The organism is Nocardia spongicola, assembly GCF_047200775.1.
Taxonomy (GTDB): Bacteria; Actinomycetota; Actinomycetes; order Mycobacteriales; family Mycobacteriaceae; genus Nocardia.
The window spans coordinates 515,699-573,369 of record NZ_JBJZOO010000002.1; the positions used below are offsets into that span (position 1 = coordinate 515,699).

The 57,671-nt window shown below is 65.2% G+C and carries 50 protein-coding genes and 1 pseudogene (2 of these 51 running past the window's edge); 26 read left to right on the plus strand and 25 right to left on the minus strand.

The genetic code is table 11. From position 1 onward, the window contains the following. Window positions 1-354, plus strand: the 3' end of a protein-coding gene (locus ACL02S_RS07385) for a neutral/alkaline ceramidase (RefSeq protein WP_412801539.1). It extends 1,695 nt beyond the left edge of the window; only the last 354 of its 2,049 coding nucleotides appear in the window; its start codon lies off the left edge, out of view; its stop codon occupies window positions 352-354. A 16-nt stretch (window positions 355-370) separates the two neighbouring features. Here the strand turns inward: ACL02S_RS07385 and ACL02S_RS07390 are convergent, their stop codons facing one another. The 3 genes from ACL02S_RS07390 to ACL02S_RS07400 form a co-directional block, all read right to left on the minus strand. Continuing rightward, window positions 371-610 (minus strand): DUF2530 domain-containing protein, encoded by a 240-nt coding sequence (locus tag ACL02S_RS07390; protein ID WP_412801540.1) that lies wholly within the window; start codon window positions 608-610, stop codon window positions 371-373. A 56-nt stretch (window positions 611-666) separates the two neighbouring features. After that, on the minus strand, window positions 667-1,059 hold the full coding sequence (locus tag ACL02S_RS07395; protein WP_412801645.1) for a YccF domain-containing protein: 393 nt from the start codon (window positions 1,057-1,059) through the stop codon (window positions 667-669). 102 nt (window positions 1,060-1,161) lie between these two features. Continuing rightward, window positions 1,162-2,364, minus strand: coding sequence for a GNAT family N-acetyltransferase (locus ACL02S_RS07400; protein WP_412801541.1), 1,203 nt, complete (start codon window positions 2,362-2,364; stop codon window positions 1,162-1,164). Between the two features lie 101 nt (window positions 2,365-2,465). Between ACL02S_RS07400 and ACL02S_RS07405 the strand changes: the two genes are divergently transcribed. Both ACL02S_RS07405 and ACL02S_RS07410 read left to right on the plus strand, forming a co-directional pair. Further along, entirely contained in the window at window positions 2,466-3,269 is an 804-nt protein-coding gene (locus ACL02S_RS07405) for a TrmH family RNA methyltransferase (RefSeq protein WP_412801542.1), read from the plus strand. Then, window positions 3,266-3,562: a DUF2537 domain-containing protein gene (locus tag ACL02S_RS07410; RefSeq protein ID WP_412801543.1), complete on the plus strand. Its 297-nt coding sequence runs from the start codon at window positions 3,266-3,268 to the stop codon at window positions 3,560-3,562. The genes ACL02S_RS07405 and ACL02S_RS07410 overlap by 4 nt, the downstream gene beginning before the upstream one ends. A 27-nt stretch (window positions 3,563-3,589) precedes the next feature. Here the strand turns inward: ACL02S_RS07410 and ACL02S_RS07415 are convergent, their stop codons facing one another. The 3 genes from ACL02S_RS07415 to serC all read right to left on the minus strand — a co-directional run bounded on the left by ACL02S_RS07415 (window position 3,590) and on the right by serC (window position 7,318). Then, window positions 3,590-4,321: a DUF6928 family protein gene (locus ACL02S_RS07415; RefSeq protein ID WP_412801544.1), complete on the minus strand. Its 732-nt coding sequence runs from the start codon at window positions 4,319-4,321 to the stop codon at window positions 3,590-3,592. A gap of 96 nt (window positions 4,322-4,417) precedes the next feature. After that, window positions 4,418-5,437: a septation protein SepH gene (gene sepH / locus ACL02S_RS07420; RefSeq protein WP_412801545.1), complete on the minus strand. Its 1,020-nt coding sequence runs from the start codon at window positions 5,435-5,437 to the stop codon at window positions 4,418-4,420. A 756-nt stretch (window positions 5,438-6,193) separates the two neighbouring features. Beyond that, complete coding sequence (serC, locus tag ACL02S_RS07425; protein WP_412801546.1) at window positions 6,194-7,318, minus strand: phosphoserine transaminase; 1,125 nt, start codon at window positions 7,316-7,318, stop codon at window positions 6,194-6,196. A 64-nt stretch (window positions 7,319-7,382) separates the two neighbouring features. Between serC and ACL02S_RS07430 the strand changes: the two genes are divergently transcribed. After that, window positions 7,383-8,057 (plus strand): hypothetical protein, encoded by a 675-nt coding sequence (locus tag ACL02S_RS07430; protein ID WP_412801547.1) that lies wholly within the window; start codon window positions 7,383-7,385, stop codon window positions 8,055-8,057. A gap of 59 nt (window positions 8,058-8,116) precedes the next feature. Here ACL02S_RS07430 and ACL02S_RS07435 read toward each other — a convergent pair whose 3' ends face one another. After that, window positions 8,117-9,268, minus strand: a complete 1,152-nt coding sequence (locus tag ACL02S_RS07435) for a citrate synthase 2 (RefSeq protein ID WP_412801548.1) — start codon at window positions 9,266-9,268, stop codon at window positions 8,117-8,119. Between the two features lie 129 nt (window positions 9,269-9,397). Between ACL02S_RS07435 and pdxH the strand changes: the two genes are divergently transcribed. From pdxH to ACL02S_RS07450, 3 genes are all read left to right on the plus strand, one after another. Then, window positions 9,398-10,123 (plus strand): pyridoxamine 5'-phosphate oxidase, encoded by a 726-nt coding sequence (gene pdxH, locus ACL02S_RS07440; protein WP_412801549.1) that lies wholly within the window; start codon window positions 9,398-9,400, stop codon window positions 10,121-10,123. A 399-nt stretch (window positions 10,124-10,522) separates the two neighbouring features. After that, on the plus strand, window positions 10,523-11,836 hold the full coding sequence (locus tag ACL02S_RS07445; RefSeq protein ID WP_412801550.1) for a citrate synthase: 1,314 nt from the start codon (window positions 10,523-10,525) through the stop codon (window positions 11,834-11,836). A gap of 38 nt (window positions 11,837-11,874) precedes the next feature. Next, window positions 11,875-12,234, plus strand: a complete 360-nt coding sequence (locus ACL02S_RS07450; protein WP_412801551.1) for an FKBP-type peptidyl-prolyl cis-trans isomerase — start codon at window positions 11,875-11,877, stop codon at window positions 12,232-12,234. 573 nt (window positions 12,235-12,807) lie between these two features. On the opposite strand, the gene ACL02S_RS07455 is transcribed toward ACL02S_RS07450, so the two are convergent. The 5 genes from ACL02S_RS07455 to ACL02S_RS07475 all read right to left on the minus strand — a co-directional run bounded on the left by ACL02S_RS07455 (window position 12,808) and on the right by ACL02S_RS07475 (window position 20,050). Continuing rightward, a complete protein-coding gene (locus tag ACL02S_RS07455) occupies window positions 12,808-14,085 on the minus strand; it encodes an IPT/TIG domain-containing protein (protein WP_412801552.1) in 1,278 nt (425 codons plus the stop codon). Window positions 14,086-14,334: 249 nt separating this feature from the next. Next, entirely contained in the window at window positions 14,335-15,504 is a 1,170-nt protein-coding gene (locus tag ACL02S_RS07460) for a YhgE/Pip domain-containing protein (protein WP_412801553.1), read from the minus strand. 11 nt (window positions 15,505-15,515) lie between these two features. After that, window positions 15,516-16,952 (minus strand): sensor histidine kinase, encoded by a 1,437-nt coding sequence (locus ACL02S_RS07465; protein WP_412801554.1) that lies wholly within the window; start codon window positions 16,950-16,952, stop codon window positions 15,516-15,518. Next, the gene (locus tag ACL02S_RS07470; RefSeq protein ID WP_412801646.1) at window positions 16,949-17,665 is read right to left on the minus strand and encodes a response regulator transcription factor; all 717 of its coding nucleotides are present in this window, start codon (window positions 17,663-17,665) and stop codon (window positions 16,949-16,951) included. Before ACL02S_RS07470 ends, ACL02S_RS07465 begins: the two co-directional genes overlap by 4 nt. A gap of 297 nt (window positions 17,666-17,962) precedes the next feature. Beyond that, the gene (locus ACL02S_RS07475) at window positions 17,963-20,050 is read right to left on the minus strand and encodes an AMP-binding protein (protein WP_412801555.1); all 2,088 of its coding nucleotides are present in this window, start codon (window positions 20,048-20,050) and stop codon (window positions 17,963-17,965) included. Window positions 20,051-20,369: 319 nt separating this feature from the next. On the opposite strand from ACL02S_RS07475, the gene ACL02S_RS07480 reads away from it, so the two are divergent. From ACL02S_RS07480 to ACL02S_RS07505, 6 genes are all read left to right on the plus strand, one after another. Beyond that, on the plus strand, window positions 20,370-23,729 hold the full coding sequence (locus ACL02S_RS07480; protein WP_412801556.1) for a sensor histidine kinase: 3,360 nt from the start codon (window positions 20,370-20,372) through the stop codon (window positions 23,727-23,729). After that, window positions 23,726-24,139, plus strand: a complete 414-nt coding sequence (locus tag ACL02S_RS07485; RefSeq protein WP_011207200.1) for a roadblock/LC7 domain-containing protein — start codon at window positions 23,726-23,728, stop codon at window positions 24,137-24,139. The genes ACL02S_RS07480 and ACL02S_RS07485 overlap by 4 nt, the downstream gene beginning before the upstream one ends. Before the next feature lie 7 nt (window positions 24,140-24,146). Beyond that, entirely contained in the window at window positions 24,147-24,521 is a 375-nt protein-coding gene (locus ACL02S_RS07490) for a DUF742 domain-containing protein (RefSeq protein WP_412801557.1), read from the plus strand. Continuing rightward, window positions 24,502-25,104: a GTP-binding protein gene (locus ACL02S_RS07495; RefSeq protein WP_412801558.1), complete on the plus strand. Its 603-nt coding sequence runs from the start codon at window positions 24,502-24,504 to the stop codon at window positions 25,102-25,104. The genes ACL02S_RS07490 and ACL02S_RS07495 overlap by 20 nt, the downstream gene beginning before the upstream one ends. 51 nt (window positions 25,105-25,155) lie before the next feature. Then, on the plus strand, window positions 25,156-26,784 hold the full coding sequence (locus ACL02S_RS07500) for a carboxyl transferase domain-containing protein (RefSeq protein ID WP_412801559.1): 1,629 nt from the start codon (window positions 25,156-25,158) through the stop codon (window positions 26,782-26,784). A gap of 72 nt (window positions 26,785-26,856) precedes the next feature. After that, a complete protein-coding gene (locus tag ACL02S_RS07505) occupies window positions 26,857-27,714 on the plus strand; it encodes an aldo/keto reductase (RefSeq protein ID WP_412801560.1) in 858 nt (285 codons plus the stop codon). Window positions 27,715-27,730: 16 nt separating this feature from the next. Here the strand turns inward: ACL02S_RS07505 and ACL02S_RS07510 are convergent, their stop codons facing one another. Continuing rightward, a complete protein-coding gene (locus ACL02S_RS07510; RefSeq protein WP_412801561.1) occupies window positions 27,731-28,834 on the minus strand; it encodes an NAD(P)-binding domain-containing protein in 1,104 nt (367 codons plus the stop codon). Between the two features lie 91 nt (window positions 28,835-28,925). Here ACL02S_RS07510 and ACL02S_RS07515 point away from each other — a divergent pair, with 91 nt between their 5' ends. From ACL02S_RS07515 to ACL02S_RS07525, 3 genes are read left to right on the plus strand one after another with little or no spacing between them, the layout of a single operon-like run. Next, a complete protein-coding gene (locus tag ACL02S_RS07515; RefSeq protein ID WP_412801562.1) occupies window positions 28,926-29,654 on the plus strand; it encodes an enoyl-CoA hydratase in 729 nt (242 codons plus the stop codon). Then, window positions 29,654-30,796, plus strand: a complete 1,143-nt coding sequence (locus ACL02S_RS07520; protein WP_412801647.1) for an MBL fold metallo-hydrolase — start codon at window positions 29,654-29,656, stop codon at window positions 30,794-30,796. The genes ACL02S_RS07515 and ACL02S_RS07520 overlap by 1 nt, the downstream gene beginning before the upstream one ends. 40 nt (window positions 30,797-30,836) lie before the next feature. After that, window positions 30,837-31,043, plus strand: a complete 207-nt coding sequence (locus tag ACL02S_RS07525) for an antitoxin (protein WP_412801563.1) — start codon at window positions 30,837-30,839, stop codon at window positions 31,041-31,043. A 190-nt stretch (window positions 31,044-31,233) separates the two neighbouring features. On the opposite strand, the gene ACL02S_RS07530 is transcribed toward ACL02S_RS07525, so the two are convergent. The 4 genes from ACL02S_RS07530 to ACL02S_RS07545 all read right to left on the minus strand — a co-directional run bounded on the left by ACL02S_RS07530 (window position 31,234) and on the right by ACL02S_RS07545 (window position 36,574). Further along, window positions 31,234-31,878 (minus strand): DUF8020 domain-containing protein, encoded by a 645-nt coding sequence (locus tag ACL02S_RS07530; protein ID WP_412801564.1) that lies wholly within the window; start codon window positions 31,876-31,878, stop codon window positions 31,234-31,236. Window positions 31,879-32,139: 261 nt separating this feature from the next. Then, on the minus strand, window positions 32,140-32,877 hold the full coding sequence (locus tag ACL02S_RS07535; RefSeq protein ID WP_412801565.1) for an energy-coupling factor transporter transmembrane component T family protein: 738 nt from the start codon (window positions 32,875-32,877) through the stop codon (window positions 32,140-32,142). After that, complete coding sequence (locus ACL02S_RS07540; RefSeq protein ID WP_412801566.1) at window positions 32,874-35,036, minus strand: ATP-binding cassette domain-containing protein; 2,163 nt, start codon at window positions 35,034-35,036, stop codon at window positions 32,874-32,876. The genes ACL02S_RS07535 and ACL02S_RS07540 overlap by 4 nt, the downstream gene beginning before the upstream one ends. 71 nt (window positions 35,037-35,107) lie before the next feature. Continuing rightward, window positions 35,108-36,574, minus strand: coding sequence for a flavin-containing monooxygenase (locus tag ACL02S_RS07545; protein ID WP_412801567.1), 1,467 nt, complete (start codon window positions 36,572-36,574; stop codon window positions 35,108-35,110). A gap of 81 nt (window positions 36,575-36,655) precedes the next feature. Here ACL02S_RS07545 and ACL02S_RS07550 point away from each other — a divergent pair, with 81 nt between their 5' ends. Further along, on the plus strand, window positions 36,656-37,753 hold the full coding sequence (locus ACL02S_RS07550) for an AraC family transcriptional regulator (protein ID WP_412801568.1): 1,098 nt from the start codon (window positions 36,656-36,658) through the stop codon (window positions 37,751-37,753). Here ACL02S_RS07550 and ACL02S_RS07555 read toward each other — a convergent pair. From ACL02S_RS07555 to ACL02S_RS07580, 6 genes are all read right to left on the minus strand, one after another. Further along, complete coding sequence (locus tag ACL02S_RS07555; RefSeq protein ID WP_412801569.1) at window positions 37,714-38,391, minus strand: phosphodiesterase; 678 nt, start codon at window positions 38,389-38,391, stop codon at window positions 37,714-37,716. The genes ACL02S_RS07550 and ACL02S_RS07555 overlap by 40 nt on opposite strands. Before the next feature lie 68 nt (window positions 38,392-38,459). Then, window positions 38,460-39,245, minus strand: coding sequence for a metallophosphoesterase (locus ACL02S_RS07560; protein WP_412801570.1), 786 nt, complete (start codon window positions 39,243-39,245; stop codon window positions 38,460-38,462). Window positions 39,246-39,425: 180 nt separating this feature from the next. Further along, complete coding sequence (locus tag ACL02S_RS07565; RefSeq protein WP_412801648.1) at window positions 39,426-40,205, minus strand: RluA family pseudouridine synthase; 780 nt, start codon at window positions 40,203-40,205, stop codon at window positions 39,426-39,428. Window positions 40,206-40,265: 60 nt separating this feature from the next. Next, window positions 40,266-41,276 carry an adenylate/guanylate cyclase domain-containing protein gene (locus tag ACL02S_RS07570; RefSeq protein ID WP_412801571.1) on the minus strand — a complete coding sequence of 337 codons (1,011 nt, stop codon included), beginning with the start codon at window positions 41,274-41,276 and terminating at the stop codon, window positions 40,266-40,268. Window positions 41,277-41,331: 55 nt separating this feature from the next. Next, on the minus strand, window positions 41,332-41,970 hold the full coding sequence (locus ACL02S_RS07575) for a TetR/AcrR family transcriptional regulator (RefSeq protein WP_412801572.1): 639 nt from the start codon (window positions 41,968-41,970) through the stop codon (window positions 41,332-41,334). A gap of 67 nt (window positions 41,971-42,037) precedes the next feature. Further along, complete coding sequence (locus ACL02S_RS07580; RefSeq protein ID WP_412801573.1) at window positions 42,038-42,394, minus strand: SPW repeat domain-containing protein; 357 nt, start codon at window positions 42,392-42,394, stop codon at window positions 42,038-42,040. Window positions 42,395-42,607: 213 nt separating this feature from the next. Here ACL02S_RS07580 and ACL02S_RS07585 point away from each other — a divergent pair, with 213 nt between their 5' ends. Both ACL02S_RS07585 and ACL02S_RS07590 read left to right on the plus strand, forming a co-directional pair. Then, the gene (locus tag ACL02S_RS07585) at window positions 42,608-43,804 is read left to right on the plus strand and encodes an NAD(P)/FAD-dependent oxidoreductase (protein ID WP_412801574.1); all 1,197 of its coding nucleotides are present in this window, start codon (window positions 42,608-42,610) and stop codon (window positions 43,802-43,804) included. 100 nt (window positions 43,805-43,904) lie between these two features. After that, on the plus strand, window positions 43,905-44,660 hold the full coding sequence (locus ACL02S_RS07590; RefSeq protein WP_412801575.1) for a glutamate racemase: 756 nt from the start codon (window positions 43,905-43,907) through the stop codon (window positions 44,658-44,660). Window positions 44,661-44,835: 175 nt separating this feature from the next. Here ACL02S_RS07590 and ACL02S_RS07595 read toward each other — a convergent pair whose 3' ends face one another. Together ACL02S_RS07595 and mftR2 are read right to left on the minus strand one after the other, a co-directional pair. Beyond that, window positions 44,836-45,891, minus strand: a complete 1,056-nt coding sequence (locus tag ACL02S_RS07595; protein WP_412801576.1) for a 2Fe-2S iron-sulfur cluster-binding protein — start codon at window positions 45,889-45,891, stop codon at window positions 44,836-44,838. A gap of 61 nt (window positions 45,892-45,952) precedes the next feature. After that, window positions 45,953-46,576 (minus strand): mycofactocin system transcriptional regulator MftR2, encoded by a 624-nt coding sequence (gene mftR2, locus ACL02S_RS07600; protein ID WP_412801577.1) that lies wholly within the window; start codon window positions 46,574-46,576, stop codon window positions 45,953-45,955. Between the two features lie 330 nt (window positions 46,577-46,906). Here mftR2 and mftA point away from each other — a divergent pair, with 330 nt between their 5' ends. The 7 genes and pseudogenes from mftA to ACL02S_RS07635 all read left to right on the plus strand — a co-directional run. Continuing rightward, window positions 46,907-47,005: a mycofactocin precursor MftA gene (gene mftA, locus ACL02S_RS07605; RefSeq protein ID WP_412801649.1), complete on the plus strand. Its 99-nt coding sequence runs from the start codon at window positions 46,907-46,909 to the stop codon at window positions 47,003-47,005. Between the two features lie 13 nt (window positions 47,006-47,018). Further along, window positions 47,019-47,261 (plus strand): annotated as a pseudogene (gene mftB / locus ACL02S_RS07610) (mycofactocin biosynthesis chaperone MftB); the annotation flags it as partial. Between the two features lie 3 nt (window positions 47,262-47,264). Beyond that, entirely contained in the window at window positions 47,265-48,581 is a 1,317-nt protein-coding gene (mftC, locus tag ACL02S_RS07615) for a mycofactocin radical SAM maturase (protein ID WP_412801650.1), read from the plus strand. A gap of 222 nt (window positions 48,582-48,803) precedes the next feature. Further along, window positions 48,804-50,204, plus strand: coding sequence for a mycofactocin biosynthesis glycosyltransferase MftF (gene mftF, locus ACL02S_RS07620; RefSeq protein ID WP_412801578.1), 1,401 nt, complete (start codon window positions 48,804-48,806; stop codon window positions 50,202-50,204). Window positions 50,205-50,303: 99 nt separating this feature from the next. Beyond that, window positions 50,304-51,773, plus strand: coding sequence for a mycofactocin dehydrogenase MftG (gene mftG / locus ACL02S_RS07625; RefSeq protein ID WP_412801579.1), 1,470 nt, complete (start codon window positions 50,304-50,306; stop codon window positions 51,771-51,773). A gap of 50 nt (window positions 51,774-51,823) precedes the next feature. After that, complete coding sequence (locus ACL02S_RS07630) at window positions 51,824-53,260, plus strand: GAF domain-containing protein (protein WP_412801580.1); 1,437 nt, start codon at window positions 51,824-51,826, stop codon at window positions 53,258-53,260. A gap of 479 nt (window positions 53,261-53,739) precedes the next feature. Then, window positions 53,740-57,671 carry the 5' end (the start) of a non-ribosomal peptide synthase/polyketide synthase gene (locus ACL02S_RS07635; protein WP_412801581.1) on the plus strand. Its footprint extends 13,924 nt past the window's final position, so the window shows 3,932 of its 17,856 coding nt (coding positions 1-3,932); it begins with the start codon at window positions 53,740-53,742; its stop codon lies off the right edge, out of view.

Genomic DNA, 57,671 nt, shown 5'->3' on the forward strand with positions numbered 1-57,671 from the left:
TTCGGCGATGTGCTGGTACAGCCTGCCCCGCTCTACCACCGTGGCGGACACGTAGCGGCCGAATTCGTCTCGGCGCACCCGAAGCACGATACCCGCCGCAACGGTACGTTCTTGGCCGTGCAGCGCAGGAATGCCGCTGGTACATGGGTGCGGGTGGCCAACGAAGGCGAGTGGGCGGTGAAGTACTACTGGAGCAAGCGCGGCGCTGCCGAGTCGGTGGCTCGATTCACCTGGGACATCCCTGCCGATGCCGCACCGGGTCGCTATCGCTTCCAGCATTACGCGACCCGCCTCGGTCCCGACGGCTCGCTGGTCGCATTCACCGGGACCACCGATGAATTCGAGGTGGGCTGAGCGCGGTCCGGCTCGGCTACAAGCCCGCTTGCGCGCCCTTGTCCCCGCGGCGCGCGCTGCGGCGCTGGATCAGATAGATCGCGAGTGCGAGTACGCCGACCACCAGCCCCATCAGGCAGACCGGGCGAGCCGACGCCCAGCGCTCGCCGCCTGCCCACACCACGATCGTGGCGATCAACCACAACGCATTGCCGACCGCGAGTACCGGGCGCGGATCGGTCAGGCGTGGCGGAAGTCGCGGGACATTCTGCGTCACAGCCCCAAGCCTAACTGCGCGGACTCGGCTGGTGGAACCAGGCAGCCCGGCACGGTCTATCGCCTGCCGAACGGCTGGTCGCTGTCCACGATCTCGCGGCCGAGCGGAAACAGCGAAAGAGGTATGAACTTCAGATTCGCCCAGCCGAACGGGATACCGATGATCGAGAGGAACAGCGGAATGCTGGTGAGCAGATGGCCGAGCGCCAACCACCATCCGGCCACAATGAACCAGATGATGTTGCCGATCAACGACCCCGCGCCGGCACCGGGTTTCTCCACTGTCGTCCGCCCGAACGGCCACAGCACGTAGATCGCGATTCGGAAGGACGCGATCCCGAAGGGAATTGTGACGATCAACAGGAAGCAGATGATCCCCGCGACGATGTAGCCGAGCGCCATCCAGAGTCCGGCGAAGAGCAACCACACGATGTTGAGAACCAGCTGAATCGGCTTCATGACACCAGCATGCCAGCCTCGGGTCGCATTCAGGGCATTTGTTCCTTTCCGATAGTGGGTATCGCGGCCTGCGCAGTCAGAAGTAATAGGTGGTCAGAAGAACCAACCGAGCGCCGCGTCCCGCTCCACGCGGAAGGCGGCGTCGAGTGCGTGCAGTCGTGCGGAATCCTTGGCCCGCAAACGGTTCGCCGCGGCGAATACACGCGCGGAATGCGCACCGAGGTACATGCTGCCCAAGACATCGATACCGCACTCGAGATCGGCGGCGCGGCCAGTGGGTTCGCAGGTCGCCTTGCCGTCCCGCACGCGCAGTGCGAACCTTCCGCCCGCGTTCCGGAAGGGGTCGGTGACATCGACCACCACATCCAGGTCGTTCATGTACGTGCGCGCCATCAACGCGGCGGGAATGTCCATGAGGCGCAGCCACAGTACGTCGTAGCGCGCCGTGGTGCGCACCAGCCGGGAGTCCGACAGCAGATAGAGCAGCGGATCGTGGTCGGTGAGCGTGCCCCGTACCTGCTGGACCAGGTCGAGGCCGAGCAGGGTCCGCCACAGTGCCGCGTGTGCCGTTGTGGTGACTGTGCGTAGTTCGACGATATCGATCGTCTTCGTCCAGCCTTCGGAGTGGAACCGATACAGGACGTATCCGTCCGCGTGGCGCATAGCGAACAGGTCGCTGTCATGGCCGCGAGAGCGCTGTGGGGCGTCGAACAGGATGTCCCAGCTTGCCGCGGGGCGTGTCTGCGCACCGGGAGTCAGCCTGCGCCAGCGATCATAGATTGCTTCCGCCGCGGCGCGTATATCGCTCGGCGCGCATAGTGTGACCCCACCGGGATCCGGCGCCGAGGATCGGAATTCTGCGAGCTTGCGATCGATGCCGACGGCGTTCTCCCAGGTCGCCGGACCGTAGCCGAATCGGCCATAGATGCCGCCTTCACTGACGGTGAACATGGTCAGCGGCAGTCCTGCCGCCTCGACACGCCGATGTTGTTCGGTGTACATGGCGCGCAGAATGCCGCGCCGCCGGTGTGTCGGCGCTACGCAGACACCCGTGATGCCGCATACCGGAACGGTTCGTTCGCCGGGTACGGTCACCGTCATCGTGGTCGACTGGACATGTCCGACGATCTGTCCGTTCTCGACCGCGACGATCGAATCCTCCAGAGGGAACAGTGACAGAGTCCGATCCCGTTCCATCGGATCGTAACGGCTGCCGAAGGAGGTCTCCACTAATGTTTTGATCGCGGCGTTGTCGTCTTCGTCCGCGGGGCGAATTGTGATTCCCGGAAGGGGCATGTCTCGACCATCTCACGTTCGCACCCGCGGTTGTACTGCTTTTCCGCGCGGTCGTGCGCACCGGTTCGGTCCCGATCCCCGCCGCACGGCAGGATAGGGGGGTGGCCGAAGTGATCGATATCGACGACCCTGCTGACCCTCGGGTCGACGACTTCCGTCATCTCGCGTCAGCCGACCGCAGACCGGATCTGCCCGGTCGCAAGGGGCTGGTGATCGCTGAGGGTGTCGTCGTGGTGCAGCGAATGCTCGATTCGAGATTTGCGCCGGTCGCCCTGCTCGGGGTGGAGCGTAGACGCGCGGAACTCGCCGATGATCTGGTTGCCGTCGACATCCCGTATTACCGCGTCACGGCCGAGGTGATGGCCGAGGTGGTCGGATTTCATCTCAATCGCGGTGTGCTCGCCGTGGCTCATCGCCCCGCTGCGCTCGGTATCGAGGAAGTGACCGAGAAAGCGCGGACCATCGCGGTACTCGAAGGTGTCAACGATCACGAAAATCTCGGTGCTATGTTCCGCAATGCCGCCGGACTCGGGGCAGACGCGATTCTGTTCGGCGACCATTGCGCCGATCCGCTCTACCGTCGTTCCGTGCGGGTTTCGATGGGGCATGTGCTGCGGGTTCCTTTCGCGGCGGTACCCGACTGGCCTGCCGGCCTGGAGATAGTGCGAAACAAGGGCTTCCAGGTCATCGCGCTCACTCCGAACCCGTCCGGGACGAGTCTCGCGACGGCGATGCGGGGGCAGCGGGTGGCATTACTGCTCGGGGCCGAGGGACCGGGATTGACCGAGGCGGCCATGCGGGCAGCCGATGTCCGTGCGCGCATCCCCATGACACCGGGCACCGATTCACTCAATGTCGCGACCGCGGCGGCGATGGCCTTCTACGAACGGGTGCGGATCGCGTGACCGGTCGTCGGCCGGACCCGGCCTATCGGGATCCGACACCGTGGGGCGCCGGTCTCACCGTGACGACCATCGTGGCACTGCTTTCGGCAGTCGCGGTGTACTCCTTCGGCGCCGCCCTGGCCGAAGTGCAGCCGTTGCTCGCGGTGGCGGTGAATCTGGTCGCGGTGGGCGGTGCCGCGCCGACCGCGTGGCGGTGGCGCTGCACCCCGGTCGTTCGGTGGGTGCTCGCAGGTATCGCGGTCGGCGTGTTGCTCGGGTGGACCGGGCTGCTCGGCGGGCTGCTCATCGGTTAGCGGCGCCCTGCTCCAAGCGTCGATCGCCTACGGCGCCCATGGACGCAGGCCGGATCCACGCAATAGGCCGAACAGTCCGCGCCTGCGCCGTGCCGTGGGCGCCTCGTGCTCGGTCGGGCTTGTGCCCCTTGGGTGGAGTGTGAAGCCGCAGACGGGAATATCGTCTGGCGTGAGCGCATCGTCCGTGGCGAGTGCGCGATAGCGGAAGCCGAGCCATTCTTTACCGGCGGCCTCGGCGAACTCCGGCGGATCGAACGGCAGCGTATCCGGATCGGGTAATTCGCCTGGCTGCCAGCGAACCGGATGTTCTCCGGCCCAGTACGGTCGTTCCCATACCAGCGGAAGTCCTTCGTCCTCCAGGATATTCACCCGGGTAGAGCTGAACGATCTGCGGAATTCGCCACGTTCCCAGTGCGCGAAGGCACCCCAGCCGTGCGTTGTATCGAACGACACCAGATACGTGTGTTCGGAAGCCAGTGGGCGTACCAGTAGCTCGGGGAGTTCGGTCGGATGGATGCGCGCGGCCTGGGGGGTGCACAGCACGGTCACGCCGGGAAAACAGCCGATGCGGAGTTCGTCGGTGGCAGGTCCAGCGCAACTGGCGAGTGTGCCGACCGAGCCGGGCAGTATCTCGAGGTCGTCGTGCAACTGCTCGGCCAGTGCCAGTGCGGCTTCTGGGTCCGGGTCGTGGTTCATACGCAGGACCGTTGCCGGGTCGGGTGCATCGATGTACCAGAGCGACCAAGCCTTGGACAGCATTTCCGGTACCTCCCCATAGCCGCACGAATCGAACCCGCGAACTTCGAGCAACGCACAGTGACGTTGAGCCGCACTGCTGCGGTGGCTTGGGTGAACTCAGTGACCCGAGCTGCGCACTCCGAGCAGTACGTCCTCCCAGGACGGCATCGTGGCCTTGCCGCGCTTGCCACGGTTCGGCTTGGCCGGGGCGGCCTTGGCCGCCTGCTTCGCCGGCTCGTCCACAGTGGGGGGCTCGAGTGGATCGGTATCTGCGGTAGGTCCTGAGGCGGTTGTCGTCGTCACGTTGCCGACAGGCATGGCATTGCCGGCGGCGGTGCCCGATGCGCCGGGGTTCGGTACGAGCGCGGTGCCATTGCCACCGGCCGCGGCGGCACGTTGTTCGTAGTAGTCGTCCAGGGTGGGCTGGTCGTGTTTGGCCGAGGTGCGCGCGGGCGGGCCTGCCGACGCGGGGCGGGGCGGGGGCGCCTGCTCCGTTGGCGGTGCGGCCTGTTCCGGCTCGACCGGCACGATGGTCGCCAGCCCGCGCAAAGCGCGACCGAAATCCGGATCGATCAGGTCGGAGGCCGGGTCATCCAATGGCGAGACCGAGCCGCCGTGCGCGTCCGGCTGATAACGCCAGTGCGCGGCGATCTCGGAGCGTCCGTTCCGCCACCGCAATTGGGCGACCCAATATCCTTTCTCGTCTTTCCACGCATCCCATTCGGCGCCTTCGATGTTGTGTCCCCGCGCGGTGAAAGCGGCGGTCACCACAGCGATCAGAGTTTCGGTCGCGGGGCCGTCGGAACGGGCTGGGTGCGCCTTCTGAGCGAGCTCGGCTGCCCTCGCACGCTCCAAAAGCACTGGATAGGCGAACCGTTCGACCCGGCTTGCCTGCATACCGGATTCTTCGGTGACCTGCTCAACGGAGGCTCCGGCACGAATACGGGCCTGGATATCGCGGGGACGCATAGTCGCCTCCATTTCGATCTCGATCTGGCCGAATCGGGCAAGGTCCCCGCGCGCGGCGGCACGTAGTTTGTCGTCGGCGGGAAGCCGGAACTTCTGGCCGGATTCGGTATCGACGCACACGATATGCGCGGAGTCGGGCGTTACACCGATCACTCGAAGTTCACGCACCGCTACCTCCTTATCGCGTCGACTCGCGACACCGGCTACTTTCCAAAAGAGTAGTGCACATTCGAGGCTCGTGTGGCGGTGGGGCACTATCTGCGGTAACGCGCACACGAGATTGCGGGATCCTGGTCTGCCCAGAGATGTTCACCCTCTACTTGTCCGAGGCGATTGTATTCTCTTGAGCATCGGGCAGATACGACATATCGGGTAATTGATTTCGAGCGTTCGGTACGTGAGATCGCATGGGAGCGGGGTCTCGGTGAGATCCATCGAGCCGGTGGCCGTGTGGCAGTCGGCGCGATGTGCTGAGCGGGTGCAGTGCAATCGGTGATATGACTCCGAATGACACTGGAGATAAGGGATTCCGGTCGAAAGAGATTTCGTCCGCCGAACATATGCGGTCGATATGCGGAACCACCGTACCCGGAAGGACCTGTGCGAGTGGTCGAACACGCTGCCGTGATGGGTACATCGGCCGCATTTACGCACCGGGTTACCACGGCATCGTGGTGTTTCGCTTCGTACGCACCGATCAACTGCCGGTAAGTACTGGAAGAGTCGGAAGCGGACCGTCCTCGTCCACTGTTTCAGGGCCGCTACGAACAGCGGGCGCGGAAATCTCCGAAGAGACTCCCACGCCCGCGACTACGTTCCACTCGGCACAAAGCAGTACTCGGCCTATGGGGACGACACTGTGCTGGCACAGGTCGGGCGATGACCGGGACCAGGCGATTCGCGATGGTCGGTCAGCCGCGATACTCAGTCCAGATTCTGCACGACCCAGTCGATGGCGCGGGTCAGCTTGGTGATGTCGTCCGGGTCGATCGCCGGGAACATACCGATGCGCAACTGGTTGCGGCCCAGCTTACGGTAGGGCTCGGTATCCACGATGCCATTGGCGCGCAGCACCTTCGCCACGGCGGCCGCGTCGACCGTGTCGGCGAAGTCGATGGTGCCGACCACCTGGGAGCGATGTGCGGGGTCTACGACATAGGGGGTCGCGTATTCGCTCGATTCGGCCCAGGAATACAGCCGCGAGGAGGAGTCGAGCGTCCGCTTGACCGCCCAGTCCAGGCCGCCGTTGCGGTTGAGCCACTCGATCTGATCGGCGAACAGCAGGAGGGTGCCCAGCGCCGGGGTGTTGTAGGTCTGGTCTTTGGTGCTGTTGTCGATCGCGATCGGCAGCGATAGGAAATCAGGCGTCCAGCGACCCGATGCCTTGATCTCCTCGACCCTGGCCAGCGCGGCCGGGCTCATCAACGCGACCCACAGGCCACCGTCGGCGGCGAAGCACTTCTGCGGCGCGAAGTAGTAGACATCGGCGTCGGTGATGGTCACCGGGAGGCCGCCGGCGCCGGAGGTGGCGTCGATGGCGATCAGTGCGTGCTCCGAGCCCGCCGGACGTCGTACCGGGATCGAGACACCGGTCGAGGTCTCATTGTGTGCCCAGCCGATCAGGTCCGCCGACGGGTCCGCTACCGGCTCCGGTGCGCTGCCCGGCTCGGCCGAGACCACGATCGGGTCGGCGATGAACGGGTTGCCCTTGGTGACAGCGGCGAATTTCGAGCTGAACTCACCGTTGGTCAGATGCAGCGAGCGTTCCCGGACCAGGCCGAAGGCCGCGGCGTCCCAGAACGCGGTCGTGCCACCGTTGCCGAGCACGACCTCATAGCCGTCCGGTAGCCCGAACAGGTCGCGCAGGCCGGAACGTACGCGTGCCACCACGTCCTTGACCGGTTTCTGCCGATGCGAGGTTCCGAACACCGAGGCGCCGACGTTCACCAGGGACTGCAACTGCTCCGGGCGTACTTTGGATGGGCCGCAGCCGAACCGTCCGTCGGCAGGCTTGAGATCGTCGGGAATGGTCGGAAACGCAGTGGTCATGGCGAACAGGGTAGTCGGTGATATTGCTGTGACGTCGCCCACACTCCAGCTAACGTAAGTGCCCATGACCATGCCCTCAGTCAAGTCGGGGTGGCGACTACGACCGCGCGCCCGAGTGGTCCGGTTACCTCGAGCATTCCGGTTACCTCGAGTATTCCGGTTACGTGGTGCGACGGTTTCGGATGCCATGCGGCGGGAGTTGCTGATTCGCGGGGAAGCCGGGTCGGCGACGATCCTCCGGGTGCGGTCGCGCCGCTCCGAACCGGGCTACGTGTTCTGGGTCCAGGTACAGCTGGCCGCGGAGTTCCCCTACCGGACCAGGGTGCGGCAACGGGTGCCCGCGGGGGACCTGGAATGGATGCGGCCGGGTGATGTCGTGTGCTGCCGGGTGGATCCGCGCGATCGCGACCGGGTGGTGCTGTTCGCGTCCGCGCTCGAGAAGCAGGGCCGGGCGAGTATCGCGAAGGTCCTCGCCAACGGCAGGCGCGCCGACGCCACTGTGCTCGCCGCCGCCCCGACCGCGGTCGACTACTCCGGGCGCGACGACCCTGTATTGCGCCTCGACCTCGAATTGCGCGCTTGGGACGAGCCAGAGCCGTGGCGGGTCCGCCTGGTTCAGCCGGTGCCATTGACCGCCATCGGAATGGTTGACCTCGGCAGGCATCTGGAGGTGGCCTTCTTCGCGGTCGACCGCGGTGAAACGGTCGCCGTGGATTGGGTGGCCTCGCTAGCGGAATAGCTCAGCTGTGTTTTCCCTCAGCCGGGGTTGTCTCCCGCCGCGGTCGAGGTGAGGCCGGACTAGATGTGCGTGATCGAGTCCCAGCCCGGCACATCGGCGGGTTTGCGTGCGTTCGGCCCGGTGTAGATGGCCGCGGGGCGGACCAGTTTGCCGAGTTGTTTCTGCTCGAGGATATGAGCGCACCAGCCCGCGGTGCGACCACAGGTGAACATAGCGGGCATCATATGCGCGGGCACCTCGGCGAAGTCCAGGATCACGGCGGCCCAGAACTCCACGTTGGTTTCGATGGCGCGGTCCGGACGTCGCTCGCGCAGCTCCGCGAGTGCGGCCTGTTCCAGAGCGGCAGCGACCTCGTAGCGCGGCGCGGCCAGGCGCTTCGCGGTGGCACGTAGCACGCGGGCCCGTGGGTCCTCGGCGCGATAGACGCGGTGGCCGAAGCCCATCAGCTTTTCCTTGCGGTCCAGGATGCCCTTGACCAGAGCGCGTGCGTCGCCGGACTTCTCGACCTCTTCGATCATCGGGAGCACGCGGGCGGGCGCGCCGCCGTGCAACGGACCCGACATGGCGCCGATCGCGCCGGACAGCGAGGCGGCCACGTCGGCGCCGGTCGAGGCGATCACCCTGGCGGTGAAGGTGGAGGCATTCATCCCGTGTTCGGCGGCGGAGACCCAGTAGGCATCGATGGCCTCGGTGTGCCGCGGGTCCGGGTCGCCCTTCCAGCGGGTCATGAAGCGCTCGGTGACCGTGGCGCACTCATCGATCTTCTGCTGCGGGACCGCGGGCTGGTAGATACCGCGTGCGGACTGCGCGACATAGGACAATGCCATTACCGAGGCGCGGGCCAGATTTTCCCGCGCGGTCTGGTCATCGATGTCGAGCAGCGGCTGATAGCCCCAGATCGGCGCGAGCATCGCCAAAGCGGCCTGAACGTCGACGCGCACATCGCCGGTGTGCACAGGAAGCGGGAACGGCTCGGCGGGCGGTAGGCCATGGCCGAACGATCCATCGACAAGGAGTGCCCACGCGTCGCCGAAGGTGACCCGGTTCTCGACCAGATCCTCGATGTCGACACCGCGGTAGCGCAGGGCGCCGCCGTCTTTATCGGGTTCGGCGATGTCGGTGGTAAAGGCCACCACACCCTCCAAGCCACTGACGAAATCGTCGGGCACGGCGGCCTGCTCTCCCGAAACCACGGGGCTGGTAGTAGCCATTACGACTCTCCTTGCGCTGAGGTCCCATGCGCTCGTCGATGAGAAAACGCCGGAACCGACGAGCGCATGTCGATCACCAAAACCTTACAAAACTTTAGCCCCCTGCTACTGCGGAGTAACATTTGGCCCATGCGTGACCTGGATGATTCGCTTCATGGCCAGGAACGGGCCGAGTTCTTCCCCCCTATGGATCTTTCCGCTATGCGGATCGACTACGGCGTATCGCCAGGTGGTGACGAAGACGCCGACCTGGACAAGAGCTGGCTGGCAGGTGGCTGGGAGCCGCTGTTGCGCCACTGGATCGAACAGGCCACTGCGTTCGGTGTCGCCGAACCCAATGCGATGGTGCTGGCCACGGTGTCGTCGGCAGGCGATAGGCCGCGACCGGTTACCAGGACCGTGCTGTGTAAGGGGCTCTCTCCGGCCGGGGTGGTCTTCTACACCAACTACGACTCGGCCAAGGGGGCGCAATTGGCCTCCATCCCCTATGCCGCGGTGACCTTTGTCTGGCCTGCCCTCGGCAGACAGGTACACCTGCGCGGTGCGGTCGAGCGGGTTGGGGCCGAGGCCACGGCGGCCTACTGGCGTTCCCGGCCGCGTGATGCGCAGCTGAGCGCTTGGGCGTCACGGCAGTCCGCGCCGATCGGTTCGCGAGCGGAGCTGGACCGGGCACTGGCCGAATCGTCGGCACGGTTCGCCGATGTCGACGAGATCCCGGTACCGCCACAGTGGGGTGGATTCCTGCTGCGCCCGGAGGAAGCCGAGTTCTGGCAGGGACGGCGCGGTCGATTGCACAACCGGATTCTGGTACGCATTGCCGAAGGTGCGGTCGAGGTCGAGCGGTTACAGCCATAAGGCCGAGTGTTTGCCGCCGACGACATGCGCGGGCGGTCCACGCATCGGTGATGTTTCCCATGGTTTTGTGGTGGCGGCCTTGGGTACAGCTGTAGCTGCTGCCGGGGGAAGTGTGCCCGTAGTGGTGGGCATACGGATCGCGGCAGTCACTTTCCCGGCCTTCAGGCGTTAGCGTGTCGCTCGCACTCATGCTGAAGCACTGGCCGTGACCTGCACCGAGAGCTGGGTGGGCCCGAACTCGGCCTTCAGTAAGGGGCCACGCCGCGCCAGGACGGGTTTGTGAGCCGCCGCAGGACTACCCTCCATATTTGTCCGCGTCGGTGAACGGCTAGCGTTGAGGAAGGCGCACTGCGCTCACTGTGCCGTTGCCTATGGTTCTAGCCTGAGAGGGATCCTTCAGTGCCCGCTGAGAACATTATCAACGTCGATCACGACGCCAAGCCGGTTCTGTCCTATCCCGGCGGGGAGTTCCCTATGACGGTTACCAGGGCCGTCGAGGGCAACGACGGGATAGAGCTTGGAAAGCTCCTGGCCAGTACGGGGTACGTGACCTACGACCCCGGCTTCATGAATACCGCTCCGACCAAGTCGGCCATCACCTACATCGACGGTGAGGCAGGCATCCTGCGTTACCGCGGCTACCCGATCGATCAGCTCGCCGCCGCTTCGACCTTCATCGAGGTCAGCTACCTGCTGATCTACGGCGAGTTGCCGACCAAGGCGGAGCTGGAAGACTTCACCGACCGCATTCGCAGGCACACCCTGCTGCACGAGGATCTCAAGCGATTCTTCGACGGTTTCCCGCGTAACGCGCACCCGATGCCGGTGCTCTCCTCGGCGGTGAACGCGCTGTCGGCCTACTACCAGGACTCGCTCGATCCGCGCGATCCCGAGCAGGTCGAACTGTCCACCATCCGGCTGCTGGCCAAGCTGCCGACCATCGCGGCCTACTCGTACAAGAAGTCGGTCGGACAGCCCTTCCTCTACCCGGACAATTCGCTGAGCCTGGTGGAGAACTTCCTGCGGATGACCTTCGGTTTCCCTGCCGAGCCCTATGAGGTCGATCCCGAGGTCGCCGCGGCCCTGGACATGTTGCTGATCCTGCATGCCGATCACGAGCAGAACTGCTCCACCTCGACCGTGCGGTTGGTCGGCTCCTCCGATGCCAACCTGTTCACCTCGGTGTCCGGCGGCATCAACGCGCTGTGGGGTCCGCTGCACGGCGGTGCGAACCAGGCCGTGCTGGAGATGCTCGACGGCATCAAGGCCGACGGTGGCGATGTCAAGGAGTTCATCCGCAAGGTCAAGAACAAGGAAGACGGCGTGAAGCTGATGGGCTTCGGGCACCGCGTCTACCGTAACTACGATCCGCGCGCGTCGATCGCCAAGAAGCACGCCGATGCCATCCTGAGCAAGCTCGGCGCTGCCGATGAGCTGTTCGATATCGCGCAGGCGCTGGAAGACGCCGCGCTCACCGATGATTACTTCATCGAGCGGCGGCTGTACCCGAACGTCGATTTCTACACCGGCGTCATCTACCGGGCGATGGGCTTCCCGACCCGCATGTTCACCGTATTGTTCGCGATGGGCAGGCTGCCCGGCTGGATCGCGCACTGGCGGGAAATGCACAGCGAACCACTGAAGATCGGTCGCCCGCGGCAAATCTACACCGGCTACGGCGCTCGCGATTATCGTGAGATCGCCAATCGTTGACCGGCTCCATCCAGTACCTAATCGAAGAGGATAACCGAATGACCAAACCGGAGATCGAGTTCCAGGAAGGGCCCGCGCCCACCGAGCTGGTGATCAAGGACATCATCGAGGGGGAGGGCAAAGAAGCCGTGCCGGGCGGCACGGTCGAGGTGCACTATCTCGGCGTCGAATTCGAGTCCGGTGAGGAGTTCGACTCGTCCTGGAACCGCGGCGAGTCCCTAAGCTTTCCGTTACGTGGTCTGATCCAGGGCTGGCAGGACGGCATCCCCGGGATGAAGGTCGGTGGTCGTCGTCAGCTGACCATCCCGCCGGAGCTGGCTTACGGGCCTGCCGGTTCCGGGCACCCGCTGTCGGGTAAGACGCTGGTCTTCGTGATCGACCTGCTGAACGCGAATTAACTGTGGCGGCGCCCGTCTCGGGCGTGACCACAGTCGAAACCTGGTTTCATCGGCATCCGGCTTCGGCGAGTGCATAGTCGGTGCAGTGCGCACCGATACTCGTGCGAGGCGCACCGGTTCCGGCGCGGGTTCTACGCCGGATATCGACGTCGTGTAGGTGTGTTCGCCGACGTTCAGGAACCACACTGGTACATCGTCGCCACCGGATGCCAGTTGTCGTTGCTCTCCCGTGACAAGCGGTAAGGCACATCACCAACCGATTCTCGGCGGTAGCCGCGGATCGGGGTATTGCAGGCCCGTTCGGACAATCACGGAACCGCATGGTACGAGCGGTGCGGGTCGTAGTGGTCCGCGCCGCTCGCGGTGTGGCCGTATCCGGTCCGGAGCTGTTGCGGGGTAGTGGATTTACACGTTATGCGCACCGAGGGGCGCCATAGCGTGATAGCCGTGTCCGCTGCCGCGACACGCCAGGCTGTCTTTCCTGTTGTGTCGGCTGTGGCCCCGCCGGGCTGTGTGGCGACGGTCCGAGGAGATGACGACCATGCCACACAGTCCAGCGTTCGGGGCCGCTGCTCACGTCGTGATACCGGATACGCCGCCGGTGGGGCTGGTGGCGATCACGGTGGGGGTGGCGGTGCCGGTGATCGGCGCCGACAGCACCTGAGAGGTGCCTATGTTGGTGATGAACAGGGTGTTGCCGGAGGCGGTGATCCCCGGAGCGAGCGTCAGACCGGTTACCAGGGGGGTTGGTGTGCCGCCGGTCACCGGCACCGTCACCACCCGATTGGCCACGGCATCGCAGATGTAGAGGAGATTGCCGACCCGGACGAGACCATTGGGCTGACTCAGGCCGGTCGCCAGCAGGGTCGGGATGCCGCCGGTCTGCGGCACCGAATACACATTGCCGCCCGGGTTGACGGAATCGGTGAAGAACAGCAGGCCGCCGTAGGTGTAGGGCAATGCGTTGCTGGTGCCGTCCACGGAGGTGACGGTGACACCGACGGTACCGGTGCCCGGTGGGGCGATGGCGTTGATCTGGGTATCGGAGACGATATAGAACGTGGTCGCTGTCGCCCCGAACCGCACGGTCAACGGGCCGACGCCGGTGAAGCCGCTGCCGAAGATCTCCACGGTGTTGCCACCGGATTCGGGACCGGAAATCGGGTTGAGCGAGGTGAGCACGGGTGCGGCCAACAGAGCCGCCGCGACCGCCGCGAACCCCGGTTGGGTGGGCACCCCGTCGGTGATCCCGAAGACGCTGGTGGGGCTGGTGGTGACCACAGTGGGGGTGGTGGTGCCGGTGATCGGCGCCGACACCACTTGATCGGTACCTCCGTTGGTGATGAACAGGGTGCTGCCGGAGACGGTGATATCCCTCGGGAGCGACAGTCCGGTCACCAGGGGAGAGGGCGTGCCACCGGTTATCGGCACCGTCGACACCCGAGCGCCGAAGAATTCACAGATGTATAGGAGGCTGCCGACCCGGACGAGACCAAAGGGAGAGCTCAGGCCGGTCGCCAGCAGGGTCGGGATGCCACCGGTTTGCGGTACCGAGAACACATCGCTGACGCCATCGGTGAAGAACAGCAGGCCTGCGCCGTTGTAGGTGTAGGGGAGCGGGTTGCTGGTGCCGTTCAGCAGGGCGGCGACGGTGACCTCGACGGTGCCGCTGCCGGGTGGGGCGATGGCGTCGATCTGGGTGTCGGAGACGATGGTGAACGTGGTCGCCGTCGCCCCGAATCGCACGGCCAGTGGGCCTGCGCCGGTGAACCCGCTGCCGATGATCTGTACCGTGTTTCCGCCGGAGGTGGGGCCGGAGCTGGGGTTGAGCGAGGTGAGCGCGGGCGCCATCGGTGGCCTCCGAACGGGAAAAGATTTGTCTTGCAAGGGATGTCATGGCGGTTGCGGCACCGCTATATCCAGTAACCCACTGGTCGTGGTGGTTTCGCAACGCATCTCCGGTCGCGGTTCCGCAACGAATCCTCTTGGCGGGTTTTCCGTTTCGACCCCAGATCTGCGACCGGCTGGTCTCCTGGAGTGATAGTGGTTGTCCGGCAGCAGGTGTCGATATGGCATCCGCCGGACTGCCCGAGGACTGCGCTATTTTCTGACGATGTCGACCGGGTCGGTGAGCGCCAGCGCCAATGCGGATTGCTGTGCGCTGCTGCGCTGCGGGATGGCGGCGACCGCCTTGTCGGTTTGGGTGTTCAGGTTGCCGACAATGCGCTGCAGCTGGTCGACCCCGCCGGTGAGTTGACTGATGGCACTCACCAGCTGGGCGCCGCCCTCCTCGGCGAGTTGCGGCAGGCCCTCTGCGAGCTTCGCGGCTTCGGAGAGTTGCGCGCTCGCACCGGTCAGCCGGTCGACAACGGTGCGAAGCAGGGTGCCGAGATCGGTATCAGGGTCGGTCGCGGCACCGACGAGCTCGCCGAGGTCGTTCAGCTGGGGACCTGCCTGGCCCGCCACAGCGTGTAGCCCTTCCAGCTTGCCGATGATATCGGCAAGCGCCGGATCGTTCGCGAACGGCAGAGCGCGTAGCAGTGGCAGTATCTGGTCGAGCCCGCTACTCACCGTGCTCGCTGTCTGTTCCACCTGGCCGATCGTGATACCCGTCGAATCCAGGGCGTCAGCAAGCTGATTCGCCTGTGTGGCGGCGCCGTCCATGGTGGACTCGAGCAGTGCGATGGCTGAAGTCAGCTGTGCCGAGCCTTCTTTGGCGAAGTCGAGGAAGCCGAGCAGTTGATCGGCACCGGAACTGAACTGATCGGCTCCAGCGGCCGCCGCGTTGACACCCGCACTGAGCAGCTGGGCGGTGAAATGCACTTGCGAAATCTGGGATCTGGCCTGCGCGGTGGCGGTGAGCGCGGCATCGACGCCGATGGCGCCGATCTGATGCGTTACCTCGTCCACCGCACTGTCCACCACAGCGGTGTCGGCGTCTTCATGGGTGCGCACGGTGACTTCGGCCCGTTTCGGTTGGTCGCCGACCAGGGTGCTCATGGATTCGGTGAGGTCGGTGGGCAGGGTGATCACCGCGGTGTAGTCATCGGTGTTCGCCTCATCCGCCGAGACGGCAGCCCATTCATGGCCACCTGCCTCCTGGAGCGCTTGGACGACGCGCGCACCTGTCGGCCCGGTATCGGCGTTGACCACTGCGATTCCGCTCGGAGCCTGGCCGGACCCGGCGCATGCGGTGATTCCGGCCCCAAGGGCCGCCGCGGAGACCATGGCGACGGTACGGAGAGCCCAGCGGGCGTGTTTTCCGATCACGCACGCAGACCCTAGACGTCGGTTATGCCCCGGTCCCTGGCAATTCTCTGAGATTTGTTTAAGGGTCGGTCAGCGGTGCGATCGGGTAGTTCGAGAACCAGTCGGATGCCACCGAGCGTGCCTTCATCGAAGTAGGCTCGGCCACCGTGCAGCTGGGCTTGTTGTGCGACCAGGGCCAGACCGAGGCCGGAGCCGCCTTTACTGGCCTGACTACCACGGAAGAAGCGGTTGAAGACAGCCTCCCGTTCTTCGGGTGGGATGCCGTGGCCGTTGTCGTCGATGGAGATGACGATGTGGCCGTTGGCTTTCCGGTGCGCGGAGACCAATGCTTCGGTGGCTGCGCCATGTCTGACCGAATTGGTCAGGGCGTTATCCACTGCCAGGCGCAGCCCAGCGGGCAGGCCGCGAGTCACCAATTCGGTGTCGGAGTCGATACGTACGGAGAGGCCGGGGAAATGCCGCATGGCATCGTGCGCGGCTTGGTCGCACAGATCACCGACGTCGGTGGCGACATGATCGCGTTCATCGGTCAGATCGCCGGTGGCCAGCCGTTCCAGGGCGGCGAGCGTGGTCTCCACCCGGCCTTGGCTGCGCTGCAGGTCGTCGAGAATCTCCGCGCGCTGTGCCGCATCGAGATCGAGGGTGCGCAACACTTCGAGGTCGGTGCGCATCGCAGTGAGTGGGGTGCGTAATTCGTGGGCCGATACGGCGGCGAAGTCGCGTGCTGTCTCCAGTGCGGCGGCGGTCTGGGCTTGTGCCTGATCCACGCGGTGCAGCATGGTGTTCACCGCTTCGGCCAGTTTCTCGGCTTCGCGCACGCCGGACTCCCGCACTGGTGCCTGTGGATTGCGCGGGTCTGGGAACGCGCTGCGCGCGCCGACCTGCTGAGTGAGCCGCACGATCGGACGCACCGCCGCGCCCGCGAGCAACCAGCCCAGTGCCGCGGCGGCGGCAATGGACAGCAGGGCGCCGACGAGTACCCATCGTTGCTGCTGCGCGGTGGCCTCGGCCGCTCCTGCGGCTGGGATACCGAGTGAAACGACTCGGCCCGTAGGCTGATACTCCATAGTGGTGAGAATCCGGTACGGAGTGCCGGATACCGTCACGGTACGGGAGCCGGACGGCAGCGGGGGGAGTTCGGTGTAGGTACTCGCGATGACCTCGCCTTTATCGCGCACAGTGACCTGTAGATCGTTGGTCAGTCCGGTCACCTTGATGAACTGGACCGCGACCTGGGGCTCGATCAGTATCAGTCGCGACGCGACGGTGAGTTGCTGGTCGGCCTGCTGCAGATTATTGCGCTCGATGGCGCGGACACTGATCAAACTGATCAAGGTCACGATGATGATCGCGCCTGCGGCCGTTGCGCCTGCGACCCGGCTACGCAGCGAAAACGACCGTCCCCATAAGCTCTTCGGTGGTGGGATGGGGGCAGTGAACTCAGTCATTTCGGCGCTCGCAGCACGAATCCGACACCGCGGATCGTGTGCAACAGCCTGGGCGTATCGCCCACCTCCAGCTTGCGTCGCAGGTAGCCGACGAACACGTCGACCACATTGGTATCGGCGGCGAAGTCGTAGCCCCATACCAGTTCGAGTAGCCGCTCCCGGCTCAGTACCACGCCGATGTTCCTGGCCAGGGTGGACAGCAGCTCGAATTCTCTTTTGGTGAAATCGATCTCGCGACCGTGTAGCAGCGCACGGTACCCGGCGATATCCACCTCGAGCGGACCGACGGTGATCGCGGTCTGCGTCGTTGTCGGCGTGGCATCGGACCGTCTGCGCAGCAGCGCACGGATCCGCGCCACCAGCTCTGCGAGCACGAATGGCTTGACCAGATAGTCGTCGGCGCCGGACTCGAGTCCGGAGATACGGTCATCCACCGACGCACGGGCGCTGAGTACGCAGATCGGCACCTCATTGCCCATCGCACGCAACGCGGTAACCACGCCGGCGCCGTCGAGCACGGGCATGTTCATATCCAGCACGATGGCATCCGGTGCGTGTTCTTTCACACTGCGCAGCGCCTGCGCGCCGTCTCTGGCCACCACCACGTGGAAACCGGATAGTCGGAGCCCGCGCTCGACCGAAGCGAGCACATCTTCGTCGTCGTCGACAATGAGGACGGTCGGGTTCACGCTCCGTTCGGTCACGTCGTTCATTCTGCCGTCCGCGGGCGCGGTATCCGGTCCCGCATCGGGCATAGTGTCGTCCGGTAGTTGTGGCTTACCGGGTTCGCGGTATGGTTCGGGCCGGTGGCAGGCACCGGGCTCGGGGATATCGTGGCCGAGCCGCCTCCGCGCGCGGAGGCCGCGGCGGGACAGCGGGCGGAACGCTCTATGGCGCATTGTCTCCAGATCGTCGAGGGGTACGGCGATCGCAAGGCTATGCCGAGTCGTTGGCAATGCGGTGAATGTCCGTTGTGGAGATGGTGAGAATGCCGCCGGCGCGCCGCGTGCTCAGGCAGGTGCCACCGGGTCCGCGTCGGCCGGAGCCACTGCGGGCTCGGCGGGAGTCACTGTTTCGTCGATGCTCTCGGTATCGGCCCGCACCGTTTCCAGCCACTCGGGGCGTGCTGCGCGGATCTCTTCTCCCAGTGTCGTGAGCACTGCCGGATCTTCGATGGTCGAGGGGACCTCGAACGATTCGCCTGCGGTGAGCTGCCGGATGGTCTTGCGCAAGATTTTGCCGGACCTGGTTTTCGGCAGTGCCGAGGCGATGAGGACATCGTAGAGGGTGGCGATCGCGCCGACCTGGGTCCGCACCCGTTGGATCAGTTCATCGCGTAACTGTCGTGGATCCACGTCGACACTGGACTTCAGCACCACATAGGCCAGCGGCTTATGCCCCTTGAGTTCATCGGGCAGCCCGATGACGGCGCATTCGGCTACCACGTCGTGCCCGGCGATGGCGGCCTCGATACTGCCTGCCGATAGCCGGTGCCCGGCGATATTGATCACATCGTCGCTGCGACCGAGGACGAACAGGTAGCCGTCCTCGTCGAAGTAGCCGGAGTCGCCGCTGAGATAGTGGCCGGGGTAGGCGGAGAGATAGGAGCGCTGGTACCTGGCGTCGTCATGCCAGAGTCCGGTCAGTGTGCCCGGTGGTAGCGGCAGTCCGATCACGATATTGCCCTCGGTGCCGGGTGCTACCGGATTGCCGGAGGAATCGAGTACTCGGAGCCGGTAACCCGGCACCGGCACCGCGGCCGAGCCCGGCTTGATCGGCAATTGCTGTAGGCCGAGTGGGTTCGCGCAGATCGGCCAGCCGGTCTCGGTCTGCCACCAGTGATCGACCACAGGGCAATCGGACCGATCGGCGAGCAGGACCTCGTCGGCCCAGGTGTAGGTAGCCGGATCGAGTCGCTCGCCCGCGCAGAACAGCGCGTGCAGGCTGGACAGGTCGTAGTCACGAGCCAGCTGTGCGTCGGGATCGGCTCTGCGGATGGCTCGCAGCGCGGTCGGCGCGGTGAACAGCACATTCACTTTGTGCTGAGCGATCACCCGCCAGTACGCCCCGGCGTCGGGGGTGCCGACCGGCTTGCCTTCGTACAGCACAGTGGTCGCGCCGACCAGCAGTGGGGCGTAGACGATATAGGAGTGCCCGACCACCCAGCCGACATCGGAGGCCGCCCACATGACCTGGCCCGGGGCCAGGTTGTAGATGTTGCGCATGGACCAAGCGAGGGCTACCGCGTGCCCACCGTTGTCCCGGACGACACCCTTGGGTTTTCCGGTGGTACCAGAGGTGTAGAGGATATACAGCGGATCGGTCGCCGCGACCGATACCGGATCGGCCGGTGGCGCGTCACGGACAGTGTCGTCCCAGTCCAGCCACTGTGCGACCACGGTCTCCGCCGAACTCGGCAGAGACTCGGTAGCAGGCTGCGGAGCGGGGAACGGAATAGTGTCGAACTGCGCTCGCTGCTTGACGATCACCGTGCGCGGTGCGGTGGTCTCGGCAAGATCCAATGCCCGCAACACGATCGGTGGATATTCGATCCGCCTGCCCGGCTCGATGCCACCGGACGCGGTGATGATCAAGACCGGCTCCGCGTCGTCGATGCGGGCGGCCAGCTCCGGCGCGGCGAAGCCGCCGAATACCACTGAGTGCACCGCGCCGATGCGGGCGCAGGCCAGCATCGCGATCACCGCTTCCGGGATCATCGGCAGGTAGATGACCACACGGTCGCCCGCCGAGACACCGAGACGGACCATCGCTCCCGCGAACCGGGATACCTCGGCGAGGAGCTCGGCATAGGTGTACACAGCACTGTCACCGGTGCTGGCGGAGTCGTAGATCAGCGCGGGTTGATCAGCGCGATCCGCTGTCTCCGCGGTGGCAGGGTGCACATGCCGGTCGAGTGCGTTGAAGGATGTGTTGAGGCGGGCATCGGGAAACCAGCGGGCCGTCGAGCCCGCGGTGGTGTCGACGACTTGCTCCGGCGGGACGTCCCAGTCGATCGTTTCGGCCGCACGAGCCCAGAACGCAGCGGAATCCACCAAGCTGCTCTGATAGGCCGGTCGGTAACCCTGCCGCACGTTCAACCCCGTGACTCCCTAGCCTTGCTTCGATGCCCGCCTCGATAGATCTGTTTGATTGTGGCAGACTTCACGCGACGCCCGGCTGGGTGCCGCGACCTTTGGTTTTGTCCGGAAAGGGCAGGTCAAAGGTTACGACTTTGCACGGAGTCACCCAAGAAGTTATTGATCCGTTAGAATCTGATGTCACTTATTTGGGCCATCGTAGACGCAATTTCTCGGCCAGCCGCAGTTCTCGGCCAGCTCCACCTGTCGAGCCATGCACGCGATTGTGGAGGTTCGGTGATGGCGCGTGGTAGAGGCCAGTTTGGAAAGTGAGTGGGAGATGCGTGACGCCGCTAGGTCCAGCAGTAAGCGCTGGGCACTCGGCAACTGGGACTTGCGCTGGAAGGTGACGGCCGTACTCGCCGTGCCGTTGGCAGTCGCGGTCGGGCTCGGCGTGACCAGGATCTCGTCGGAGTTCACCGAAGCGAATCGGCTCGCCGACGTCGCCGAGAGTGTTGCCGCCCTCCCGGTGGTCACCGCGCTGAGCGCGCAGACCGCGACGACCGCGGGTTCGCAGATGATCGCGCTGCAGCCGAACAAGTCGGTGGTGACCGATGAGAACCTGGCCGATCTGGACGCGGCGATCGCCAATGCCGAGGCGATGGCCGGTCGGCTCTCCGGTGTGCCGAGCGTCCGGGCGGCCCTCGACAGCATGCTCACCGAGGCCAAAGCCATCCGCGCACAGGGCAAAGAGGTTTTCACCGGACCGAGCGAGGACATCCTCGCGGTGATCGACAGGGTCCGCAACGACAGTGTGCGGATCGTGGAGATCACGGTCGGCCGGATCAGCAATACCGCGGTGGATACCCCCAAACTGCGGCTGGTCGACTCGCTCAACACCCGTGCCACGCTGTCCAGCGAGCTCGCTACGGTCCCTGATCTGCTCCGTAATCCGCAGACCGGGGTGCAGTCCTTCTTGATCGCGGCGAATACCGAGCGGGAAATGATCAACCTGCTCGCGCATCGCTTCCCCGACGGAGACACCGCGGTCGCCGATCTGCGTACCGGCGTCGATACCAGGACCGCGCTGTTGAGCAGTCCGCAGGCCAGAGCGGGCCAGATCCCGATCGGTGATCTGAAGCAGTCGCTGACCGAGAGCCTGGCGGTCTACGAGGGTGTGGTCGCCAAGGCCACCAGGGATATCGACTCCGCGACACAATCCTTGGTATCCGCCGCGCAGCGCGGCGCGTGGACCTATACCGCGGTGGTCATCATGACTATTCTCGCCGCGCTCCTGCTCGCCGTATTCGTCGCGCGTTCGATGATCGTCCCGCTGCACCGGTTGCGTCTGGCCGCGCTGCGGGTGGCGGAGAGCGATCTGCCGCATGAGGTCGCGCAGCTGCGCAACGGTGCTTCGCCGGAGGAGGTTCCGTTGGAGCCGATGCCGGTGCGCAGCGCAGAGGAGATCGGTCAGCTGGCCCGCGCTGTCGACGATATCCACGGTCAGGCACTGCGTTTGGCGAGCGAACAGGCGAAAATGCGTTCGCAGGTCAACGATATGTTCGAAACCCTGGCGCGGCGATCGAAGTCGCTCGTCGACCATCAGCTCAGCTTGATCGAGGCGATGGAGTACGACGAGAAGGATCCGCGTCTGCTGGAGAACCTGTTCCGGCTGGATCATCTCGCGGCGCGTATGCGTCGAAACGGCGACAACCTGCTCATTCTCGCGGGTACCAAGCAGCGTCGCGTCAGGTCCGTTCCCGTCGAGATCGCCGATGTACTGCGCGCCGCGATCTCCGAGGTCGAGGACTATGAGCGCGTGAAGCTCGGCGCCACTCCACGTGGTTCGCTCAGGGAACCGGCCGCCTCCGATCTCGCGCATCTGTTCGCCGAGCTGTTGGACAACGCGTTGCGTGCCTCGCCTCCGGAGACCGACGTCAAGTTCACCTTCGCGCAAGCACATGACCAGGGTCTGTTGATCGAGGTCGCCGACCGCGGCATCGGTATGCCGCCGGCCGAGATGGCCGATATCAATCATCGACTTCAGGAAAGCGCCGAGCCCGGCCCCGACACGGCTCGCCACATGGGTCTTTTCGTGGTTGGCCGCCTCGCCGAGCGGCACGGTCTCACGGTACGGTTGCGTCCCACTTTCGACACTGCCCGCGATCCGGGTGTGACGGTGACCGTGCATGTGCCTGTCGGACTGATCGTCGCGAGTAAAACGCCCGCGGCGCAGCCCGTCACCCCACAGCCCTCGCCGCAGGCGGCTGCACCGCAGCGACCCGCGGCACCGTCGTCCATGCAGACGCGGGCGATAACCCCGACCCCTGGGGGAAATGTCATGGTCACTGTCGATCCTGGAGTGAGTGGTCCTATTCCAGTTGACAACTCCGCCTCGTCCGGCCCCTCGGAGCGAAGTGGACCGCCGAGCCCAACCGCTGCCACAGGCCCCGGCGGGCTGCCCCAGCGGCAGCCGGGTTCCACGATGTCATCCGGTTCGCGGCCGGACGACCGGCAACAGGGCGCGAGCCTGCGTCCACCGCAGGGCCCGCGGACATCGGGTGGTCCGCAGCTGGGCAAACTGGCCGCGGCGAGCTTGCCCAAGCGCAACCTGAGCCCTGGCGGTCCGCCGCCGCGCAAACCAGGCGATCATCCGGAGGAGGCAGGCGCGGGTCTGCCGCCGCGTGAGGTGAACTCCGCCGGCCTGCCGCAGCGGCAGCCTGGTTCGAGTGGTTTGCCGCAGCGGGAGCCTGCGGCGGGTGGTGTGTCGTCGCGGGAGCCTGCGGTGGGTGGTGTGCCGTCGCGGGAGCCTGGTGTTACTGATGTGCCGCAGCGGCAGCCCGGGTTGGGTTTGCCGCAGCGGCAGCCTGGTTCGGGTGGTGTGTCGTCGCGGGAGCCTGCGGCGGGTGGTGTGCCGTCGCGGGAGCCTGGTGTTACTGATGTGCCGCAGCGGCAGCCCGGGTTGGGTTTGCCGCAGCGGCAGCCTGGTTCGAGTGATGTGCCGCAGCGGCAGCCCGGGCCGGGGACACCGCAGCGGCAACCGGATTCCGGCACGCTGCCCGCGAGTAACGCTCTGCCGCGCCATGCATCGGACGCCGATAGTGTGCCGCAGCGTGGTAGTGGACTGACCGGCCTGCCGCAGCGGCAGCCGGGCGCTCAGGCACCGGACCGTCAGTCCGTACCCCAGGGAGTCGGCTTGCCACAGCGGGAACGTGGTGGGCAGCATGCGGCGAACGACGCGCAACCGCCCGCTACAGCGGGCCGCGATCCCGGCAAGCACAGTTTCCGGTCCAACCCGGCGAAGACTGCCTCGTTCTTCCAGACCAGGCTGCAGCCGGCGGTGGATGCGGAGCCGGCGGTGGGTACGCCGATTTTCGCTGAGATGATGTCGGCATGGCTTTCGGATACCGATGCGGATCGGTCTCATGCGGCAGCTTCCTTCGAATCGGCGGGCGACGAAGGGTGGCAGGCGGCTCGACGCGCCAGTGAGGCACGGACCGAGACGAAGACGGCAGCGGGCTTGCCGCAACGCAATCCAGGCGGAAGGCTGGTCCCGGGTGGTGTCAGCGGTGTGGCGGACCGGGCGCCGCAACGCGATCCAGAAACGATCAGGTCCAGCTTGAGTCGTCACCAGCAGGGCGTCCGGGATGGCCGCGCAATGAGAGCAATGAACCTAACTGGAGATAAAGGAGACCGATGAACCCCGATCTAGGTGGTACGAATCGTCAGCTGGATTGGCTGGTTTCGAACTTCGCCAACGAGGTTCCTGGGGTAGCCCATGCCGTCCTGGTCTCGGCCGACGGTCTACTCATGGCCGCCAGTGCCCAGTTGCCGGTCGACCGCGCCGAACAGCTCTCGGCGGTGACGGCCGGGTTGGCCAGCCTTTCGGTCGGCGTCTCGAACCTGTTCGAGGGCGGCACTGTGCTGCAGTCCGTCGTCGAGATGGAGCACGGATACCTGCTGCTCATGGCAGTCGGTGACGGTTCCTATCTCGCTGTGCTGACCAACACCTCGTGTGATATCGGTCAGGTCGGCTACGAAATGGCTTTGTTGGTCGAGCGGGTTGGCCAAACTGTTCAGGCCACACCACGCGTCACGATGGGTTCCTGATGGTGGGATGGACATAGAAGATTTCCACATGGGGAGTGTCGAGCCGAGCCTGGTCCGCCCATACTCATTGACAGCGGGCCGGACCAGGCCCGCGGTCGAGTTGGCGTTGGAGGCCCTCGTCGCATCGCATCCGGTCGCCTTGGAGCGGCAGTTCGAACTGACCAACATCGAGACATCGATCGTGGAGTTGTGTAGAGAATCGCCGTCCGTTGCCGAAGTAGCAGCCCGACTCGGTATCCCCATCGGGGTGGCGCGGGTGTTGGTGGCCGACCTGATAGAGGCCGGACATGTGCGCGTGTCGGCGACTTTGAAAGACGATTCCAGCGACGATGAACGTCGCGAGCTGATCGAAAGGGTTCTCAGTGGACTCCGGCGTATTTGATTCCACGGCGCAGGTCGACACCCGTACCAGCAAACCGACCTCGGCGAAGATCGTGGTCGCGGGTGGCTTCGGTGTCGGGAAGACCACGTTGGTCGGTGCTGTCTCGGAGATCGTTCCGCTGCGCACCGAGGCATTGGTGACCAATGCCAGCGCCGGAATCGATAATTTGACCGGCGTCCCGATGAAGTCGACTACTACCGTGGCGATGGACTTCGGGCGGATCAGCCTCGCTGATGATCTCGTGTTGTATCTGTTCGGCACGCCCGGCCAATATCGATTCTGGTTCATGTGGGACGACCTGATCCGCGGCGCCATCGGCGCTGTGGTGTTGGTCGATACCCGCAGGCTGGAGGACAGTTTCGCGGCTGTCGACTACTTCGAAGCGCGCAACCTGCCGTTCCTGGTCGCGCTCAACGAGTTCGACGACGCGCCGCGATACCCGCTGGAGGACATCCGGCAGGCGCTCGCGGTGCCCGCCGATGTACCCATTCTGTCCCTTGACGCACGGCGGCGTGAACCTGCCAAGCACGCGTTGGTCTCGCTCACCGAATATGCCCTGCGCAAGGTGATGCAGGGGCACTGAATGCTCGCGTGGTATGCCGAAGTACCGGACACGGCCGGATAGGGTTGTCCGGTGCGGACTTCGGCGCGAGAGCTACTCGAGCAACTGCTCGATAGGGACTCGTTTGTCAGCTGGGATCGGCCGCCGGTAGCGGTGGCCGTGACCCAGCGGTATCACGATGATCTCCGCAAGGCCGCGGAGCTGGCCGGTATCGATGAATCAGTACTGACAGGAACGGGACTGTTGCGTGGTCGCCCAGTGGCGGTGATCGCTTGTGAGTTCGGTTTTCTGGCTGGTTCGATCGGGGTCGCCGCGGCCGAGCGGATCGTCGCGGCGGTCGAGCGTGCCACCGAACTCGGGTTGCCACTGCTCGCTTCGCCTACCTCGGGCGGTACCAGGATGCAAGAGGGCACGATCGCCTTCGTGCAGATGGTGAAGATCGCCGGTGCGATCACGGCGCATAAATCGGCCGGGTATCCGTACCTGGTCTACTTGCGTAACCCTACGATGGGTGGGGTCTTCGCCTCATGGGGGTCGTTGGGGCACATCACCTTCGCCGAACCGGGCGCGCTCATCGGGTTTCTCGGTCCGCGGGTCTACCAGGCCCTCTACGGCAAACCATTTCCGGAAGGTGTGCAGACTGCGGAGAACCTGTACCACCGTGGCGTGATCGACGGTGTGTTGTCGGTTCTTGTTTTCCGCCGTATCGCGCATCGTGCGTTGAGTGTGTTCAGTGGCGCCCAATTCCCCGCTGTCGGCGCCGGACAACGTATCGGCGCGCAACCGGCCACAGTGCTGGAGGCCGATCCATGGCCGCGGTTGCCGCAATCGACACCGGTAGCGGCGGAACCTTCCGCCGCGGATTCGGATGGGCACAGCACGGCGCGTTCTCGCGCCGATGAGGCGCCTGGCCACTATGAAGACAATCCGGTGTGGCAGTCGGTGTTGATCTCGCGCCGTCCGCAGCGCCCTGGTATCCGGGATCTGCTACGCCACGTGACACAAAGAGTTCCGCTCAGCGGGACCGGGCAGGGCGAGTCGGATCGCGCGACCGTACTCGCGCTCGGGCGGTTCCGTGGGCAACCGTGTGTGGTGTTCGGGCATGATCGGTGCGGACAGCCTGGTGAGAACACCATGGGCCCTGCCGCGCTGCGTGAGGCGCGGCGCAGTATGGCGCTTGCGCAGGAGTTGCGGTTGCCTCTGGTGCTGATCATCGATACGGCGGGTGCGGCGCTGTCGAAGGAGGCGGAGGAAGGCGGGCTCGCTCCCGAGATCGCCCGCTGTATAGCGGATCTGGTGACCTTGGATACTCCTACGGTCTCAGTGCTGATCGGCCAGGGAACCGGTGGTGGCGCGCTGGCCCTGCTGCCCGCCGACCGGGTACTCGCAGCTACCAACGCATGGCTGGCTCCGCTACCGCCGGAAGGGGCCAGTGTCATCGTCTTTCGTGATACCGACCATGCCCCAGAGCTCGCCGCTGCCCAGCGGATCGGCGCTCGCGCTCTGCTCGCCGACGGCGTGGTCGACCGGATCGTGCCGGAACGTCCGGATGCCGCGGATGAGCCAGTGGATTTCGCCCGCCGGATGGTCGCCGCGATCGCACAGGAACTCGAAACTCTGCGTGCCAGGCCGAAATCGGAGATACGCGCGCAGCGGCAGACGCGTTATCGAAGACTGGGGTTGCCCGGTGCCGCGGGGTGATTCGCCGCCGAGTCGGTCAACACGCCATGAGGTGTGATTGACGGTTCGCCATCACACTTCTACCGTCGGAATGTGGCATTCAGAAGCGAGACCAGCGCCGTTCCCCCGATCGTATTGAACGACGGGAATGTGATCCCGCAGCTCGGCTTCGGTGTGTTCCAAGTGCCGGCCGAGGATGTCTTCTCCGTGGTCACCACCGCGCTGGAGGTGGGCTACCGCAGCATCGACACTGCGGCGGTCTACGGCAACGAAGAGGGTGTCGGCCGCGCGATCCGGGAATCCGGCCTGCCGCGAGATGAGATCTACATCACAACCAAGCTGTGGAATTCCGAACAGGGCTACGACTCCACGCTGCGTGCCTTCGACGCGAGCATGGACCGGCTCGGCGTGGATTACCTCGATCTCTACCTGATCCACTGGCCGGTGGCGGCCGCGGGCCGCTTTGTCGATACCTTCCGTGCCTTCCAGACGTTGAAGTCGCAGGGGCGGGTCAAGTCGATCGGGGTATCGAACTTCACGGTCGAGAACCTGCGGCAGCTCATGGCGGAAACCGGGGAGATCCCGGTGGTGAATCAGATCGAGCTGCACCCCCGGTTGGCGCAGCGGGAGCTGCGCGAGTTCCAGGACGCGAACGCGATCTCCACCGAAGCGTGGAGCCCGCTCGGTCAGGGCACGCTGCTGGACGACGGCACCATCACCGCGGTGGCCGCCGAGGTCCAGCGTACTGCGGCGCAGGTGATCATTCGCTGGCACCTGCAGCGAGGAACCATCGTCATCCCGAAGTCGGTCACACCGGCGCGGATCGCGGAGAATTTCGATGTCTTCGGCTTCGAGCTCACCGCGGAGCAGATGGCGGCGATCGACACACTGGATACCGGCGCGCGTATCGGCCCGGATCCGGAGGCGTTCACGATAGGCCTGATCGACTGAGCCGCTGTACGGCGGGTCAGCGTAAGCCGAGGTGCTCGGTGAGCTCGACCACCGCGGCACGTCCCGCGCGATTGGCACCGATAGTGCTCGCCGAGGGGCCGTAACCGATCAGATGGATACGGGGATCTTCGGCCACCTGGGTGGCCAGCCGCCCCGTCATGGTGATTCCACCGCCTGGACCGCGTAGCCGCAGCGGCGCCAGATGGTCGAGGGCGCTGCGGAACCCGGTAGCCCAGAGAATCACCTCGGCCTGCTGGAAGGAGCCATCGGCCCAGCGCACCCCGTTGGGTTCTATGCGCTCGAACATCGGCAGCCGGGTGAGCACACCGCGGGCTCGGGCCGCGCGTAACCGGTCATCCAGAGGCAGACCGGTTACCGATACCACCGATCCCGGCGGTAGTCCGCGCCGCACCCGGTCTTCTACGATCGCTACGGCTGCTCGCCCGATCTCCGCGGTGAAGATACCCTCGCGAAACCGCGGTGGAGTCCTTGTCACCCAGGTGGTGCTGGTGACCTCGGAGATCTCATCGAGCAGCTGTACTGCCGAGATGCCACCGCCGACCACGACGACATGCTTGCCCGCGAATTGTTCGGCATTGTGGTAGTCGCGGGTGTGCAGCTGTTTGCCCGCGAAGGTCTCCGCCCCGGGATAGTGCGGGATGAACGGACGTTCCCAGGTGCCGGTGCAGTTGATCAGGCCGCGTACTCGGAGGGTGCCCGCCGTATCGGTTTCCGCGGTGAGTACCGCATCGTGGTGGCCGGTTCCATCATCGACGGTGCGGTCACAGACCACAGTGACCGACACCTGCCTGCGCACTCGTAGGTCGAAACGGTTTTCGTACAGCTCGTAGTACTGCGGAACGGCGGTAGCGGCGGGTGCGGAGCCGGTATCCGAGGGCAGTGTTTCCGCGAAGGACATTCCGGGGAGGTCATGCACTTTGTTGGCCGTCGCGAGGGTCAGCGAAGGCCAGCGGAATTGCCAGGCACCACCTGGCCCGGGGGATCGGTCTACCAACAGGAAGTCCCGCTCGGCGCGCAACCCGAGGCGCTGGAGGTGATAACCGGCCGACAAGCCGGCCTGACCAGCGCCGATGACCAGAATCGCGAAATCGGTCGGCATCGCTGTGATGATATCGCTCACTGCGGAGCAGGCGGCTGGGTGTGGCAGAGTGATAGAGAAACCAGACGGACTGTTCAGCTGGGGAGGTCGGATGCTCGGGGTCAGCCGTGATGGTGACGTGGTCACCATCGAATTGCAGCGGGAGGAGCGCCGTAATGCGCTTAATCGCGAACTTGTGACGCAGCTGCGCGAAGCGGTTCTCGCCGCTGTCGCCGAGCAGGCACGGGTTATCGTGTTGACCGGTCGTGGTCCGATCTTCAGCGCGGGTGCCGATCTGTCCGGAGCACATTCCGAGGGTTTCCTGTCCGAATTGCTGGACATGCTGCACACCATCGAATCGGCGCCGATCCCGGTGATCTCGGCGATCAACGGCGCCGCGATCGGTGCGGGCGTGCAGCTGGCACTCGCTTCGGATCTACGGGTGGTCGCGCCGGACGCGTACCTCGCGATTCCCGCGGCGAAACTGGGAGTTACCGTGGATGGCTGGACCGTGCGCAGACTGGTCGCGCTGATCGGCGGTGGTCCGGCCAGGGCCGTACTGCTCGGTGCGGAATCGGTGTCTGCTCCCGATGCCTACACATTCGGTTTCGCCAACCGGATCGGCGACCTCGCCGAAGCGCAGGACTGGGCGAAACAGATCGCGGCGTTGGCGCCGCTTTCGCTGCGGCATATGAAACTGGTGCTCAACGATGACGGAACGCGGCGGCCGGACAGCGCGCAACAGCGCGCGGCGCTGGAGACGGCCTGGGCGAGTGCGGATGCCGCGGAAGGTCGTTTGGCCAGGCAGGAGAAGCGCGCCGCGAAGTTTGTTGGTCGATGATGACTATTCGACGTATCGCAGGTGCTGCCGCGGGTGCGCTCGGCATTACCTGGCTGGTTCGGGCGATATGGGACATTCCCTCGGCGATGGGTGCTTCGATTTCGGCGATCCAGCCGTATGCGGCGGGCGCGACAAGCTACCGTGACCGCCAGTTCCACAACACCGAGCCGAGTAGCCAAGTGGTTGCTGGGTCGGCGCGATCGCTGTTGATCTCGATGTTGACCCAGCGCACTGCGGGCAGGCCGCGCGGGGTCATACCACTGCAGACTCCGCGGCCGCCGAGCGCGGCGGCTGATGTCGCTGTCACGTGGTACGGCCACGCCACCACGCTGATCGAGCTCGACGGGTACCGGATTCTCACCGATCCCGTATGGAGCGAACGGGTTTCGCCCTCGGCCTTGGTCGGGCCCGCCCGAATGCATCCGATGCCGCAGCCGTTGTCGGAATTGCCCGCGCTCGACGCGGTGATCATTTCCCATGACCATTACGACCATCTGGACAAGGACACGGTTCGGGAACTCGTACGGTGGCAGCGTGCGCCATTTCTTGTTCCGATCGGCATCGGTGCGCACTTGCGGCACTGGGGCGTCCCGGAAGATCGGATCGTCGAATTGGATTGGGGCGGTTCGATCTCGTTGGCGGACCTCGGTGCGGCGCGAGACGGCGCGGATCTGGTGATCACTTGTACCGAGGCGCGGCATTTCTCCGGCCGTGGCCTATTGCGCAATACCACGCTGTGGGCATCGTGGTCGATCGCCGGGCCGACCAGACGGGCTTATTTCGGTGGCGATACGGGATATACGAAGGCTTTCACCGAGGCGGGGACAGCGCTCGGGCCATTCGATCTGACGCTGCTTCCCATCGGCGCTTATGACGAGCGCTGGCCGGATGTGCACATGAATCCGGAGGAAGCGGTGCGGGCACATGCGGATCTCTGTGCCGGTGACCCCGGCTACGGACTGCTCGTGCCGATTCACTGGGCGACATTCAATCTCGCCTTCCACGGTTGGTCCGAGCCGGTCGGACGGATGCTGACGGCGGCACGGGAGGCGGGCACCGCCGTCGCGGTACCGATGCCGGGGCAGCGGGTGGACCTACTGAGTGCCCCGCCCGGTGATTTTTGGTGGGAGAATATCGGGTGAACAGCTCCAGCTGATCGGTTATCGGGAAGGATTGACGGCGATGAGTTTCACCGACACCCTCAAGGGCCTGGTCGATAAGGGCAGGGACACAGCGGCCAAGAACTCCGACAAGATCAACGATGCGCTCGACAAGGCCGGTGACTTCGTCGATCAGCGGACGCAGGGCAAGTACTCGGACAAGATCACCAAAGGTAAAGAGGCCGCCAAGAAGTTGATCCCGCCGGACCAATCCGGACCGCGGCCCTGAGCCGATCGCTATCGCGCCGCACGCCTGGGACAGTGGGAGAACCGGAAGTGGCTGCGGCACTGTGGGTCCGGTGCGGTACCGGCCAGGAGCGGGCCGAGTAGCCTTGCGGCAGTAGTGCTATCGAAAGGGATGTGCTCCCGACCGCATGTGGTCGGGAGCACATCCCTTTCTCTTGTTCGGTGGGCGGGTGTTACTCCAGGTCGGCGGAGTCCATCCACTTGGTGGTCCCCGGCGCGGCGGCGAGCGTGCCGATCAGGTCGATACCTGCGATGACCAGCGTGGGGCCACCGACGACGATGGTGCCGATGACGGCGCCCACGCTCGCACCGGCGATAACGCTGGCGATGACGGTGGGGCCCGCGACGATACCGGTGAGCCCGATAAGTCCGCCGACGATGGTGCCGATGAACCCGCCGACCGCGGTGGCGATGCCGAACTGCGATGCGAAAGCGTTCATCGCGCGCTGGTTCTCGTACGTCGAGGCGACCGGGTGCGCCTGGGCGATGTTCTTGACGACGGTCAGCTCCAGTACCCGGCCCGCCTCGCGCAGCGCGAAGGGCATGGGGAATTCGAGCCCATCCTGTCGGAAGGTGAGCGGCATGGTGACCACGGTGTTTCCGGCGCGATCCTGGATGTCGACCGCACTACCGCGGGCGGTGAAGGTGCCATCGGTGAGCGTTGTGACGATCGTGTTTCCGATCAGTTCGGCCTTGTATCCGATATCCGGGATCGAGGCCGGGGCCGGTTGCGCGTGTGCTGCGCTCGACCCCACCGTCAACGCTGTCAGCGCGGCGACCAGCGGCATGGCGGCAGCAGTGATTCTCCGGAGAATCATTTCTCGGTGTCCAATCTTCATCAGGTTTCGAACGTGCGGAACATGGCGTGCGCCGAATCCCTTCCCCCCGGCGCGTGCGTCCGTGAAGTGATTCTGGAAGACGATTGCTTCCAGCAAGGTAACTGTACAGTGGCTGAGCCGGAATAGTAAGAATTTGAACAGACTTGGACGGCGAGGGGAGAGCCGGTGCCGCCGCGCCGGAGCCGGCGCTGCCGACCACGCGCAGGCGGCCGGTGGCCGGATTTCATCCGCCTATGCGGCTCACAGCAGTAGGTGCAGGGCGACGGAGCCGAGGCAGACGGTGAGGACCGCGGCGAGCGCGAGTGCGTCTCGGCGACCTGGGGCACCCGGGTGCGCGGTGAGCTGTCCGGTTCCGCCGCGGGCGGTGATCGCTTCGCCGAGTTCGCCTGCGCGGCGAGTGGATACCGCCATGGCCGCGGTGAGGATATCGATGATGGTGTTATCGGCGGCACGGGAGAACAGGCCTGCTCTCGGCCGGAGCCTGCGTGCCGCCCGTAGGATCCGGATTTCCTCCATGAGCAGCGGAAGCCCCCGGAGAGTCAGTGCGACCACGACAGCCCATTCGTCCACGGGAACCCGGATTCTGCGCAACGGCGCACCCAAGGTGGCCAGGGCGGGCGCGATATCGCTCATCGGTGTGGTCCATGCGATGAGCAGCGCGGCGGTCACCAGGATCAGGCCCAACATCACTATCTGCGCGTAACGAAGCACCGCTTCACCGCCGACCGGGGCGTTGACCAGGGCTCCTCCCGCGAGCAGCGCCCAGAACCACCACGGCAGCCGCGGCAGTGTGCCGAGCGGTAACCGGGCGAGTGCTCCGACGAAGATCAGGAACGCGACCATCACGCCGAGTACCGGCCAGGATGGGATGAACATCAGCACCACACTGATCAGGAATACCCCGATCATTTTGGTGCCTGCCCACAGCCGATGCACCGGACTGATACCGGGAACCTGACGCAACAGCACGGTGTTCATCGGCGATCTCCCATCCCGCGATCATCCGGATAGCGACCTGCCGGATAGCCCGACAGCATCGAACCGCCGTGTGCGAATCGCCCTGTATCGTCGCCGGGCCAGAGCGGCACGCTGGGCCCGGCCGGAATCGGCGCGACCCCGCGCACCGGCTCATCGGCCGGTATGCGTCCGGACTGCAGTCGCACCATACGGTCGCACACCACCGCCATATCGGCCACATCGTGTGAGATCACGATCAGGGTCAGTCCGGAGTCCCGCAGTCGCGCGAGTAGTTCCACGATATCGGCCCTGCCCTCGGGGTCCAGTCCGGCCAGCGGTTCGTCGAGTACGACCACCTGTGGGTGGCTGGCCACGATCGCGGCAAGGACCACACGTTTGGCCTGTCCGCCGCTGAGCTCCTCGATAGAGCGCGCGGCCAGTGCGCGGTCGAGGCCCACCGCGTCCAGTGCTCGACCGGCCATGCCAGAACCGGTCGCGTGCCCGGCCCAGTCCGCGATCTCCTCGCCGACGGTCTGCTTCTGTAACTGCAGCCGGGAATGCTGGAAGGCCAGCGCGACCCGCCCGATCTGCTTGGTGATCGGTTTTCCCCGCAGTTCGCAGCGACCGGAGCTCGGAGTGAGCAGCCCGGCCATGATCCAGGCAAGGGTGGATTTCCCCGAGCCGTTTCCACCGACGATGACCAGTGTTTCGCCGCGCCGCACCGATAAGTCGACGCCGTGTAGTGCGGGCGCCTCCCACGGGGTTCCCGTGTTGTAGCTGTGCCGGACATCGCGTAGTTCCAGAATCGGCTCGCCCATGGGCCTGCGCCGCGTATCGAGCGCCGGACGGGGCCAGGCGGGCAGCTGCGCGACCGAACGTCCCCCGGCCAGGTGTACAACTCGATCGGCGGCCTCGGTATCGGCCTCGTGATGGGTCACCAGCACGACGGCCATCGGGTGCCGCTCGGGCAGTGCCGCGAGCAGTTCCACGAGTTCGTGGCGTCCGTCCGGATCGATCATCGAGGTCGCTTCGTCGGCGATCAGCAGTGCCGGGCGTCTGGCCAGCGCCGCGGCGACCGCCAGGCGTTGTTGCTGGCCGCCGGACAGGGTGGCGGTCTCCTTGCCGCCGAGCGTGCCGAGCCCGACTTCGCCGAGTAGTCCGTCGACATCCACCTCGGCGGCGAGCTCGGCGGGTAGTCCCCACACCACATCGTCGGCGACGAGCACGCCGAGGGTCTGGCTTTCCGGCCGCTGTAATACCAGTGCCGTTCCACCGATCTGCCCGAGGCCGGCCGATCCGGGCCGGTGCACAGCTCCGGAGGTGGGCGGCAACCCGGCGAGCAATCGGGTCAGTGTCGACTTGCCCGATCCGTTGTGCCCGACCACGGCGACGAATTCACCGAGTTCGATGGTCAGGTCGATATCGTGCAGCGTGTTCTCGGCCGCACCCGGATAGCGGTATCCGGCGCCGCGCAGCGTGACGGGCAGCGGTCCGATGGGCCGGTCATCGGGTGGTGCGTCGAGCCGGTCGCGTCCGGGCAGCCAGTCGAGCCGGTCGAGCACCGAGCCGAGGACGTACCAGGAGACCACCCCGGTGACGATCATGCCGAGGGCGACGCTGCCGCCGATCCATGCCCACCACCAGCGCAGTACCGAATCGGCCAGCTCCGTCGCGAGCCGCCCGAGCGGTTCCAGCTGCGACTGGCGCGCCGCGAGATCCTGCACACCACGTGACGCGTTGCGGATGTTGTCGAACATCAACTCGCGAGTTCTGGCGAACAGCAGGAGCAATCCGACCGAGAACGCCGCCCAGCCGAGTCCGGTCAGCAGTGCGAGGCCGAATACCGCGAACACACCCCCACCTCGGCGCTTCACGATGCCGATGATCCCGCCCGTCGTCGCCGTGGCGAGCAGCGCGAGCGCGGACATCATGCCCGCCGCGACAAAAGTGACCAGTGTGGCCGCGATGGTCGCACTCGCCAGCGCACGCAGCCGATAGCGCTGAGCGATCAAGCCAACAGGAACCGCGGCCAGCAATTGCAGTGCGGCGGCGAACGGGATGATCGAGCCGACAGTCACCAACCCGACAGTGGCCCCGCCGAGCACGGCTCCGGTGGCCAGCTCGATCGGCCGTAGCGGTCCATGCTCTCCCGGTTCGCCCGCACGGGCCAGTGCACTCACAGCACAAGTCTGCCAGTCCGGGGTATGGGCTCGGCCGCGGCGATTCGCATGGTTCGGTGTGGGCCGATCGGTCAGGCGGCCGGGACGAGGATGTAGTCCCCGGGGCGGAACCGGCGGGTGCGATAGCGGTAGACAGCTGGGCTTCCTGGCCAGTTGTTGGTGATGCGGCCTGCGGAATCGCGGTACCAGTTGGAGCAGAGACTCCACGGGGAGCGATCGAGCCGCTGCCGCAGCGTGGTGTTGTACCGCTCCTCGATATCGGCCCTGACATCCAGGTAGTGGCCGGGATGGTCGGCGAGCAGCTGAACGGCTTGGCTGATGTAGCGGGTCTGCGACTCGATCATGTAGACGATCGAACCTACGCTGAGATTGGTGTTCGGCCCGTAGAGCAGGAACAGATTCGGGAACTCGGGCACAGTCATGCCGTAGTAGGCGTGCGCACCCTCGGCCCAGACATCTGCCAGCTTGTGGCCGCCGCGGCCGTAGATATTCATCGGCCAGAGGAACTCGGCGCCCTTGAAGCCGGTGCCGTAGATGATCGCGTCGACCTGGTGCACGACGTTATCGGTGGTGCGCACGCCGTCCTGAGTTATCTCGGTGATCGGGGTGGTCTCCACCCGTACGTTCGGCTGTGTCAACGCCGGATAGTAGTCGTTGGAGAGCAGCACACGTTTGCAGAAGACTGGATAGTCCGGAGTGAGCTCGGCCCGTAGCCGCGGGTCCTCGACCTGTTTGGCCAGGTGCAATGAGGCAACGCGTTTGGTGATCCAGCGGATCACCGAGAGATCGACCAGACCGAGCGCGGTGGTCTCGAAGAAAATCCACCAGAGCAACCGCTCGAAACGTAATATGCCCGGCACTCGGGCGTGCAGCTCGAGCTCTGCCGGTGGGTAGGCATTGCTCATTTTCGGAACTACCCAGGCCGGTGTGCGCTGGAACAGCGTGAGGTGAGCGACCTCGGGCTGGAGTGCGGGGACGAATTGGATGGCGCTCGCCCCGGTGCCGACACAGGCGACGCGTTTGCCCGCGAGTTCGACGCTGTGGTCCCATTCGGCCGAATGGAACGACACGCCAGCGAAGGTATCGATCCCGGGGATGGTTGGTATCGCCGGGCGTGACAACTGACCGACCGCCGGGATCAGGACATCCGCGGTCCGGACAGCGCCATCTGCGGTGTGGACCGACCAGCGGCCGGTGGCTTCGTCGAATTCCGCGTCGGTCACATCGGCACCGAAATGGATCGCGTCCCGCACCCCGTACCGTCCGGCGACGTCACACAGATAGTCGTGGATGACCGTTCCCCCGGAATATCGTTGTCGCCAGTCCGACTTGGGGGCGAACGAGTACGAGTAGAGCGAGGACGGCACATCGCATGCGAGGCCGGGATAGGTGTTATCGCGCCATACTCCGCCGAGATCGTCGGATCGCTCCAGAATGGTGACTTCATCGAAACCCTTGTCGCGCAGCTCGACAGCCATTCCGATACCGCCGAATCCGGCGCCGATGATAATGATCGACGGTTTTCGCATAGCTGTCATGTGACACCTTTCACAGGACATCTGGGCTCCTATTTCAGGGTTCCTTACACAGGGTAGCGAGGAGTTGTCCATAATGGCCCCGTGGAACGGGTGCGGGATCCCGGAATACGCGATTGGAATTTCGCACGCGGGGTGGCCAGTGTGGCGCTGATGGTCGGTTATGCGGTCGAGTCCGGTGTGCCCGCTGCGCGGATAATGCATCGGTCCGGACTCACGGAACAGCAATTGCGTGATCCGGATACGCAGGTCGACGCGCATACCGAACTGGCAGTGATCCGCAATATGCTCCGCGAGCTGGCCGACCGTCCCGCGCTCGGTGTCGAGATCGGCCGCCGCTACCGGATCACCACCTTCGGTATCTTCGGTTTCGCCTGCGTCAGCAGCCCGACGCTCGGGGAGGCGATAGATTTCGCGCTGCGCTATCTGGATCTCAGTTTCGCTTTCTGTCTGCCGGTTGTGCAGTGGCGCGATGGCGAATTCGTCGCTGTGGTGTACGACGATTCGGTACCCGCGGATGTGCGCCAATTCCTTGTCGAACGTGATGTGACCGCGATGTATCAGGTGATGAGTGATCTGCTCGGCTCACGCCCGCCACTGACCAGGGCCGAATTCCGCTTCCCCGAACCCGGCTATGCGGACCGGATCGCGGAGGTGACGACGGTGCCGCCCCGATTCGGTATGCCGGACAATCTGTTCGCCTTCGATCAGGTACTGCTCGAGCAGCCATTACCGCAGGCCAATGCCCACACCTGGGCGATGTGCCTGGCGCAATGCCGTGCCATGGTGCACCGCCGCAGGGCCCGCACCGGCATCGCGGCCGAAGTCAGGGAGTTATTGCTGCCTCGTGATGGATCAGCGGGATTCGTCGCGCCGCCGGGCTTCGACTCCGTCGCTCGTGATCTCAATATGAGCACGCGTACCTTGCGCCGCCACCTCGACGCCGCTGGTACCAGTTATCGGGCTCTGTTGGACGAAGTTCGGCATACCTTGGCAGAGGAGATGCTCATCACTACACCGTTATCGGTGAGTGATGTGGCGATCCGGCTCGGCTACGCCGAAGCGTCGACGTTCATCTTCGCGTTCAAGCGGTGGACCGGTAGCACCCCCGCGGCCTACCGTCGCGAACGCACTACGGCGCATCAGCCCCTTTCCCCGCGGCCGCTGCGGCTGCCGATATAGGCCAGCTCGCGAATCCGGCCGATAGCTTTGGGGAAGATTTCCACCTCCGGCGGATGATTGAGCATCGGATCGAAGTAGTCCGTTCGATACTCGGCCGATTCGGCATGCCGCAGGGTGAGTTCGGCGAGTCGTTGGGGCGGGGCGCCGATGCGGCTGGCGGTGAGGGTGAAGCTCACCAGGTCTTCGCCCAGATGGGTAGCCATCGCTTCGAGCGATGCCGAGAGGGGCTGGTCCGGGTCGGGCTCGGCGAAGAACCAGATCGGTGCGGAGCTATCGATCCGATAGGGCAGCAGGCAGCCGTAGCGGGCGCTCGCCCAGCCACGGGCCGGGGTGATCACAAGCCGGCCGAGTGGTCCGCGGCCGGTGGTGGCCAAAGCGAAATCCCACGGATTGTCCTCGCGGTCGAGTACCCGGAATGCCAATCCGAGCACATCCGGTAGGCCACCCGGTGTGCCCGCGCCCTTGGACAATCGTGCGATGACCGCGCGGTCGCCGCTGCCGAAGAGTGGCTCGAATTCGGTCTCCGCGTGCAAACGGCCGGCCAAGTGCAGGCCGTTCGGGTAGAACACCCTGGCATGCCGGATCCGCGCTCCGGCGGCGAACGTGCCCTTCACCACTGCGGTAGATAAGTCGACCATGGCGATTCCTCGGGGTAGACGTCCTGTGTGCCTCCCGATTGCCCCGGCGGATGCCGGGTAAACCGATCTCAGACCGGCGCCACACTGATCCGGCCCCGCAGCGGAACCGAGCGGAAATGGGTGGTCAGCCGCGCGTCATCCGCGAGGACATGCAGGGCGATCATGGGGTCGGGCGCGTAGTCCATCACGTGGTCGGGTGGGTCGAGTTCCCATACGCCGCCGAGCACGGACGCGGTGCTCGGCGCCACCAGGAGCGGGCGGCCCGCGAACGTGGTCGTCGCGGCGGAATGCGCGTGCCCGGCGAGTACCGCGACGATCCGGTCGTCGCCGCTGATCAGGTCGGCGAGCCGTTCGGGGTCGGCGAGCGCGATCTCGTCGATGATCGGACTGTGCAGTGGTGCGGGCGGATGGTGCAGCGCGAGCATAATGGGCTTGCCGGTGGGCGCTGTCGCGAGCACCTCGCGTAACCATTGGTAGGTGTCGTCGGTGAGCTGTCCGCCCGCCGCGCCGGGAACGCTCGAATCCAGTAGGACGAGGAGCAGCTCACCGACGCGATGAACGCGGTTGATCGGTGCACTGCCCGCGGGCTCGCCGAGCAGGGCGGTGCGCAGGCCTGTACGGTCGTCGTGGTTGCCGGGGAGAAAACACACCGGGATCTCGCTGGCCAAGGCCAGCTCGGCCTCGGCGTATTGTTCCGGCTTTCCTGACTCTGTGATATCGCCGGTCACCAGGATGACATCGGGTTTGCGGCGCAGCTCGTCGAGAAAAGTCATAACCCGGCGCGCGCGTTCGGCGTTGCGGGCGCCGAGATCGAAATGGGTGTCGCTGACCTGAGCCACCAGGATCATCGGCATTCGCTTTCGCTAGGAATTCGCAGTAGTGCGGCGGAGCGATCCGTAGCAAAGCCGCGGATCGCTATCAGGCTAGTTGACCTGCGTATCGTTCGCCGCTGTCGCGCTCGTCACCAGGAGCGCGGCTGAGGTTTGTCTCAGTCCGGAGACAATGCGCAGGGTGACCGCAGCCGCCTGGCGCGGCTACCGGATGGTGCGCAGGAGTTCGGTGGCGCGCGCTAGCACCGCCTCGCTATCGGAATTGCCGGATGTACCGGAGTCGTCGACAGGGTGCCAGAATTCGGCGTCTGGCTCGGCCGCCAACGCCAAGGGTGTCGGCGTACGCCATGACGCGGTCAGCCCGAGACGCCAGGAGTGCAGGTAGGTCCGCTGGTACGCGCTGGACCGGTCGAACAGCGGGTCGCCGACGATCGGGTGTCCGGTCCAGGCCAGATGGACGCGAATCTGATGCCGTCGTCCGGTGATCGGGCGTATCACGAGTGCGGTATGCGCTCGGCCGCGCAGCACCGTTACGAAGTGGGTGCGCGACGGGTAGTGCTTGGCGGGAAGCAGATCGGCATCGTCGACGAACCACCGATGCTCCTCGCGCTGGATCTGTTCCCTCGGTGCGGCGATCCGCACCCGGTTCTTACGCCCGACACTGAGCGGAAGGTCGATCACACCGGTGTCGGGCAGCCCGGTGGCCGCAACGATGGCCAGATAGGCCTTTTCGACGGTCTGCTTGTTGAACTGCCTGGTCAGTTCGCCGTGTGCGCCGAGTTCCTTTGCGAACAGGATCAGACCGGAGGTCACTTTGTCGATCCGATGTACGGGGTACAGGGTCTCGCCAGCGGCAGCAGCGAGCTGCACGATATCGGTGTCGTGGCGTTCGCCGGTGACGGAGATTCCGGCAGGCTTGTGCAATGCCAGAATCCTCGGGTCCTCCTCGATGAGGCAACGTGCACGCAGCTGTGCCCAATCCATATCCACCGGATGAGCCTAAGATGGTCGACCCCGCGCTTCGGCACGTGGTCTCGGTAGGGACTATCGCTCGTTCTTGCTGCACCTGCGCAGCAAATGCGGCCGCAGCCGGTTGAAGCCGCGCACCCGGACGCTGCGCAGGTGCTTGATGCTGAACTCCGGGTCGTTCTCCAGGGCTGTGGCAGCCTGGTCATCGATCAGCACGGTGCCGGGCCGCGCGACGCCGGTGAGCCGGGATGCGGTATTCACCACCGAGCCGTACAGATCGCCGAAGCGCTGCAGCACGGGGCCGTAGGCAATGGCGACGCGCAGTTCCGGGGTACCGCCGACCATCATCGTCGACTCCTGGATGGCCAGGGCGATGTGGGCGGCGTCCGCGATGTTTTCCGCGGCGAACATAACCTCGTCACCGACGGTTTTGATCACCCATCCGCCGTTCTCGGCGATGGCCGCGGCTGTGGTCGACTCGAATGCATCCAGCAGCGTTGACAGCTCATCGGGGTGCAGGTGCCTGGTCAGCCGGGTGTAGCCGACCATATCGGCGAATCCGACGGCCAGCTCGCGCACCGAGTCGCCCGCGGTTGTCCCCGGATCCAATGAGCGGGACAGCGCTTCCGCGAGATGTCGCCGCCATGCGTAAGCATTCAACTGCTCCAGCGTGGTAATGGTGCCTTCGGCGGCGGCGCGCACCGTCTCGTTCTGATCCGCTGCCGGGTCTGCCTCGGCGATGCGCTTGGTGATCTCGGTCAGTACCAGGTCGATCTGCCATTCCGCCAGGCGAGCCATCTCCTGTCCCAGCGTGCGCGCGGTCGCGGCCTGCGTACGCTGGTCGGCGGTGGACGGAACGCTCAGCTGCTGGAAGTTGCTGACCGCGGCGATATCGGCCTCGGTGTAGTCGACTGCGGAGTCACTCGCGCTCGACGGGAAACCGAGGGCCGTCCACAATCGCTGGGTGAGCAGTGTCGTCGTACCGGACCGCTCGGCGACCTCGGTGCGGCTGTATCGGCGGGTGCCGTCGAGCAGGATGGACTCGACAACCGATTGCACCAGTTCGGACCGCTCGGTGGGTGTCATGACCGTTACCTTACGGGCCGGATCGAGTGCTCCTGTCGGCAACGGCGGAGTGCGATCAGCCCAGCTGGGCCATCCCCGCGGCGACTACCTGGGCGATGTTCAGCACTTCTTCCGAAGTGGGCAGTGGCATATCGTCCAGTGCGTGCCACCGTTCGGTACTGGCAAGGGCGAACATGGCCGAGACCCATGCGGTGGCGCACGCACGCAGGGTGCCTGGACGGACCGGAACAGGCGTGCTCGCTTGTAATACCGTGGTGGTCATCTCCAGGAGCTGATCGCGCAGGCGGCGCAGTTGGCGTCGGACGTCGGGGTGGGTATCGGCTTCCCGCCACATGATCACTCGCAGCACCGAGGAGTGGTTGGCGCGCAGATTCACGGCGGCGTCGAGATTGACCAGGCTTGTCGCCGGATCGCCCTGCGCGACTACGGTGCCGATATCATCGATCGGCCGCACGGGTATTCGCTCGGACATCAACGCGGAGAGAATCGATTCCTTGGTCGGGAAATAGTAGAAGACAAGCCCTTTGGGTACGGCGGCGGCCGCGGCGATAGCTGCTGTCGCGGTCGCGTCGAAACCTTGTGCCGCGAAAAGTTTTTCCGCGGCATCGAGAATGAGTTGCCGGGCGTCACCGTCGACTTTGGCGTTGCGGCGACGCCCGGCGTGCCGGGGTTTCGGCATATGTGTCAATGACATATGTGTCAGTAGCGTGCGGTGTCAGTGATATCGCAGTGCGTGATATCGCTGTGTGGGATAAGCGATATCAGTGATGTGCGGCAGTTCCGTGCATCCGTCCCGATACCACCGGCAGCGCGGCTACCGCGGTCACCGCTGTTACGACTCCGATCACCCATGCGGTCCACGACGCGCCTCGGTACTCGGTGAAGTCCATGACCCAGGGGGAAAGGAACAGCAGCACGCCGCACAGGCCCATCAGGTAGTCCGCTGTCGCCATAGTGGGGCGGGCCATCTGCGCGAAGCCGGTGAGGGCGATGAGCACGCCGAGTACGATCAGCGCCCAGCGGGCGTTGGTGGTCGTATCCACCCAGATGGGTGACAGTGCGGCGAAGATCCCGAGCACGACAGCCAGGAAATCTTGTGCGCGGCTCTCGGTGAACATAGGTGCCTCCTCGGGCTGGGGATATCTCCTGACTTCGGTATAGACCTGACTGACCGGCCGATCAATATCGGGATGACTACGATTGAGCTGGTAATACTTGGTAAATAAACGTGATATTCATCACATATTGATAAACCAAGCAAAGGTTAGGGTGGCTGCGAGGTGCCGCCGATTGCACCGGATCGACGGTCGTATTCCAGGAAAGGATGGCCGATGACTGCGCCGATCGTGATCGTCGGGGCCGGTCTCGCCGGCTTGCGCACTGCGGAGGAACTGCGCCGGATGGGCTACGGCGGTGAGCTCGTGCTCCTCGGTGACGAGCCGCGGTTGCCCTATGACCGTCCGCCGCTGTCCAAGCAATTCGTGCGCGGTGAAACCGACGACACCACGTTGCGTCCCAGCGAGTTCTATGTTGAGAAGCGCATCGACGTGCGGCTGAGTACCGAAGCCGTCGGCATCGATACCGCGGCGCGGCGCATCCACCTCGCTTCCGGCACCGGGCTGGACTACGACCAGCTGGTCATCGCCACCGGGCTGCGCCCACGGCAGCTGCCAGGTCTGCCCGAGCTACAGGGGGTGCATATATTGCGCAGCCATGCCGACGCCGTCGCGCTGTACGCCGACGCGCGCGGCGCCGCGACGGCGCTCGTGATCGGAGCGGGTTTCATCGGCTGTGAGCTGGCCGCGAGCTTCCGGGCGATCGGAATCGATGTGGTCGTGCTCGAACCCCAGGCGACGCCGCTGGCTTCGGTGCTCGGCGAGGAAGTCGGTGCGCTGGTCGCGCGGCGCCACCGTGCCGAAGGAGTCGAGCTGCGCTGTGGTATCGGCCTGGACACACTCCATGGCGATACCGCTGGGCGAGTGTGCGGCGCACGATGCTCCGATGGCACGGACATCACCGCCGATCTGGTCGTGCTCGGGATCGGCTCGACACCGGTGACCGAATGGTTGAGTGGCTCCGCTATCGCGCTGGCCGACCCGGCATCCGGTGGTGGGGTGTGCGCCGATGCGGTCGGGCGCACAAATGTGGACGGGGTATGGGTGGTCGGCGATGTGGCAGCCTGGCCGGACGAGACCGGAGCGCACCGCCGGATAGAGCACTGGACCAATGCGGGTGAACAGGCCAAACTGCTCGCCTGTGCGCTCTTGGGGGTCGAGCCTCCCACGGCGGCCAGGGTCCCGTATTTCTGGAGCGACCAGTACGACGTCAAGATCCAGGCGCTCGGTATCCCGAAACCCACCGACGATGTGCACATCGTGGCCGACGACGGCCGGAAATTCCTCGCCTACTACTCCAGGGGCGGCACTCTGACCGGTGTGGTGGGTGCGGGGATGACCGGTCAGGTCATGAAGGCGCGTGCCGCACTCGTCGCACCCACCTCGGTGACGGAATTGCTCGCGCCGCGTTGAACGCGGGCCGGGCGGTGTGGCTCCGCGAAGCTGGTCATACGCACCTGGCGTGGCCGTGATGGTGTGCGGGAGGCGTACCGGGCTGTAATACGGTGGTCGGGTGATTGTCGCGCTCATCGATTCGGGGCTTGGGTTACTCCCTACCTCGGCATGGTTGCGTAAGTTGCGGCCGGATGTGGATCTGCTGTTGCAGCTGGACCCGGATGGCGCGCCGTGGGGGCCGAAGCCGGAGGAGTGGTTGGTCGAGCGGGTGGTGAATGCCGCGCGGACCTCGCTGCGATCGGGCGCCGAGGTGATCGTACTGCCGTGCAATACCGCCAGCGTCGCAGCGTTGGAGCATGTCCGTGCGGAAGTAGGTGCCGGTGTTCCGGTGGTCGGCACCGTGCCTGCGATCAAACCCGCGGCGGCGGTATGCCGTTCGGTAGCGGTCTGGGCTACCGCGGCGACCACCGTGAGCCGGTATCAGGCCGATTTGATCACGAGGTTCGGCGGCGATGCCGAAGTGACCGGCGTGGCCTGCCATGGACTGGCGGATGCGATCGACCGTGGCGATCTGGGCGCCGCGCGCGCCGCGATCGACGATGCTGTCGCGCGGACACCGCCGGATGTCACGGGTGTGGTACTCGGGTGCACGCACTACCCGCTGGTGACCGATGCGATCGTGGCCGCGCTCCCGGCCGGGGTGCGCTTGTTCGACAGCGCGCAAGCAGTTGCCGCGCAGACCATCCGGCGGATCGATGCGCTCGGTCGCCCCACTACCGGTAACGGCGCGATCCGGGTGTTGAACAGTGGCAGGCCGGGTGTGCTGCCTGCCGCCGCCATGGTGTTCGAGTCCGGCCGCATGCTGGGTGCGTGAGAACTGGAAACGCGAGAACGAACTCTTGCCGATCTGTTCGGAACTCTAGAAGAGCCTTTCGGAATGGGAAGGGTGGCTGGTGCCGGAGTGGGCGCCGACTCGGTGGCGGCGCAGCGAGCCTTCGCTGAGGAGTGTTGTTCCTGGCACGGGTACGGACGTCAGGCTATCCGCCGGATCAGAACTGGATTTTCAGGTGATCGGTTACCGGATGTGCCTGGCAGCCGAGGATATAGCCGTTCTCGATATCCTCCGGATCGAGAATTTCGGCATTATCCATCTCCACCGCACCTTCCAGCACTGTGCATGCGCAGGAGCCGCATTCGCCTTCCTGGCAGGAGTAGGGCACATCCAATCCTTTGGCCAGCATGATGTCCACTAGTGTCTGGGTGCGCGGCCAGGCCAGCTCATGTACTTCGCCGTCGAGTTCGACCTCGACGGTCGCGGCATCGGCCAGTTCGGCCTCGGGCGTTTCGATCGGTGGTTTGCTGGTGAACGGGTCTCCGGCAAGGGAGTTGAACACCTCGGCATGGGTGCGTGACCGTGGTACGCCCAGTTGGGCGAGCGCGTCGTGCACCCGGTCCATGAAGGGCTTCGGGCCGCACATGAACGCCTCGTAGCCGTGATACGGCGCGACCAGGGTGGCCAGCGCATCGGCGGTCGGCAGGCCCTGGAGTTGTTCCAGCCAGTGGATCACGAGGAGTCGTTGCGGGTGTTTGTCCGCCAGCTCGCGCAGCTCATCGGCGAAGATCACCGATTCGTTGTCGCGGTTGGCGTAGACGAGCACGATGCGACCATTGCCCTGTACCAGCGCTGATTTCAGAATGGACATCACCGGGGTGATGCCGCTGCCCGCGCCGAACAGCAGTAGATCGGTATCCAGATTCTTGGGTGTGAAGACGCCGGCGGGCGGCAGTACCTCGATCTGGTCGCCGGGCTGCACATTGTCGCATACCCAGTTCGACCCGTAGCCGCCTTCGGTCCGCTTGATGGTGACCTTGGGGTGATCGTCGATATGCGGCGAGCTGGCCAGCGAGTAGCAGCGGGCTACCGATCCGGTCTTTTCGCTGGGAATGCGTAGCGTGAGGAACTGCCCAGGCTGATAGTGGAACTTCTCGGCCAGTTCGTCGGGGATGTCGAAGACCAGTGAACGGGTGTCGGCCGTCTCGGCGATGACTGCGGATATTCGCAGCACCACCGAGCGCGAGCCGTGTGGAACCTCGACAGTGGTCATATCGTCCTCTCGAACCTGGTGCGGGCGCCGCGCAGCGGCAAAACTAGAACGTGTTTCAGTTTCATGGTACGTCGGTCGCTGTCCGCCGGACAAGCGCGGCTTCCAGGCCCGCGATCAGCACGTCCATCCCGAAGTCGTAGGAATACCGTCCGCGCAGGTCGCCGATGTATCGGTGGGCTCGTTCGACCACGGGGGGCAGGGTCAGGTCGGCTGGGGCGGAATGGTCTCGCGGATTCACTCGGCTGCGACCGAACAGGTAGGTATGGATCGTCGCGTAGGCGGCGAGTACGTCGCGATCGTCGAAGCCCGCCTCGACAAGTACATCCATTACCGCGGCGATCAGATCCAGTTGTTTGCCGAACATCTGTTCGATCAGAATGTCGCCGAGGCCGGGGTGCTTGCGTAACTTCTCGTCGATCTGGTCGACGAGGACGCGCAGCCGATGTTGCCACGGCCCGGATTCGGGTGGTGGTGTCCTGACTCCGGTCAAGGCCGCACTGGCGACGAGGTCGAGCAACTCCCGCTTGTCGGCGACGTAATAGTACGGCGCCATCGGGGAGACGCCGAGTTCGCGAGATAGTCGTCGCATGGACAGTTTTTCCACACCGTCCTCGCGAACTACCCGCAATGCGGCCTCGACGATCTCGGACTCCGATAGTGTGCCGCCGCCCCCATTCCCCTGCATTCGTCCGACTCCCATGCCACCTCGACCACCGCGGGCGGGTATCGCCCGTCACATTCTGTTCAGCTGCTTTCCATCCGCAGTCTAGAGCGCCATGGCCGGTCCGATCGTCACCCGCTCGCCGTGGCGTCCGGCCGGAGTCGTTGTCCTCGGCGTGCGCGGGTCCGGCCGCGATTTTTCGATGGGTGAAACATGTTCCTTTTTGTCAGCTGATGACGTTATCGTGTGAGCGCGGGCCACAGTGGACGGTGCCGCGCACAGATAGTTCTTCGGAGGTAGACCATGCCGGAATTCGGATCCAACGGACATACCGATACCGATAACGCCGGGCGGGTGGACCCCGTCGCCGTACGGTCGGCCGAGGAGTCACCGTTGGTCGAGGAGAGCCTCATCGAAGAGGTGTCCATCGACGGCATGTGTGGCGTCTACTGACGGGCGGCCTGCGATGCTAGAGCTCGATTCGCGCTGGCAGCTGCATCCGAGAGTCGCGGTGCGGCCGGAGCCGTTCGGTGCGCTGCTCTACCACTTCGGTACGCGCAAGCTTTCGTTTCTGAAGAACCCGCGGATGGTCGAGCTCGTGCGATCATTGCCGGGGCATGTCTCGGTCCGGGCCGCGTTGAACGCGGCGGGGGTGCCGGAGGGCAACGCCGCGCCGTATCTCGCAGCACTGACGCAGTTGGCGGATTCGGAGATGATCATCGGTGCGCCTGCCGACGCGCCGGTGGCCTCCGCTGCGGTGCGGGTGGCCGCGCCGTCGTCGTCCTCGGACCGGGCCACGCAGTCGGACCGCGCCGTACGCCTGGTCGATCGCTTCGAATCCGGTCTCGCCGCGCCGATCTGCCTGACCTGGGAGCTCACCTACGCCTGCAACCTGTCTTGTGTGCACTGCCTGTCTTCCTCCGGGCGCAGGGATCCGCGTGAGCTGAGCACCGAGCAGTGCAAGGCGTTGATCGACGAGTTCGAGCGCATGCAGGTGTTCTATGTGAACATCGGTGGCGGTGAACCCACCGTACGTCCGGATTTCTGGGAACTGGTCGACTACGCGACCGCCCACCGGGTAGGGGTGAAATTCTCCACCAACGGGGTTCGGATCACGCCCGAGGTCGCGACGCGGTTAGCGGCCAGCGACTACGTGGACGTACAGGTATCGCTGGATGGCGCGGACGCGGCGGTCAATGACGCCGTGCGTGGGCCTGGCTCCTACGATATGGCCCTTCGCGCGCTGGAGAATCTGGCCGCGGCCGGGTTCAGGGATGCCAAGCTGTCGGTGGTGGCGACCAGGCACAATATCGGGCAGCTCGATCAGTTCCTTGCCATCGCCGAACGGTATGGCGCCACATTGCGGTTGACCAGGCTGCGTCCATCAGGGCGTGGTGCGGACGTATGGGATGAGCTGCACCCGACACCGGAGCAGCAGCGTGTGCTCTACGACTGGTTGTTGCGCAATGGTGAGGGTGTGCTCACCGGGGACTCGTTCTTCCATCTGTCCGCGTACGGCCAGGCACTGCCCGGCCTGAACATGTGCGGGGCGGGCCGGGTGGTCTGCTTGGTCGACCCGGTCGGTGATGTCTATGCCTGTCCATTCGCTATCCACGACCGGTTTCTCGCCGGGAATGTGGTGGCCGACGGTGGTTTCGGCGCGGTATGGCGTTCCTCGGAGCTGTTCGCCGAGTTACGTGCGCCGAGTGGGGCAGGCGCATGTGCCTCGTGCAGTCATTATGACGCCTGCCGTGGCGGCTGTATGGCGGCGAAATTCTTCACCGGGTTGCCTGCCGATGGTCCGGATCCGGAATGTGTGCAGGGTTATGGAGAGGCGGCACTGGCCGATACCACCCGGATGATCCCGCGCTCATCGGTCGACCACTCGCGCCGGGCGGTACCGCGATCGGGCGGGCGTGGATCCGGACCGGTCCCGTTGACCCTGAGCGCGACGCGCCCGGCCGGATCGGTATCACCGTATCCGCCTGCCCGGGCTTGTGAAGAGAGCCCGGTGATAAGAGATCATTGAGTTTGCCAAAGATTTGCCGAAAGTGTGGAACTGACTGATGTCCGGTCTGCGACCTGGAAATAGCTATCTGATTGCCGAATGCTGGACGATGCGGATTTCCCGGCGGCGTGCCCCTGGTATCGCGCGGGTGGCTTCCGCCTGCGACCCGGTGCGGGCCGGAATTCGGCCGGTTCGTGCGGACAGTTGATGTTCTCGCGCGAATCTCCGCCTACCATGCCAGGAATGCGCCATGATCGCCTGCCCGATGGATTCGGGGTGCGGATCGACCCTCGGGTACGCGCATATTCCGGAGGTCGAGTCCTGATCGGTGGTTCTCCTGCTCGGTTGCTAAGACTTGCCCCGGAAGCCGTCGAGCTGATCGGTGATGGGTATTTCGAGGTGAACGGCCCGAAATCCGCCAGCGTTGCCCGTCGGCTGCTCGACTCGGGTGTCGGTAATCCACGCCCGCGGTTGTTGCCTTCGCCGGAGGATGTCACCATCGTCGTGCCGTTGCACAACAATCCCGAGGGGTTGGTACGGTTGCTCGCCGTGCTGCGCGGGCACAACGTGATCGTGGTCGATGACGGTTCGGATCAGCCGGTCCGCATACCGAGTCAACGCGGTACGCGGTGCCGGGTGACAGTGCTTCGGCACGATCGCGCCAAAGGGCCCGCCGCCGCTCGCAATGCCGGGTTACGCGCGGCGACGACCGATTTCGTCGCGTTCCTCGATTCCGACGTGGTGCCGCGCAGTGGCTGGCTGGAAGTGATGCTCGGCCATTTCAGCGACCCAGGAGTGGCGCTGGTCGCGCCGCGGATCGTCGCCTTGGACCCGGAGTCCAATGCACTGGCGCGCTACGAGCACACCCGTTCCTCGCTCGATCTCGGCAGGCGGGAGTCGGCCGTGCGCTCACGCGGACTGGTGTCCTATGTGCCGAGTGCGGCACTGCTGGTGCGCCGCAGGACATTGCTTGCCCAAGGCGGTTTCGACGAGTCGATGCGGGTGGCCGAGGATGTCGACCTGTGTTGGCGACTGGAGCGGGCGGGCTGGCGGCTACGTTATGAGCCAGCCGCCCATGTGGCGCACGACCACCGGGTCAGCTTCCGTGCCTGGTTCGGCCGAAAACTGTTCTACGGCACCGGCGCCGCACCGCTGGGAGAGCGGCATGCGGGGATGGTCTCGCCGCTGTCGGTGCCGTCGTGGACGGTGCTGGCCGCGGTCTTGTTCGCCACATTGACCCGATGGGGACTGCTCGGCGGGGTCGTCACCTTGTTCACGGTGCTGATCCGGTTGCGTCGCGTCTTCACCGAACTGGACAATCCGACCCGGATCGCCGCGATCTATCTCACGCGTGGTTTCTGCGCCGGGCTCTGGCGCCTTGCCTCGGCGATGTGCAGGCATTACTGGCCCATCACACTGCTTGCTGTGCTGCTCTCCCGGCGGATCAGGCGCATCGCGATCACCATGGCCGTCGCGGATGGCCTGGCCGATTGGTTCACCCATCGGGATGCGGGCGGGTTGGATCCCGTGCGGTACGTGGCCTACAAGCGCCTCGACGACATCGCATACGGCACCGGTTTATGGCTCGGGGCCTATCGCGCCAGGAGTACGCAAGCGCTGAAGCCCACCTCCTCATCCCGCTGATCACTCGGATAGGCCAGCGATGAGCTGGGTATTTCTCGTTCTGTCGGTGTGTGGGTCTCCGATGGTGCGTACTGTGCCGAGCGGCAGAAGGGAATCGGTATGGCCGACACACTCATCGTCGGGGGCGGTAGCGCGGGCAGTGTTCTCGCCGAGCGGCTGAGCGCGGATCCGGCGCATAGCGTGCGATTGCTCGAAGCGGGTCCGCTGTGGACCAGCACCGAGACTGTCCCTGCCGAATTGCTGGACGCGGCGGTGCTGCCGATCGGCCCTGAGGTGGAGTGGCTGTGGCGTTACCCGGTAACTCTGGCCGACGATCCACCGGTGCCTGCGTCCATAGTGCGCGGCAAGGTGATCGGTGGTTCGGGAGCGGTCAACGGCTGTTACTTCGTTCGGGCCACCGCAGCGGATTTCGCCGCATGGAGCAGGCGACTCGGCGGGTGCGCGGAGTGGTCGTTCGACGCTGTGCTTCCGGTGTATCGCCGTATCGAGCGGGATTCGGACTTCGGCGAGCAGCCCTGGCACAGCAGCAGCGGCCCGATTCCGGTGCAGCGCTCGGCGGTGCCGTCCTCGGTCAGCGCGGCATTCACCGCGGCATGTCTGGCCGCCGGATTCGCCGAGGTGCCCGACCTCAACGCACCCACGGCCGGTGACGGGGTCGGCGCGGTACCGTGCAACTGTTACCAGGGCAGGCGGATCAGCTCTGCGCTCGGTTATCTGCTGCCCGCCCTCGACAGGCCGAACCTGAACGTCGCCGGGGGAACATATGTCACCCGCATCCGCTTCGACGGGTCACGGGCGGTCGGAGTCGACTATGTGCGTGACGGCGAACTCGGCACCGAGTGGGCGGACCGTATTGTGCTCAGCGCCGGTGCGATCGAGTCGGCCGCATTGTTGTTGCGCTCCGGTATCGGTGATCCGGACAGGTTGCGCGCATTGGGTATACCGGTGGTGCATGCCGCCGGGGTCGGTACCGGGTTCAGCGACCATCTGGAGATCGGTCTCGATTATGTGCTCGACGCGGATTACGCTTCCGACGCGGCGGAATCGCCCGCGGTCGCGCTGGAATCAGTGCTCGAAGTCGGTGATATCGAAATCCGGCCCTACGCGATGTCGTTTACGCCGGGTGTGCGCAGGCTCGGTGTCGGGCTGATGCGCCCGCACTCATCCGGTGTGCTCCGCCTGCGCACGGCTGATCCGGCCGACGCGCCAGTGCTGGAGCACCACTATCTCACCGAAGAGCGGGATCGCGCCCGGCTGCGCGCGGCGGTACCGATAGCTGCTGGACTACTGCGGCGTATGAATGCCAGGCCTCTTGCTTCGATTCCGGAACGGGGGGATCTCGATGCTTGGTTATACGCGAATCTGGATACTTTGCAGCATTTATCCGGAACGTGCCGAATGGGGCTGGAAAACGATCCGGCGGCTGTTGTGGACGAGCGGTGCCGGGTGTACGGAGTGACCGGGCTGTCCATTGTGGATCTCTCCGTGGTTCCTGTTCCGTTGGGCCGTGGGCCGCAGGCCACGGTGCTGATGATTGCGGAAAAAGCGGCCGCATACCTCGCCACATGAAGTGAAATACGACTAGGTCACATTTCTTTGCCTGAGGTATGGGGTGTGACATGGCGGACAAACCGCAGTATCCGCCGTTGCCGTTCTATATGCGCCGGTATGGTTTGGTGCGGAAAGAAAGGCGAATGGTCGGCAACATCGCGGGTGGTCGCTCTCCACGGTATGGCACCGAGCCGGACGCCCAGCTCGGTGCATTAGAGGCTTATGCAGCCCAGGCGCACGGATATCTCGGCATCGGTGGCGATCAGCTTCCCCGGCTCGCCGGGTTGCTGCGTCCTGCGGTGCTCGAATCCTGGTTACGCAGCATACGTAGCGGGGTCGACCCGATGGACGTGCTCGGCGGCCGCGGTCTGCGCGGCGCGGATCTGCAGCGCTATCGGGAGACGCATCCCATTGCCGCGCTGATGCCGCTGATCGACAAGCTGCTGGTGCAGGATACGGCCAGAACGGGTCTGATCGTCGTGGTCGCCGATCAATTCGGTCGGGTGCTCTCGGTGCACGGTAACGCCGAACAGGAAGCGGCGGTGGCGGAAATCGGCCTGCGAGCGGGTAACGACCTCAGTGAGCGCCGGATAGGAACGAACGCGGTCGGCATGGTCGTGCGTACCGGTCGCGCCGCGTGGGTGCACGGCCCGGAGCATTTCCTGCACCGGATGCATCTGATCACCGGCGCCGCGGCCCCGGTGCACGATCCGGACGGCAGGCTGGTCGGCGTGCTGATGATCGCCGGTGGTGTTCGCGTGGCCAAACCGGAGATCCTGGCGTTGGTCAAGGCGGCGGCTACCGCCGCGGAGATGGACTTACTGCTCATGGCGATGCGTTCCGGGGAGCGTACGGCGGGTGAGTCCGACACCGCGCGTCCGCACCCGGCGGGCAGGCTAGGGCTCGATGTGCTCGGTCTCGGGCAGCCGCAACTGAGCGTCGCGGATGATCGCGTGCCACTATCGCAACGGCACGCCGAGATCCTGCTCCTGCTCGCCGAACATCCGGAAGGGCTCGGCGCCGACCATCTCGCGTTGCTGCTCGACGACACCGATCTCGGCAACGGCACTATCCGGGCAGCTATGTCGCGTCTGCGTGCGGTGGTCGGTGCGACAGTCGTCGGTTCGCGGCCCTACCGTTTGCGTGTTCCGATCGCTACTGATGTCGAGGCGCTGCGGGCCGCACTCGATTCCGGTGATGTCGATTCCGCATTACGGCTCTACGCGGGACCGGTGCTACCCCGTTCGACCGCGCCGGGAGTTATAGACATTCGCGATGAATTGCGGGTGCGATTGCGTACGGCGGTATTGAGTTCGGGCGATTCCGAGGTGCTACGTCGCTGGACGGCGGGTCCGGAAGGCCGCGACGATGCTGCGGCATGGGCGGCCTATCGCGCGACCATCGATCGAAATTCGCCGATGTATGCGCAGATAGAGGCCAAAATTCGGGTGCTGGACCTGCGACTGGGCGCGGATGCAACGCAGATGCAACGTTTTGGCGCATAGGGTGCTGGTCCAACAGCGCGACAGGGCGCTCGCGCGGCAAAAATGTGGTCGCGCACACAGTTGTGCCTGAAATTCCGGCCCAAATGCTCTTCTTGTGAGTTCTTTAAGAGATTTTTGGATGAAATGGGACCGTTTTAATAACGGAGCGCCTAGTGTGCGTAATGCACGGATAACATCTGTGTGATGTAACTGACATAGCCGTGGTCAGTGAGCCACGGCCATGACGTTGGAGGAACGATCAAAAGCTAGCCGAGACCGTCTGTGGGTTACGCACTCACCACGGCGGTGACCAGCCGGTCACCGATCTCTTCTTCATAAATCTGTCGGATCCGCGCGAGCGTGGTGTCACCGCTCGCGCCTCTCGCCGAAACGCATGTGGTGGCTGACGCCATGCGCCCCGGTTGTCGCAGCCGGGCGCAGCGGCTGATTTGTGCTGTCCAAAAGCGCTCGGACAGCTTTTTGCCGGATAGGAGGCTCTGGTGCAGCAGGGTACTGAGTTGGGTGGGTTCAGCGCGCTACCGGAGCGAACCACTGAGCGGGAGCAGGCATCGAGCGCACCGGAACCGTTCGAGCTCGCGCCTGCCCAGCTGGGCATCTGGTACGCACAATTGCTCGACCCGGATGTGCCGATCAACGTCGCGCAGTACGTGGATGTGCCGGGTGAACTGGACGTCGAGCTGTTACAAGAGGTCTCGGTCGAGGCGGCCCGTGAGTACGAGTCGGTGCTGGTGCGCCTCGGTGAATCCGGCGGTGTGCCGCACCAGTACGTGGACTTCGGGCTTTCGGTCGATATTCCGCTGATCGATCTGCGTGATCACGATGATCCGGTAGCCGCGGCACACGAATGGATGCGCGCCGATGCGAGCGCGCCGATCGATCTGTTGACCGATCGGCTGTTCGCGGGCGCCGCGCTGCGCGTCGCCGAGCGCCGGTACTTCTGGTACCTCCGGGCCCACCATATGGTTCTCGACGGCTATGGCGCGCTGACCAACACCATGCGAGTGGCCGAGCGCTACACCGCGCGGGTGCTCGGCACCGAACCCGAGGCCGTACGGCCGGGTACGCTGACCGCGCTCACCGAAGCCGAACTCGCCTATCGGGACACCACGCGATATCAGACAGATCGCGCGCATTGGACCGAGCGGGTGGCGGGGCTGGACGCGGTAACGAGCTTGCACGGCCACAGTGCGCCACGCTGTGCGACGAATCTGATCGTCGGACAAGCACTCGCCTCTGCGCAGGCCGACCGGATGAATGCCCTGGCCGCGAGTCAGGATTCGACACCATCAGTGGTATTGCTCGCGGCATTCGCCGCCTATCTCGGCCGGTTGACCGATCGGGATGAGGCAGTGCTGAGTCTGCCGGTGACCGCGCGCACCACTGCGGTGCTGCGGCGCTCGGCGGGCATGCTGTCGAATATCGTGCCGTTGCGTCTCGGGCTCGATACGAGCTGGGGCGAACTGTTACGGGCAACCAGGATCGAGGTCGCCGGTGCGCTACGCCACCAGCGCTACCGGCACGAAGACATTCACCGGGACGCCGAACGCGCTGGTGGGCCCACGCGGCGCGGGCTGTTCGGGCCGCTGGCCAACATCATGTTGTTCCGCAGCGACCTCACCCTCGGGACGACGGAGGGGCGCTACCATGTGCTGTCCACCGGTCCGGTCGAGGATCTCAGCCTCAACGTCTACTACGGCGACCGCGATCGGGTGCATATCGACTTCGAGGCCAATCCGAACCTCTACACCGCCGACGATATCGCCAGGCACCACACCCGGTTTCTGCGTTATCTGGAGCGTCTGCTCGCCGCTACGCCGGACACTCCGCTCTCCGCTATCGATATCGCCACTGAGCTGGAACTCGAGGTCAGCACCCGGATCTGGAATGAGACGGGATTCGATGTAGAAGCCGAGCTCGCGCGGTATCGCGCAGGCCAGGCATCCACGGCGACGTTGGTTTCGATGTTCCAGGCGCAGGCGGCCCGTACGCCGAGCGCGGTGGCGCTGCGGGCCGCCGGTGCGCCGGATCTGACCTACCGCGAGCTCGCCGCGCGCAGCAACCGGCTCGCGCGGCATCTGATCGCGCTCGGTGTCGGGCCGGAAACCGTGGTCGCACTGCATATCCGCCGGTCACCGGAGCTGGTGATCGCCATCTACGCGATCCTCGCCGCCGGTGGTGCTTATCTGCCGCTCGACCCCGACCATCCGGCCGAGCGTACCGCGCATATTCTGGCCACGGCTCGTCCGACGTGTGTGCTGGTCGCTGGTCAGGGCCCGGAGCCCGATCTGCCCGGTATCCCGGTATTGCGCGTGGATCAGTTCGAGGAGAACGGCGCTACCGGACCGGTGTGGGATCGGGAACGAATCGCCGCGCTGCGACCGGAGCATCCGGCCTATGTGATCTTCACATCCGGATCGACCGGACTCCCCAAAGGGGTCACGATCACCCACCGCGCGATCGTGAACCGGCTGGTATGGATGCAGCAGACCTACGCGCTGTCCGCACACGATGTCGTGCTGCAGAAGACCCCGGCCACATTCGACGTCTCGGTATGGGAATTCTTCTGGCCGTTGCAGGTCGGTGCGACGCTGGTACTCGCAGCGCCCGACGGGCACAGGGATCCCGACTATCTACGCGCGGTGATCGACGAATATGCTGTCACCACAGCGCATTTCGTGCCATCGATGTTGGAGGCTTTCCTCGCCGCGCAGCCGGTGGCCCGACAGAGTTCATTGCGCTCGGTATTCGCTTCCGGTGAGGCGCTGCCCGGTGCGCTCGCGCAGCGGCTGCGGGTGCTGACCGGTGCCAGGGTGCACAATCTGTACGGTCCGACGGAGGCGGCGGTCGACGTCACCTATCACGAAGTAACCGACTCGGACGTGGTCTCGGTGCCGATCGGCGCGCCGGTGTTCAATACTCGGCTCTATGTGCTCGATTCGCGGTTGCGTCCGGTACCGATCGGGATGCCGGGTGAGCTGTATCTGTCGGGGGTGCAGCTCGCCCGGGGTTATCTCGCGCGCCAAGGGCTGACCGCGGCGCGGTTCATAGCCGATCCATTTGGCGGTCCGGATGCGATCGCCGCGGCGGGAGACCGGATGTACCGCACCGGTGATCTGGTGCGTTGGACCCCGTATGGCGAGCTGGAGTATCTCGGCCGCACCGACTTCCAGGTGAAGGTGCGTGGTCTGCGGATCGAGCTCGGTGAGATCGAAGCTGTGCTCGGTGCGGTCGAGTCGGTCCTGCGCGCGGTGGTTGTGGTGCGTGATGATCTCGGCGTCGGTGAACAGTTGGTCGCCTATGTTCTCGAGGCGCAGCCGGGTGCGGTACCGCCCGACCGGCTCCGGGCCGCGGCGACCAGGGCACTGCCCGGATATATGGTGCCTGCCGCGTATGTAGTGCTCGACACCTTGCCGGTCAACGCGTCGGGGAAGCTGGACCGCGGTGCGCTGCCCGCTCCTGCTCGGCCCTCGGTCGACTATGTCATGCCCGCCACTGCCGTGGAACAGGCCGTCGCGCGGGTCTTCGCCGAAGTGCTCGATGCCGAGCGAGTCGGGCGCAATGACGATTTCTTCGCCCTCGGTGGCAACAGTCTGGTCGCGACCCAGGTCGCCGCCCGGCTCGGTGCCGACTTGAACTGTTCGCTCGGAGTGCGTGAGGTGTTCACCGCCAGCACGGTCGCCGAACTCGCCGAACTCATCGAACAGGCCGGTGGCTCCGGAGACACGCCGGTTGTCGCGCGGCTACAGGCCCGGCCGCGGCCTGCGTTGATTCCGCTTTCGCCCGCACAGCAGCGCATCTGGTTCCTCAACCGGTTCGAACGATCCAGCGCGAGCTACAACATGCCGTTCGTGGTGCGGTTGCGCGGTGCGGTAGATACCGGGGCACTGCGGCAGGCGCTCGCGGATCTGGTTGCCCGGCATGAGGTGCTGCGCACGGTCTTCCCCGCACTGCCGCCAGGCGATGGCACCGGGCCCGCTGCGTGCCAGCGGGTATTGCCTGCGGCCGAGGTGACCGAGATCGCGAGTGCGCCGGAGCCGATCGCCGTTACTGAACTCGATGCCAGGCTGGCGGCATTCGCCGCGCGCGGTTTCGACGTGACGCATGAGCTCCCGATTCGGGCCCAGATCTTCGAAGTGGACGATGACAGCTACGCCCTCGCCCTGGTCCTGCACCATATCGCCGCCGATGGCTTATCGCTGCGGGTGCTGGCACGCGATGTGATGACCGCCTATGGGGCACGCCACGGTGGCGGCGCGCCCGCCTGGGCTCCGCTTCCGGTGCAGTACGCCGACTACAGCCTGTGGCAGCACGAGATGCTCGGCTCCGCGGATGATCCGGCGGCGCCGCTGGCCGGTCAGGTGTCGTTCTGGACCGATACCTTGGCAGGGGCGCCCGACCAGCTCGACCTGCC

Bases quoted from the DNA above. Each gene is read 5' to 3' on its own strand.
- pdxH (WP_412801549.1), top strand. From the start codon at position 9,398: ATGCGTGACCTGGATGATTCGCTTCATGGCCAGGAACGGGCCGAGTTC.
- ACL02S_RS07595 (WP_412801576.1), bottom strand. From the start codon at position 45,891: ATGACCACTGTCGAGGTTCCACACGGCTCGCGCTCGGTGGTGCTGCGA.
- ACL02S_RS07575 (WP_412801572.1), bottom strand. From the start codon at position 41,970: ATGTCATTGACACATATGCCGAAACCCCGGCACGCCGGGCGTCGCCGC.
- ACL02S_RS07435 (WP_412801548.1), bottom strand. From the start codon at position 9,268: ATGGCTACTACCAGCCCCGTGGTTTCGGGAGAGCAGGCCGCCGTGCCC.
- ACL02S_RS07545 (WP_412801567.1), bottom strand. From the start codon at position 36,574: ATGACAGCTATGCGAAAACCGTCGATCATTATCATCGGCGCCGGATTC.
- ACL02S_RS07400 (WP_412801541.1), bottom strand. From the start codon at position 2,364: ATGCCCCTTCCGGGAATCACAATTCGCCCCGCGGACGAAGACGACAAC.
- ACL02S_RS07535 (WP_412801565.1), bottom strand. From the start codon at position 32,877: ATGAACACCGTGCTGTTGCGTCAGGTTCCCGGTATCAGTCCGGTGCAT.
- ACL02S_RS07415 (WP_412801544.1), bottom strand. From the start codon at position 4,321: ATGCTGTCCAAGGCTTGGTCGCTCTGGTACATCGATGCACCCGACCCG.
- mftC (WP_412801650.1), top strand. From the start codon at position 47,265: ATGATCATCGGTGCGCCTGCCGACGCGCCGGTGGCCTCCGCTGCGGTG.
- mftR2 (WP_412801577.1), bottom strand. From the start codon at position 46,576: ATGCAGGGGAATGGGGGCGGCGGCACACTATCGGAGTCCGAGATCGTC.
- ACL02S_RS07530 (WP_412801564.1), bottom strand. From the start codon at position 31,878: ATGATTCTCCGGAGAATCACTGCTGCCGCCATGCCGCTGGTCGCCGCG.
- ACL02S_RS07515 (WP_412801562.1), top strand. From the start codon at position 28,926: ATGCTCGGGGTCAGCCGTGATGGTGACGTGGTCACCATCGAATTGCAG.
- ACL02S_RS07430 (WP_412801547.1), top strand. From the start codon at position 7,383: ATGACCATGCCCTCAGTCAAGTCGGGGTGGCGACTACGACCGCGCGCC.
- ACL02S_RS07585 (WP_412801574.1), top strand. From the start codon at position 42,608: ATGACTGCGCCGATCGTGATCGTCGGGGCCGGTCTCGCCGGCTTGCGC.
- ACL02S_RS07455 (WP_412801552.1), bottom strand. From the start codon at position 14,085: ATGGCGCCCGCGCTCACCTCGCTCAACCCCAGCTCCGGCCCCACCTCC.
- ACL02S_RS07470 (WP_412801646.1), bottom strand. From the start codon at position 17,665: ATGAACGACGTGACCGAACGGAGCGTGAACCCGACCGTCCTCATTGTC.
- ACL02S_RS07570 (WP_412801571.1), bottom strand. From the start codon at position 41,276: ATGACACCCACCGAGCGGTCCGAACTGGTGCAATCGGTTGTCGAGTCC.
- ACL02S_RS07450 (WP_412801551.1), top strand. From the start codon at position 11,875: ATGACCAAACCGGAGATCGAGTTCCAGGAAGGGCCCGCGCCCACCGAG.
- ACL02S_RS07560 (WP_412801570.1), bottom strand. From the start codon at position 39,245: ATGCCGATGATCCTGGTGGCTCAGGTCAGCGACACCCATTTCGATCTC.
- ACL02S_RS07580 (WP_412801573.1), bottom strand. From the start codon at position 42,394: ATGTTCACCGAGAGCCGCGCACAAGATTTCCTGGCTGTCGTGCTCGGG.
- ACL02S_RS07555 (WP_412801569.1), bottom strand. From the start codon at position 38,391: ATGGTCGACTTATCTACCGCAGTGGTGAAGGGCACGTTCGCCGCCGGA.
- serC (WP_412801546.1), bottom strand. From the start codon at position 7,318: ATGACCACTGCGTTTCCGACCATTCCCGACGATCTCAAGCCTGCCGAC.
- ACL02S_RS07490 (WP_412801557.1), top strand. From the start codon at position 24,147: ATGGACATAGAAGATTTCCACATGGGGAGTGTCGAGCCGAGCCTGGTC.
- ACL02S_RS07630 (WP_412801580.1), top strand. From the start codon at position 51,824: ATGGCGGACAAACCGCAGTATCCGCCGTTGCCGTTCTATATGCGCCGG.
- mftF (WP_412801578.1), top strand. From the start codon at position 48,804: ATGCGCCATGATCGCCTGCCCGATGGATTCGGGGTGCGGATCGACCCT.
- ACL02S_RS07510 (WP_412801561.1), bottom strand. From the start codon at position 28,834: ATGCCGACCGATTTCGCGATTCTGGTCATCGGCGCTGGTCAGGCCGGC.
- ACL02S_RS07520 (WP_412801647.1), top strand. From the start codon at position 29,654: ATGACTATTCGACGTATCGCAGGTGCTGCCGCGGGTGCGCTCGGCATT.
- mftG (WP_412801579.1), top strand. From the start codon at position 50,304: ATGGCCGACACACTCATCGTCGGGGGCGGTAGCGCGGGCAGTGTTCTC.
- ACL02S_RS07565 (WP_412801648.1), bottom strand. From the start codon at position 40,205: ATGGATTGGGCACAGCTGCGTGCACGTTGCCTCATCGAGGAGGACCCG.
- ACL02S_RS07465 (WP_412801554.1), bottom strand. From the start codon at position 16,952: ATGACTGAGTTCACTGCCCCCATCCCACCACCGAAGAGCTTATGGGGA.
- ACL02S_RS07480 (WP_412801556.1), top strand. From the start codon at position 20,370: ATGCGTGACGCCGCTAGGTCCAGCAGTAAGCGCTGGGCACTCGGCAAC.
- ACL02S_RS07525 (WP_412801563.1), top strand. From the start codon at position 30,837: ATGAGTTTCACCGACACCCTCAAGGGCCTGGTCGATAAGGGCAGGGAC.
- ACL02S_RS07485 (WP_011207200.1), top strand. From the start codon at position 23,726: ATGAACCCCGATCTAGGTGGTACGAATCGTCAGCTGGATTGGCTGGTT.